Annotated in this window: 44 protein-coding genes (1 of these 44 running past the window's edge); 13 read left to right on the top strand and 31 right to left on the bottom strand. The window is 43.1% G+C overall.

Annotated features, from left to right (window positions below; genetic code table 11):
* The coding region (locus tag CXF62_RS05060; protein WP_185156600.1) for a restriction endonuclease at positions 1-854 on the bottom strand (854 nt) is incomplete at its 3' end.
* Between the two features lie 174 nt (positions 855-1,028).
* Between CXF62_RS05060 and CXF62_RS14845 the strand changes: the two genes are divergently transcribed.
* A complete protein-coding gene (locus tag CXF62_RS14845; RefSeq protein WP_102093161.1) occupies positions 1,029-1,379 on the top strand; it encodes an IS630 transposase-related protein in 351 nt (116 codons plus the stop codon).
* Positions 1,306-1,872 carry an IS630 family transposase gene (locus CXF62_RS14585; protein WP_228153173.1) on the top strand — a complete coding sequence of 189 codons (567 nt, stop codon included), beginning with the start codon at positions 1,306-1,308 and terminating at the stop codon, positions 1,870-1,872. Before CXF62_RS14845 ends, CXF62_RS14585 begins: the two co-directional genes overlap by 74 nt.
* Positions 1,873-2,049: 177 nt before the next feature.
* On the opposite strand, the gene CXF62_RS05075 is transcribed toward CXF62_RS14585, so the two are convergent.
* A complete protein-coding gene (locus CXF62_RS05075) occupies positions 2,050-5,031 on the bottom strand; it encodes a valine--tRNA ligase (protein WP_102093162.1) in 2,982 nt (993 codons plus the stop codon).
* Positions 5,032-5,291: 260 nt separating this feature from the next.
* Here CXF62_RS05075 and CXF62_RS05080 point away from each other — a divergent pair, with 260 nt between their 5' ends.
* A complete protein-coding gene (locus CXF62_RS05080; protein WP_102093163.1) occupies positions 5,292-6,434 on the top strand; it encodes a formate/nitrite transporter family protein in 1,143 nt (380 codons plus the stop codon).
* 203 nt (positions 6,435-6,637) lie between these two features.
* On the opposite strand, the gene CXF62_RS05085 is transcribed toward CXF62_RS05080, so the two are convergent.
* From CXF62_RS05085 to CXF62_RS05110, 6 genes are all read right to left on the bottom strand, one after another.
* Positions 6,638-7,561, bottom strand: coding sequence for a bile acid:sodium symporter family protein (locus tag CXF62_RS05085; RefSeq protein WP_102093164.1), 924 nt, complete (start codon positions 7,559-7,561; stop codon positions 6,638-6,640).
* A 306-nt stretch (positions 7,562-7,867) separates the two neighbouring features.
* Positions 7,868-8,374: a YbjQ family protein gene (locus CXF62_RS05090; protein WP_102093165.1), complete on the bottom strand. Its 507-nt coding sequence runs from the start codon at positions 8,372-8,374 to the stop codon at positions 7,868-7,870.
* Between the two features lie 78 nt (positions 8,375-8,452).
* Entirely contained in the window at positions 8,453-8,893 is a 441-nt protein-coding gene (locus tag CXF62_RS05095) for a YbjQ family protein (protein WP_228153174.1), read from the bottom strand.
* Between the two features lie 108 nt (positions 8,894-9,001).
* Complete coding sequence (locus tag CXF62_RS05100; RefSeq protein ID WP_102093166.1) at positions 9,002-9,559, bottom strand: UPF0149 family protein; 558 nt, start codon at positions 9,557-9,559, stop codon at positions 9,002-9,004.
* 316 nt (positions 9,560-9,875) lie between these two features.
* On the bottom strand, positions 9,876-10,112 hold the full coding sequence (locus CXF62_RS05105; RefSeq protein WP_057761656.1) for a PA3496 family putative envelope integrity protein: 237 nt from the start codon (positions 10,110-10,112) through the stop codon (positions 9,876-9,878).
* A gap of 186 nt (positions 10,113-10,298) precedes the next feature.
* Positions 10,299-11,756, bottom strand: a complete 1,458-nt coding sequence (locus CXF62_RS05110; RefSeq protein ID WP_102093167.1) for a hypothetical protein — start codon at positions 11,754-11,756, stop codon at positions 10,299-10,301.
* A 449-nt stretch (positions 11,757-12,205) separates the two neighbouring features.
* Between CXF62_RS05110 and serB the strand changes: the two genes are divergently transcribed.
* The 6 genes from serB (at position 12,206) to hemJ (ending at position 18,014) form a co-directional block, all read left to right on the top strand.
* Entirely contained in the window at positions 12,206-13,396 is a 1,191-nt protein-coding gene (gene serB, locus CXF62_RS05115; RefSeq protein ID WP_102093168.1) for a phosphoserine phosphatase SerB, read from the top strand.
* A 350-nt stretch (positions 13,397-13,746) separates the two neighbouring features.
* A complete protein-coding gene (locus CXF62_RS05120; RefSeq protein ID WP_102093169.1) occupies positions 13,747-14,742 on the top strand; it encodes a DUF368 domain-containing protein in 996 nt (331 codons plus the stop codon).
* A 282-nt stretch (positions 14,743-15,024) separates the two neighbouring features.
* Positions 15,025-15,417, top strand: a complete 393-nt coding sequence (aciT, locus tag CXF62_RS05125; RefSeq protein WP_228153175.1) for an AciT family ciprofloxacin tolerance protein — start codon at positions 15,025-15,027, stop codon at positions 15,415-15,417.
* Positions 15,418-15,623: 206 nt separating this feature from the next.
* Entirely contained in the window at positions 15,624-16,130 is a 507-nt protein-coding gene (locus CXF62_RS05130; protein ID WP_102090478.1) for an SCP2 sterol-binding domain-containing protein, read from the top strand.
* 245 nt (positions 16,131-16,375) lie between these two features.
* Positions 16,376-17,539 (top strand): biotin synthase BioB, encoded by a 1,164-nt coding sequence (gene bioB / locus CXF62_RS05135; RefSeq protein WP_102093170.1) that lies wholly within the window; start codon positions 16,376-16,378, stop codon positions 17,537-17,539.
* A 40-nt stretch (positions 17,540-17,579) separates the two neighbouring features.
* Positions 17,580-18,014: a protoporphyrinogen oxidase HemJ gene (hemJ, locus tag CXF62_RS05140; RefSeq protein ID WP_057762639.1), complete on the top strand. Its 435-nt coding sequence runs from the start codon at positions 17,580-17,582 to the stop codon at positions 18,012-18,014.
* Between the two features lie 111 nt (positions 18,015-18,125).
* Here the strand turns inward: hemJ and CXF62_RS05145 are convergent, their stop codons facing one another.
* The 6 genes from CXF62_RS05145 to CXF62_RS05175 all read right to left on the bottom strand — a co-directional run bounded on the left by CXF62_RS05145 (position 18,126) and on the right by CXF62_RS05175 (position 26,679).
* Positions 18,126-18,764, bottom strand: coding sequence for a hypothetical protein (locus CXF62_RS05145; protein WP_102093171.1), 639 nt, complete (start codon positions 18,762-18,764; stop codon positions 18,126-18,128).
* Positions 18,765-19,026: 262 nt separating this feature from the next.
* Positions 19,027-19,518 carry a hypothetical protein gene (locus tag CXF62_RS05150; protein ID WP_102093172.1) on the bottom strand — a complete coding sequence of 164 codons (492 nt, stop codon included), beginning with the start codon at positions 19,516-19,518 and terminating at the stop codon, positions 19,027-19,029.
* Positions 19,519-19,636: 118 nt separating this feature from the next.
* Positions 19,637-20,353 (bottom strand): ribonuclease PH, encoded by a 717-nt coding sequence (gene rph / locus CXF62_RS05155; RefSeq protein ID WP_057761673.1) that lies wholly within the window; start codon positions 20,351-20,353, stop codon positions 19,637-19,639.
* Positions 20,354-20,534: 181 nt separating this feature from the next.
* A complete protein-coding gene (locus CXF62_RS05160; RefSeq protein ID WP_102093173.1) occupies positions 20,535-22,334 on the bottom strand; it encodes an AMP-binding protein in 1,800 nt (599 codons plus the stop codon).
* A gap of 509 nt (positions 22,335-22,843) precedes the next feature.
* Positions 22,844-24,571, bottom strand: coding sequence for an AMP-binding protein (locus tag CXF62_RS05170; protein WP_102093175.1), 1,728 nt, complete (start codon positions 24,569-24,571; stop codon positions 22,844-22,846).
* A 353-nt stretch (positions 24,572-24,924) separates the two neighbouring features.
* Complete coding sequence (locus CXF62_RS05175; protein ID WP_416220485.1) at positions 24,925-26,679, bottom strand: vWA domain-containing protein; 1,755 nt, start codon at positions 26,677-26,679, stop codon at positions 24,925-24,927.
* 496 nt (positions 26,680-27,175) lie between these two features.
* On the opposite strand from CXF62_RS05175, the gene parC reads away from it, so the two are divergent.
* The gene (parC, locus tag CXF62_RS05180) at positions 27,176-29,482 is read left to right on the top strand and encodes a DNA topoisomerase IV subunit A (protein WP_102093177.1); all 2,307 of its coding nucleotides are present in this window, start codon (positions 27,176-27,178) and stop codon (positions 29,480-29,482) included.
* Positions 29,483-29,606: 124 nt separating this feature from the next.
* Here the strand turns inward: parC and CXF62_RS05185 are convergent, their stop codons facing one another.
* The 3 genes from CXF62_RS05185 to CXF62_RS05195 all read right to left on the bottom strand — a co-directional run bounded on the left by CXF62_RS05185 (position 29,607) and on the right by CXF62_RS05195 (position 31,619).
* The gene (locus CXF62_RS05185) at positions 29,607-30,086 is read right to left on the bottom strand and encodes a BLUF domain-containing protein (protein WP_102093178.1); all 480 of its coding nucleotides are present in this window, start codon (positions 30,084-30,086) and stop codon (positions 29,607-29,609) included.
* A gap of 114 nt (positions 30,087-30,200) precedes the next feature.
* Positions 30,201-30,674, bottom strand: a complete 474-nt coding sequence (locus CXF62_RS05190) for a BLUF domain-containing protein (RefSeq protein ID WP_102093179.1) — start codon at positions 30,672-30,674, stop codon at positions 30,201-30,203.
* A gap of 438 nt (positions 30,675-31,112) precedes the next feature.
* Complete coding sequence (locus CXF62_RS05195; RefSeq protein ID WP_102093180.1) at positions 31,113-31,619, bottom strand: hypothetical protein; 507 nt, start codon at positions 31,617-31,619, stop codon at positions 31,113-31,115.
* A gap of 299 nt (positions 31,620-31,918) precedes the next feature.
* Between CXF62_RS05195 and CXF62_RS05200 the strand changes: the two genes are divergently transcribed.
* A complete protein-coding gene (locus CXF62_RS05200) occupies positions 31,919-32,749 on the top strand; it encodes a Cof-type HAD-IIB family hydrolase (RefSeq protein WP_102093181.1) in 831 nt (276 codons plus the stop codon).
* Between the two features lie 219 nt (positions 32,750-32,968).
* Here CXF62_RS05200 and CXF62_RS05205 read toward each other — a convergent pair whose 3' ends face one another.
* Positions 32,969-33,796, bottom strand: a complete 828-nt coding sequence (locus CXF62_RS05205; protein WP_102093182.1) for a 3-oxoacyl-ACP reductase — start codon at positions 33,794-33,796, stop codon at positions 32,969-32,971.
* A 375-nt stretch (positions 33,797-34,171) separates the two neighbouring features.
* On the opposite strand from CXF62_RS05205, the gene CXF62_RS05210 reads away from it, so the two are divergent.
* Entirely contained in the window at positions 34,172-35,305 is a 1,134-nt protein-coding gene (locus tag CXF62_RS05210; protein WP_057761690.1) for an ABC transporter substrate-binding protein, read from the top strand.
* 83 nt (positions 35,306-35,388) lie between these two features.
* Here CXF62_RS05210 and CXF62_RS05215 read toward each other — a convergent pair whose 3' ends face one another.
* The 11 genes from CXF62_RS05215 to pilM form a co-directional block, all read right to left on the bottom strand.
* Positions 35,389-36,600 (bottom strand): FUSC family protein, encoded by a 1,212-nt coding sequence (locus tag CXF62_RS05215; RefSeq protein WP_102093183.1) that lies wholly within the window; start codon positions 36,598-36,600, stop codon positions 35,389-35,391.
* A 307-nt stretch (positions 36,601-36,907) separates the two neighbouring features.
* On the bottom strand, positions 36,908-38,329 hold the full coding sequence (locus CXF62_RS05220) for a glutamate synthase subunit beta (protein WP_102093184.1): 1,422 nt from the start codon (positions 38,327-38,329) through the stop codon (positions 36,908-36,910).
* A gap of 244 nt (positions 38,330-38,573) precedes the next feature.
* Positions 38,574-43,037: a glutamate synthase large subunit gene (gltB, locus tag CXF62_RS05225; protein ID WP_102093185.1), complete on the bottom strand. Its 4,464-nt coding sequence runs from the start codon at positions 43,035-43,037 to the stop codon at positions 38,574-38,576.
* A gap of 864 nt (positions 43,038-43,901) precedes the next feature.
* Positions 43,902-44,990, bottom strand: coding sequence for a hypothetical protein (locus tag CXF62_RS05230; RefSeq protein WP_102093186.1), 1,089 nt, complete (start codon positions 44,988-44,990; stop codon positions 43,902-43,904).
* Between the two features lie 129 nt (positions 44,991-45,119).
* Complete coding sequence (gene aroB / locus CXF62_RS05235) at positions 45,120-46,226, bottom strand: 3-dehydroquinate synthase (RefSeq protein ID WP_102093187.1); 1,107 nt, start codon at positions 46,224-46,226, stop codon at positions 45,120-45,122.
* Between the two features lie 75 nt (positions 46,227-46,301).
* Positions 46,302-46,862, bottom strand: coding sequence for a shikimate kinase AroK (gene aroK / locus CXF62_RS05240; protein WP_102093188.1), 561 nt, complete (start codon positions 46,860-46,862; stop codon positions 46,302-46,304).
* Positions 46,863-47,067: 205 nt separating this feature from the next.
* A complete protein-coding gene (gene pilQ, locus CXF62_RS05245; RefSeq protein ID WP_102093190.1) occupies positions 47,068-49,419 on the bottom strand; it encodes a type IV pilus secretin PilQ in 2,352 nt (783 codons plus the stop codon).
* A gap of 27 nt (positions 49,420-49,446) precedes the next feature.
* Entirely contained in the window at positions 49,447-49,980 is a 534-nt protein-coding gene (locus CXF62_RS05250; RefSeq protein ID WP_057761705.1) for a pilus assembly protein PilP, read from the bottom strand.
* Positions 49,980-50,699 carry a type IV pilus inner membrane component PilO gene (locus tag CXF62_RS05255; RefSeq protein WP_102093192.1) on the bottom strand — a complete coding sequence of 240 codons (720 nt, stop codon included), beginning with the start codon at positions 50,697-50,699 and terminating at the stop codon, positions 49,980-49,982. Before CXF62_RS05255 ends, CXF62_RS05250 begins: the two co-directional genes overlap by 1 nt.
* Positions 50,696-51,349 (bottom strand): PilN domain-containing protein, encoded by a 654-nt coding sequence (locus tag CXF62_RS05260; protein ID WP_102093193.1) that lies wholly within the window; start codon positions 51,347-51,349, stop codon positions 50,696-50,698. Before CXF62_RS05260 ends, CXF62_RS05255 begins: the two co-directional genes overlap by 4 nt.
* Positions 51,349-52,404: a type IV pilus assembly protein PilM gene (pilM, locus tag CXF62_RS05265; protein WP_102090385.1), complete on the bottom strand. Its 1,056-nt coding sequence runs from the start codon at positions 52,402-52,404 to the stop codon at positions 51,349-51,351. The genes CXF62_RS05260 and pilM overlap by 1 nt, the downstream gene beginning before the upstream one ends.
* 194 nt (positions 52,405-52,598) lie before the next feature.
* Here pilM and CXF62_RS05270 point away from each other — a divergent pair, with 194 nt between their 5' ends.
* Entirely contained in the window at positions 52,599-55,235 is a 2,637-nt protein-coding gene (locus CXF62_RS05270) for a penicillin-binding protein 1A (protein WP_102093195.1), read from the top strand.
* Positions 55,236-55,395: 160 nt separating this feature from the next.
* On the opposite strand, the gene CXF62_RS05275 is transcribed toward CXF62_RS05270, so the two are convergent.
* On the bottom strand, positions 55,396-55,920 hold the full coding sequence (locus CXF62_RS05275; RefSeq protein WP_102093196.1) for a DUF6586 family protein: 525 nt from the start codon (positions 55,918-55,920) through the stop codon (positions 55,396-55,398).
* Between the two features lie 166 nt (positions 55,921-56,086).
* Positions 56,087-57,671: the 3' portion of a DNA-directed RNA polymerase subunit beta' gene (gene rpoC / locus CXF62_RS05280; protein WP_102093197.1), read on the bottom strand. Its footprint extends 2,633 nt past the window's final position; the window shows 1,585 of its 4,218 coding nt (coding positions 2,634-4,218); its start codon lies beyond the right edge, outside the window; the stop codon is at positions 56,087-56,089.

Genomic DNA, 57,671 nt, shown 5'->3' on the forward strand with positions numbered 1-57,671 from the left:
ATTCTATCCAATACGCTCGTTATATCGTTATCTAAATTTTTTACTAAATCATTTTGATAGTCAGAGAACTCAATTATTACTGGTATACATTCAGTCTTAGATTCTTTAAAGTCTTCAATAGACTTCAAAACATGATTAGCTACCAAAGCTGACTTACCAGACCCCATCCCTCCTTCTAGAAGGATAAGGTTAGAAATATCCAAAGCTTTACTAAGTGAGTTTACCTTTCTGAGATTAGATAATTTTATTTGCTGATTGTTTATCTCTTTCCTTTTTATCCTTATATCTACGTACTCAGTTGTAGACTGGTACCCTTGAGAGTTACCAATGAGAAGTTTTTCACACTTTTCATTCAAGTCATCGAAATAAAGATTCAATAACACTCTTGAGTCTTTCCAATATTCATCATAATACTTATTTATTAGAGGAACTAATTCTGTTTTACTTATAAAATTAATAGCATTACCTTTGAACTTTGCATGGACAACTTTTTTCGCTTGATTGCTAATAGTTCCATTAGTAACTACTACTATTTTATTTATTAATATTTCTTTTAAACCATTGTTTACATATCTGGGAACAACAAAACATTCTTCTATTTGTCGCGAGATTTCTGGCAAATCTTTTTGTGTTATTTTTCCAACTTTTACTACAACCCCTGTATATTCCTCATCTCCAAAATTTCCTACAGATTCTAAAACAAAATCTGCACCAAATTCCTGATTGCCTTGCGTATAGTCTACTTTAGTGAAGGATTCCATTCTAGTAAATAACTCACGTAGAACAGGGTGAAAATCTTGCACTTCCCTTACTATATCATTTTCCAGTTTTTTAGATTTCTCTTCATAATTCATATTTTCACCTTTTAAGTGTTTGATAATTTTTAAAACTATAACTATCTATGGTCTAAAACTTACATTCTGAGGAAATACTTCATATATTATCTGACAATACTTTTCCTTCCTTATAGTCTAATCCAAATAAAACCGATACAATATTTATAACAATCTTAATTAATGAAATAAACAATGACTTATTCAATAGACTATCGCAAACAGGTACTTTCTAGCATCGCTGATGGCATGACCATACGAGAAGCTGCGCTGTTTTATGGACTTAGCACCAGCACCATTCACAGCTGGCAGCAGAACCTAACTCCTAAAACAACCAGAAATAAAGCACCAACTAAAATACCTGATGACGCATTGATTGAAGACGTAAAAACATATCCAGATGATTATAACTATGAAAGAGCTCGTCGCTTGAACTGTAGTAAGACTGGCATCTTTAATGCTTTAAAGCGTCTTGGTATCAGTCAAAAAAAAGACCTTAGAACATCCAAAAGCGTGTCCGATAAAAAGAGCGGTATTCCAGAATAAGCTTGATAGCTTTACGCAGCAAGGCTACCCCATTGTCTATATATACGCGCGCGGCTTTGAGGCTGAAACCATTCGTTCTCATGGCTATGCACCGATTGGTACACCCTGTATCGATAGCTACAACTGGCAAGCAAAAAAGCGAACCAACGTCATCGGAGCTCTCTATGAAAACATGCTTTTTGCGCTTGATTACTTTGAGCAGAACATCAATGGCACCATATTCTACGACTGGTGCAAACACACTTTAATTCCAAGTCTCAAGACTAAATGCGTGATTGTCATGGATAACGCTCGGTTTCATAAAAGCAAACGTATTCAAAAGCTACTCAACAGACATGGCCATCGTATTCTTTGGCTACCACCGTACAGCCCTGATCTAAACCCTATCGAGAAGAAGTGGGCACAGGCTAAGTTTCTACGCCAAGGGTGGATGGAGAATAATCTACCTAAACTATTTTATGATATGGGCTGTATCGATTTTATAAAGACTTAACTATACTAAGGTATAATCATATTTACCACAAAAAATAAAATATTATAGATAATAGCACACAAATATTTAGTAAAATGGTGGTGCAAAAGATAAGTTAGAGAACTAACCAGTAGGCAATAAAAAACGCCATCACAATTGTGACAGCGCTATTTGTTAGTACAGATATCTAAGTGTGAGTTACAACGCTTTCAACTGCTCCATCTGCCCCGCCATAGTCTTAATCTGACCTTCTAACTCAGCCAGTTTCGTCGTCTCAGCATCGACTACTTCGGCTGGCGCTTTACTGACAAAGCCTTCATTACCGAGCTTACGCGCGATACCGTCGGCTTGCTTTTGTAGCTTTTCATGCGCCTTGCCCAGACGTGCCAGCTCAGCCGTAGGATCGATTAGCCCTTTCATCGGTACGAGTACCCGTAGCTGACCGACCATGCTTGATGACGATAGTGGAATCTTCTGATCAGAGCCGTCACCACTATTTATAATCTCTAGGCTCTCGACTTTGGCAAGCGCTTTGAACTGGTTTTTGATACGGGATAGACGCGCATCTTCGTCGCTAGAGACGTTTTGTAGTAGCACTGGCAGACGTACCGCGTTACCCAGTTTCATCTCACCACGGATGTTACGGACGCTCGCGATGAGCTCCTGTAGCCACGCCATATCCGCCTCTGTCTGCTCACTGATTTGGCTGTCATCGGTCTGTGGATAGTCAGCGACCACGATGCTGTCAGTGTTTTTACGACCCAGTAGCGGCGCGATGGTCTGCCAGATCTGCTCAGTCAGATACGGCATGATTGGATGGGTGAAACGTAGCGCCGTCTCTAGTACGTGCAGTAGCACATAGCGGATTTGCGCTTTACGCTCGTCAGACACCGAGTCATCATTTAGGCTGGCTTTGGCAAGCTCAACGTACCAATCACAGTACTCATTCCAGATGAACTCATAGATATCTTGGCTGACCATATCGAGACGATACTGAGCAAAATGCTGATGAATGTCTTTGACGCTTGAGTTCAGACGACTCATGATCCACTTCTCTGGTAATTCCCAAACGTCAGGGTTCGCCGTTTGGTCGATAGGCTTGGCATTGCTGTCACCATCGACACAGTTCATGAGTACAAAACGGCTGGCGTTCCAGATTTTATTACAGAAGTTACGATAGCCCTCGACACGCTTTAGATCAAAGTTGATATCGCGACCCGTACTGGCTAATGAGGTAAAGGTAAAGCGCAACGCATCGGTACCATAAGCTGGGATGCCTTCTGGGAACTCTTTACGCGTTTGCTTCTCAATCTTGGCCGCATCTTTTGGATTCATCATATTGCTGGTGCGTTTTTCGACCAGCGCTTCTAGCTCAATACCGTCGATGAGATCAATCGGATCTAAGACGTTACCTTTTGATTTTGACATTTTTTGACCATTGCCATCACGTACCAGACCATGCACATAGACGGTCTTAAACGGTACTTGCGGCGTGCCATCTTCGTTTTTCACGAAGTGCATGGTCATCATGATCATGCGGGCAACCCAAAAGAAGATAATGTCAAAACCTGTCACGAGCACGCTGGTTGGATGGAAGGTGTCCATCACGCGTGGATCAGCGTTGACGTCTGCCCAGTCAAGCGTACTGAACGTCCATAGACCTGAGCTGAACCACGTATCGAGCACGTCATCATCTTGGCGCAGTTTTACATCGTCACTTAGGTTGTATTTGCTACGCACTTCGGCCTCATCACGGGCGACATAAATCTCACCTGTCGCATCGTCATACCATGCAGGGATACGATGACCCCACCACAGCTGGCGACTGATGCACCAGTCTTGTAGATCAGTCATCCACGCCATATACATGTTTTTGTACTGTGCAGGGACGAACTCAATGCTGCCGTCTTCTACGGCGTCAATCGCAGGCTTGGCCAGCTCTTTAACAGCGACATACCACTGATCGGTCAACCACGGCTCAACGATCGTACCGCCACGCTCAGCACGTGGTGCTTTTAGCGCGTAGTCCTCGATATCTTCTAGCCAGCCTTGCTCGCCTGCTTGCTCTACAAGGAATTTACGCGCGGCAAAACGCTCAAGTCCTGCATATTCGCTCGGTGTGGTCTCAAGCTCTGGCTCACGCGTCTGCAGATCAGGATAAACTTCCATCGCTGGTAGGATATTGGCGCGCTCATCAAGGATGTTAATCAATGGCAAGCTATGACGACGACCTAGCTCATAATCGTTAAAATCATGCGCTGGAGTGATTTTGACACAACCTGTACCGAAGTCTTTTTCGACATAGTCATCAGCGACGATAGGCACAACGCGACCCGTAATTGGCAAGGTAATAGTTTTGCCAACTAAGTGCGCGTAACGCTCATCACTAGGATTGACGGCAACAGCGGTATCACCAAGGAGTGTTTCAGGACGCGTGGTTGCTACTACTAAATAGTTTTTACCATCTTGAGTCTTTAAGTCTTTATCTGTGAAATGATAGCGGAAATGCCACAGGCTGCCTTTTTCGTCGTGGTTTTCGACTTCTAGGTCAGACAGCGCAGTTTGGAATTTTGGATCCCAGTTCACCAAACGCTTACCACGATAAATCAAACCATCATCAAACAGGCGTACGAACACTTCTTTTACCGCGTTAGACAGACCATCATCCATGGTAAAGCGCTCACGTGACCAGTCAACCGAGCTGCCCAAACGGCGAATTTGACTAGTGATATTGCCACCTGACTCTTCTTTCCATTCCCATACTTTATCGATGAAATCTGCACGCGTCATATCACGGCGCTTGATACCTTGCGCTTCCAGACGACGCTCAACAACCATCTGGGTGGCGATACCCGCATGATCCGTACCTGGTTGCCACAACGTATTGTCGCCATCCATACGGTGATAACGGGTGAGCGCATCCATAATAGCGTTGTTAAAACCGTGACCCATGTGTAGCGAGCCCGTGACGTTTGGCGGTGGCAGCGCAATAGAAAACGACTCGTCTTTGTCAAAAGTCGGCTGAAAATAGCCGCTTTCTTCCCAGCCTTGGTACATACCTGCTTCAACTTCCGCAGGATTATAGGCGCTCTCTAATTGGCTTAGCGCCGCTTGGATCGACTGGGTCAGATTGGTTTTCGCATTGCTATCAATGCTGGTATCGGTATTAGGATTGCTCATAATAGGGTGATCTTATTGTTGATAATGAATGTGGTCAAAATGAGATAGCGTAAAACGCTATAAAAACAGGAAAAATAGTTGATAGTGTGATTTTAACGCAGATAGGCAGATTTTGTTAGATGGTAAGACAATTTATAAAGCCTGAAGGCGATTTATTACTCAAATTGTTAATCAATTAACAACAGCAATCAGAAGAATGAGAAATATAATAGAGATTACTTATGTAACGAAATCATTAGCCTATAACCAGCGAGCCAACCGTGTCCCAAGATACCGAGCATGACCATGATTCTCAGGCTAATCTATCAGACAGCGAGCGTCTGAGCGTGAACACCACTTCTCCTATGCCTAAAGATAATCATACGCTAGAAGAAAACAGCGATTCTTCTAAAGACATTGAGGTAGATAAGGATGCAGACGGCACTACAGATAGTGACGTAGATGAAACTACAGACAACGATGCAGACGAACCTATCAAAGCCACTGAAGACTTAGAAAACGATGATCTGCCAGAAGAAATCAGCGACGAAGACAAAGAAACCATCAAAAAGGTCGCCAGTGATGACAATTTAAGCCAAGCAAAAAGCTACGCCAGCATTTTAGTCGAGCAAGTTATCCACGCAAAAGAAACCTTTGAGCGTTCACTTGGCTCGCTATTTACCAGCGCCTTTACGGCTGGGCTAGAGATTGGCATCAGCTTTTTTATGATTTTATCCGCGTTTGCCCTCTTAAATGAGGTGATACCAAGTCACTACGCCATGGTGCTCTCATCTCTGCTGTATCCGATCGGCTTTATCATCGTGGTGATTGGTCAGTCGTTATTATTCACCGAGCAGACTTCCCTCTTGAGCTTACCTGTCTTAAATAAGATTGAGCCGCTGCACAAACTCCTGCGGCTATGGGGCATTGTCATCGCGGGTAATATCGTTGGCGGCTGTCTATTTGCAGCGTTAATGGTTGGTCTGGGGCTACATATGCATCTGTTTACAGACCATGCCATCGATGTTTATGCCGAGCATATCTTAGGTTTTGAATGGTGGGTTATCTTTGGCAGCGCAGTGTTGGCAGGCTGGATGATGGGCGTGGCTGCATGGCTAGTAACCTCTGCACGAGATACGCTTAGCCGTATCGTACTGGTGACGATTATCACTGGTAGTATTGGGTTTTTAGGTTTGCATCATAGTATTGTGGGTAATATTGAGGTATTTTCAGCGCTGCTATATGGCAATACCGTCAGTCTCTGGCGCTACTTGGTATTTTTAGTCGTGGTACTGGTGGGTAATACGGTGGGCGGTGTGGTATTCGTCGCGGTACTCAAAAACCGTACATTCTTGTTTGAAATTGAAAAAGTCAAAGAGCAAGCTGCCGAGGCAAGAGCGAAAATGGACAGACGAAGATTCTAGACTTGAGCTAAACTGGTTTGAGCTAAACTGGTTTGAGTTAAACTGATTTGAGTTAAAACGAGCACTAAACACAAAAGCCCATAACCTGCTTCATTATACAAAGCGGATTATGGGCTTAATTTATTGCACCATACATTGTTGATTTTTGCCAAGTATTGTCTCAACTGGCGCAACAGTGCGTTACTACGGTTATTTTAAACCTCTTACATTCTACGTGCTGCCAATACACTGTTTTCTATCTCGGTTCTTTTGGCTTTATTATGCTGGGTAGTAAATACTCTGACCATGATACCAGCGGTCAAGAACATGATTAGCGTATAAATGGCTGGCGTCATCGACATCTTATAGTTAGCCAATAGCGTCAGTGCCATAAACATTGAAAGCGTACTGTTTTGTAGGCCGACTTCCATAGTAATCGAGCGTCTTTGTGCAGGATTTAGACCGAACCATTTACTGGTGTAATAACCAAGCGCCATCGTCGATACGTTCAATATCAATGCCACAGGGCCAGTAGCGATTAACGCTTCAACGATAATGTCTCGTTGCACATAACTTAAGAAAAGTACCAAGAAGCTCAAAAATATCACGCCAAAACGAGACACCATTACCTGTCCCTTATCTGCCGCGTTAGGCACATAGCGTTTGATCAACATACCAATACTGACGGGTAAGATAGTCAGAGCAATTAGGCTGATCATGGTCTTGACCACTGGTAACTGAAACTCACTACCCGCACCCATGAAATATACGAGCGAAAAACTAAGGACGATAGGAATGGTAAATACGGTAATGACACTGGCAATAGCGGTCATGGTGACCGAAAGTGCGACGTCACCTTTGGCTAAATAGGTAAATAGATTCGATGTCGTGCCACCAGGACACAGTACTAGCAACATAACCCCAACGGCATACTCTGGCTCGAGAGACATGGTGGTTGCCAAAGCAAAACCTACGAGCGGTAAAAATATTAGCTGATTGGTCAAGCCTATGGCGACTGCTTTAGGGTATTTGACGACTCTCTTAAAATCATTGGTAACTAAGGACAATCCCATCCCCATCATAATCAAAAAGATACTAATGGGAATGACTTTTGCATTTATAAACGTGACTAACTCAACACCTTCCATAACTACATCCTTGTAGATAGAGCCCTTACACGGGCAGGTTTATAACAACCTCGTCATGCTCAATCAGCCAATCCTGCTGATATCTTGGGTAAAAGCCACCGACGTTGTCAGCTCTTTATATGACACTTTTCCATACAGTCGTGTTTTTTAAACCGACAATTTTTGATAAAACTGGTTACTACGAACCGAAATAATAACGGAACGGCAAAATTCAGTATATCGTTGTAAAAGTGTATGGTTTTGATTTTTCTGACTACTCGTCAGTCAATTATAGGTTTTTACACTTGAAAATAAACTAGAAATGATTTAAGCGGAGGTTTTGTGATTTACAGCAGATGTAGGTTTAATATGGTCAATACTAATCACTGCCGTACCGTAGGCGATGGCTTCGACCATACTGCCTAATTGGTTGACATTGGTTACCTCAAGACGTAACCCGTAGATATGCGTGTAGCCTTTGGCTTTTGCCTCAGTCCGCATACGAACAATGGCTTCGCGGCGTGCACGATCTAGCAAAGTCTCATAGGTGGTTAAATTTTTGCCAAAGACACTTAATACGCGAGCGATAATCATTTTGAAGTAATCTTGAGCGATGACGACACTACCAAGCACGAGCTCGCCTTCACTACCCGCTGCTAACTTGGGACGGTATAAGCGTTCGCTTGAGACAGTGATATCGCCCAATGCTTGCTCTGCTACTGTTAGCTGTGCCAAATGCTGACGCTCATGGCGCGATCCAAAGAACCAGCCAGCCGCGAATAAGAAGACAAACGGCCCATAGTTGATGAGCACTTGCGTGAGTGAATCATTCATAGCACGTTTCTCATCATAAAAAGCATCGGTGCTTTTAGCATTATAGGATTTGGTATTGTAGTTTTTAGTATTGTAAAACTAACCAAAAGGATTGAAGCGCGGTAAATCATCGGGTGTGACTTGGGTCTGAGTACTCACATTTTGATTAGAATGGTTGTAACCATCGCTTGGTGGGTTTTGATACTGCTGTTGTGATATCGGCGCAACCTTAACCGCCGTACCATAGACAAACAGCTCTGAGGCACCTTGGGCGATACTAGAAGTCGAAAAACGCAGACCGACCACCGCATCGGCACCTAGCGCCTCTGCTTTGACAATCATGCGATCGATTGCTTCTTGGCGTGACTCTTCTAATAGCTCGGTATAGGCCGTCAGCTCACCGCCAACGATGTTTTTTAACCCAGCAAACAAGTCTTTACCGACGTGCTTTGAACGCACGGTACTACCGTACACCACGTCTAGGCGCTCGGTAATTTGATAGTTAGGTAAGTGTTCAAGGTTAGAGAGTTGCACAGTCATAGGATGACCTTATCGGTGACTTATAAAACGTATAGTAAATCAAGACGCTGCGATACAGCATAGACAAGACAAAAACAGCACTGCTAGCAGCGCTGTTTCTTAATATTATTAATCGTTGGTATGAAACAACAAAAACAATTCAGTCAAATTGCCTTCGATGCTATTGGCCATCTGTACCATTTTATCTTCGTCTTTACGCATCTCAGACAGCTCTGGATCTTCATCATCGATACCGCTTAGTACGATCATTGGCAAAGTCAATACCGCGACGTCTTCTGCCGTTTCTTGATCTTCAAACCAATCGCTTGCTTCATCACCATACATGGCATCGACAAAACCGATTGACCAAGCAACGATGTCAGACTCATCAGAGAAATCAACCGCCACTTCTTCGTTACCGGCATCTTCACCAAATGGTAATTCAATAGGCGTCTCGTTTTTTAGCTCAGCCATGATCGAATAGCGCCAGCGTTTGATACCGTCGATAACGTTTTCTGGAATCTCACTTACGTGACCTTCGAACAGGGCATCCATCCAGTTAGGCAATGGACGACCGATGACCGTCGCCGTCAAAAAACCATGCGCTGCGACACTATCTAGCACGAACTGGCTTTCTTGATTGTCCAAATAGTCTAGTAATTCATCAAAACTTAGTTGGTTACTCATAATTTGGTTTTCCTTAGCAGATAGATGTCATCAATCGCAGTGGGCGATCGGTTAAATAAAAGAGGACGAGTACTTATTTTAAGACTAAAGGCTGCTTAATTAATCAAACTCAAGCAACCTCTATCAGGTAAGTATTATCGAGATGAACTGGTTGCAAGCAAACCTAGAAAATTAGAAAAGTGGCAAACAGCAGGCAACCAACTTGATTGGTTAAATGATTTTAGTCATTAAAATAGTCACTGCCGTTAAAGTAGTTACCGTCATTAAAGTAGCTACTAGAGCACTTTAGTCCACTGAAACGACCGATGCCGATAAATTAAAAATCGTCATCATCCCAATCGTCACCGTCTTCATCGAAGTTGTCTATGTCGTCTAGATCGTCTTTTAACTCTTTAGCCAAACGCTTTTCTTCTAGCAAATTATCGATTAGCCGACGTTTTTCAAGACTACTTAAACGTGTACGTACGCTCGTCTCAGCTTCTTCAACCATCTTTGCATCATCATCGTCGACAAAATCATCATCAAAATCGTCGTCAATATCAGCGTCACTCATGACAAACTCCTATCATTTTTAGGCAAGGGTATTAAGAATACATCAATATATATATGCCTTATAAAGTCTCTATTGAATGTTGTCAATCCTTTTTCGCAATATGGTACATTCCAACTCTACGATTAAGATAGTCCAGTAGGCTATATAACAGACAATTGTAATATAAATGACCAAATACAGTCGGCATTAAATGTGTAGCTCATCCTCATCTTCAATCATCAGAACCGCGTTGCGCACATCAGCCAAACGCTGAATCAATGAGTCGTTAGCCCCATCAAATATCGCACACTCGCGCTCATAGACAGTGGTTGGGCGCATGATGTTATGTACTTGTACATGATTGCTGATTTGCTTGAGACCGGCATTTGGCAGTAGTATTAATAGCTGCTCTTTTTTGCCGATACTCTGGAGCAAATGGGTCATTGGCTCTGATTGCGCGTCATCACTCACGCCCGCTTTTGCTGGTAAGGCAAAACGCGACAGCTCAATATGCTTATCGTGAATAATTTTGTTGAGCATTAAATAAAGCTTGGCAAGCATCACGCCGGCGAGTGCCACTTTTGCATGGCTATTATCAGCCTTTAGTACCACACTTGCGCCGTTATCTTCAAAGTGCGCTTCATTCATCGCACTCACGCCCAGTAGCAATGGCTGTCTTAGCAACTCAGTCACGGCCTGATTGAGCAGCTGGGTGCAGAGTGCTAGATACGGAAGACGCTGCGCAGGTGCAAGGCGTTCAAGCATATTGAACTCATCATGGAATACGATTTGAACTTTGACGCTATCAACAGACCGTGTGGCAGATAGCTTAGACGTATGACTGACAGCTTGAGAAGTGACACCGTCTGTATCTGTTACTTCACTTTCGCTACCTCCACTCGCACTCGCTAGATTGTCAGTATCGCTACCTGTCTCTTGATTTTGCTGAGTTCTAAGGTACTCGTTCACTTCATTATGTACATTGAATTTGCGGGCATTAGTCACTTCGTCATCTGTGGCATTAGCCGTATTATCAGTCGCTACTTGACTGTCTGCTAAATGAGACGCTGATTGACCCGTTGACTGGCGCTCAAGTTCACGGTCATAGCCGCGTTGATCGACTGGTCTATATTGGTCACGATACAGCTCTTGGATATCTCGACTCAATGCATTGATTTGCTCTTTGGTCGGACGAGCGAGGTAACCGTAAATCAACCACAGTAGTAAATGTAACAGCATGGTGCCGATAACAAACGGCCATTGCATGGCGATAATTTCGCCTTTGCTAACGTCTTTTAGAGTCAGTGCAACGCTACCGATGACTGCATCGCCATTGGTAGCGATTTGACGAATGGTGTCGCCTTGCTGCATCGGCGCATTGCCTACTGGCACCAAGATATCATCGTTGTTGTCCTTAATCAGTATCCGTGTGACGTCTTGCTCGCTGGTATAGCGGTTGGCAATAACGCTTAAACTCACACGGTCTTTATTTTCTAAAGACAACCTCGCTTCATCAATCAGCTGGGCGACCATCTGCTCGCCTTTTAACGCACGACTATTGCTCAGCTGTTGGTCAGTACTAATGACCAATAACAGCGTCTGCAAACAAAAACTAACCAGAAGAATAATGGCAAACAACCCTTGCCGCGGCGCTAAATACGTCATGATATGTTAAACTTTTTTGGAGAGAAGAAATTAAAAAACGAGGCTATTGCTCATTTTTTGGCTAATTTTTAAACAATTGTAATATGTGCCAACTATGATGCGCACGTAGTAATAAAGCGGTACTGATTATTAACGACTATCGACACTATCAATATTGTTGCCAGCTTCGCTATCTTTTGCCTTGCAATCTTTTGCAAAGGCATCGTTAATAAGAAAGCATCGTCAAGCAACAGCCAGCTTATCTCATCTACTATATCACCATAATAAGCCTTATAGCATGAGCGCTTTATAAATTTATCATAATAACTTTATTGCATTTTCTATGGCTTCTTACGCCATAAAATCTGTTTTTTAGCATCATTGTTACTTTGCGCGTCATCTATAGGCGCTGCCCAGTAAAACTGTTATTATTCCTAATCTTATATGAGCATACAAGAGACAATTGAGCCATGCCAAAAAATACATCTTATTCGTTACCAAAAGACAGCAAAGCATGGCAACAAGCCGTTGATTCTATTGCGGCATTATTACCCGAAGATACCAATTTGCAAGACTTTGATGCGCTACAGTCGCTACCTGTTTTTGCGCTCATCGTCGTACTGCCGACTCAGGTATCTGCATTGGATATTCATCAGTACGTTCAGTCGTGGGTCGATGAACAGCCAAGCTGGCATCTAGTAACGGTTGCCGAAGATCCTGACGCTAGCTTCGTCAATATCACGGTGTCTGATACAGAGCCTACAGCAGCATACGCACAGCGCCTACCCTTTACCCATACTCAGGTCTACCGTTATCTGCTGGTACCAGTCACTGACACACTAATGCACCCTGGCAAAAAAACCGCAGCCGCTCACATTATTGATGATCAGCTGACCGCTCGCCTGCGTCGTGACCTAACTGAAGAATACAACAATACACGCAGTGCAGATAGCACAGGCAACATAAACGTCGTGGACTGTCATATCCTGTCTGTCGGTCATATGCTGCGGACACACAAGCTTGCCTGCTTTGACATGGATTCAACTTTGATTGAGCAAGAAGTCATCGTAGAGCTGGCAAAAACGGCTGGGATTGGTGAAGAAGTTGAAGCCATTACTGAAGCAGCAATGCGCGGTGAGATTGATTTTGATGAATCGTTTGCTCAGCGTGTGGCCTTGCTAAAAGGCACTTCTATTGATGTGCTGGATGATATCTGTAGTCGCTTAACGTTATCGACTGGTGCACGCACGACGATCAGCGCGCTAAAAGCACTGGGCTATCATACGGTGCTAGTTTCAGGCGGCTTTACTTATTTTGCCCGTTATATCGCTGAGCAGCTGGGTATTGATGAAGTGTATGCCAATGCTTTAGATATTGAAGAAGGTGAAGTCACTGGTCATGTACAGTGGCCTATTGTCAATGGTGCCAAAAAAGCGGCTATCGTTGAGCATACCGCTGAGCGCTTAGGCATTGAGATGTCACAAGTGGTCTGTGTTGGTGACGGTGCTAATGACTTACCAATGATGGCGCTGGCCGATCTGGGTGTGGCCTATCATGCCAAACCAATCGTTCAAGCACGTGCTGATGCCGCTATCAACGTGACAGGGCTTGAAGGTACTCTGTACGCTCTTGGCTATCCTGCACTGGCGCCTACTGAGTAATTGCAGAACGCTTTATGCCATTTCATAAGCTAGGTTAATGTTTTGTCATTAATCTGGCTTTTATGCTTTAGGGCGCGGCTTAGCCAAGAAAAGTAGCGTAGATAGTACCGATATATTAACTAGCTATTTGACGATGTCTGACAAGATTTATCCATTTTTAGTTCAGTTAAATGCCTATTAAGTAAATGGAAGACATGCCTTAGTACGTGATGATAATTAATAAAATCTGCTATGCAGACTGATGTTTAGCTAACGCTTATTTTAGTTATTACTCATTTTTAGATGCTACTTATTTTTAGCTAATGCTTACTTTCAAATAACACTTATTTTTAGATGATAGAGGAATGCTCATGACGGCACCACAATTTCCACGGCCAACTCAGCCGTCAGCGCCAACGCCACTAGAACAAGATACGGTACCTATACGTACTGATAGCCCTAAGCAGCTGGTAGGTATCTATGTCAAAGGTATGGCCATGGGCGCAGCTGATATCGTACCTGGCGTCTCTGGCGGCACTATTGCGCTGATTGCAGGGATTTACGAGCGCTTGATTAACGCACTTGGTAGTATCGGCCCCAATCTTTGGACGATATTCCGTCAGGAAGGTGGCATCAAAGGATTCGCGGCAATTTGGCGACAAGTAGATGCAACATTTTTATTGTGTTTGCTACTGGGTATTGCCACTAGCTTTGCAACATTAGCCGGTATCATTAAGCATTTATTGGACAATCAACCATTGCTTATTTGGTCATTCTTTTTTGGACTGGTCGTTGCAACGGTATTTATCTTACTCAGTGAGATAAAGCGCTGGAATATAGGACGTGTCGCACTGTTTGCGACTGGACTTATTGCCGCCGTAGTCATCAGTAGTATGCCATTGCTTACGACCACGCCTAGCTTACCGTATTTGTTTTTTGCAGGGGCAATTGCTATTTGTGCCATGATCCTACCGGGCATATCAGGGTCGTTTATTTTGCTATTGCTAGGCGCCTACGATGCAGTATTAGAAGCGGTCGATACGATGAATTTGAGTGCCATTTTCACAGTCATTGCGGGTATGGCGACTGGGCTATTGCTATTCACGCGCGCACTTAAGTGGCTACTCTCACATTATTACCAAGCTACCTTGGCATTGCTGACAGGCTTTATCGCAGGCTCTCTAATAAAAGTCTGGCCATGGAAAGTAGATGCGCTAGGCTCACTAAATACTGAAGCTGTCCATAACGTAATGCCGTGGCAATATCCTACTGGCGCACAGTGGTCAACGACAGTAGGACTTATGCTACTCGGTGCTATCTTAGTTTCGCTATTATCTTGGTGGGGTAATCGTACCAATCGAGTCTAAGTATTCAACGAACTGTCAGTCCTATTTGCTAGTTTGGCCTGGTTTGCTAGCTAATAAACGTCTTCCTAGACTAGAAAAACCATTTCCATATTACTCAAAATAAGCGCCACTCCTCACGGCGCTTAGCCTAAAACCTAGCTATTAAATATTGCAAAACAAGCCAAAAAACCAAGCGTCAACGGTTGTCGCAAAGTCGCCTGTACCCTCTTCAGCTTTACTCAATAACCTCTCATAATAGTCTCATTGGAATTCACCTTATGAATAGCGAGATGAATGATGTTAATGACTATATTTTCTTTTATCGGTGTAGAGGCATGGAGCGGCGCGGCATGGCTTGGTTATGGACTGCTAGCCAGTTTAGTAGTAGTGCTTGCCGTATCGTCATATCGCTGGCTACTGCTATATCTATTTGGCGGTATGGCTTATTGGTTCACCGTTGAGTTGATTCAAAATATATTAGCCGGTCGTCCTATGTTGATGGAGCTATCGTCATGGCATCGCTATATCATCGCTATGGGCATCAGTTGGTTACCGTTGGCAGCTTGGGTATTGTATCGGGCATTGCGCTATGATGATGTGAGCCAAACAGTTAGTCAGCAACGTGAGCTAGAAGCCGCACGCTATATCGAACACACTCCTGTCTATGATGATAACTATCAGCCACGTTTTCGTTAAAACTGTCCTATTTATACCTCTATTTGTCTATAGCAATACCTTGCTTACGTCAGTGACATCGAATGTTACAAGATACTTAACGCTCTCTACTTAACTCCTAAAGAGTTGGCACCCTGTGATAGTTTATAATCCAGTTATATATTTGTCATAAAAACTGGTATAAAGTACGCTTTATTTTTATGCCTCATTTCTTTAGGAGTTCTGCTATGTTTACTGTTCCTGTATTAGATATCAAATCTGATCCATTAGATGCTTTATTGGCTGTCGTCGGCTATCGTTTGTCTATGTTAGCTGATAGTGATAACGAAGACGTCAAAGCGTTATTCGCTGATCGTCAAGTTACGATTGAGTTTGCTAGTACTGAGTCTGATATCGCCCGTTCTTTTAGCTTTGATAATGGACAGTTTAGTCAACAAAGTGGTCATGCAAAAGAAGCCGATTTGACCATCACTTTTAAAGATTCTATGACTGGTGTTAGATTGCTAACCAAAGGTAGCTTGCCTGCCTTTATGACTGCTGTACAAGAAGGTAACTTGAGCATCGAAGGCGACTATAGCCTAATGATGTGGTTCAACAAACTTGCTAAGCATATCGTCCCAGCTATTCCAGAAGAGTGCAAACCATATATCCAAAAAGCCAAACCTTACGCTTATAAAGCACAGAAATTTGCTGAGCATTGGGTTGGTATTGCCAAGCATAAACTTGGTAAATAAAAAGAATGGTGCACTGAGCGGTAGTCATTGGTAGAATGGATGATATAGAACTAAATAGCCAAACGTATAGTTACTATTTATGTGCGCTACTGTGACAATTATACATACTGTCTAGCAGTGTTCTGATTTTCTAAAAAGGTTGCGGTATACTATACGGCAACCTTTTTTGTTACCTTATAAATGACAATAGATAAAAACATTGGTTTTATTTAATACCCTCTAATTCTTATAAAAGGACTTACCTTATGGCAGGATTGCTTAGCATCTCCGAACCTGACGCCAACCAGCCAACTGATGTAGCCACTCAGCCAGATACGACCAATAGTGATTTTTTGGCCAGTCTAGCCACAGACGCGACTCAAACTGATAATAAAGTAGCTACGACATATAGCCGTGAAGAAATCGCGCAATTGTTTGATTTACCTCTAATGGACTTGTTATTACAAGCACAGACTATTCATAGAAAGCATTTCACTGCCAATGAAGTACAAATTAGCACGCTGCTCTCTATCAAAACGGGCAACTGCCCTGAAGATTGCGGCTACTGCTCACAGTCAGGTCATCATCGCGACACCACCAAACTACAAGCAGAAAAACGCATAGAAGTTGATAAAGTCATCGCAGCGGCCAAACGTGCCAAAAACAGTGGCTCATCACGCTTCTGCATGGGTGCCGCGTGGAAACATCCAAGTGCCAAAGACATGCCTTATGTGGTTGAGCTGATCAAAGAAGTGAAAGCATTGGGACTTGAAACTTGTATGACGCTGGGTATGCTCGATACCAATCAAGCAACACAGTTGGCCGATGCAGGATTGGATTATTATAACCATAACCTAGATACTTCGCGCAGTTACTATGAACAAGTCGTTAGCACGCGCAGCTATGATGAGCGTTTAGACACGATAGAAAACGTGCGTAACTCTGGCATTAATGTCTGTAGTGGTAATATCGTTGGTATGGGCGAAAGCCGTGATGACCGCATCGACTGGGTACTTGAGCTGCTAAAAATGCCAAAAGCGCCTGAATCAATTCCAGTCAACTTACTGGTGCCTATTGCAGGTACACCAATTGGTGACAAAGTATTGGCCGAGGGTCAGCTATCTGTACTTGAGTGGATTCGTACTATTGCGGTCGCTCGTATTTGCTGCCCGACTAGCTACGTGCGTTTATCTGCTGGCCGCGAAAGTCTATCTGATTCTGAGCAAGCGTTGGCATTTATGGCAGGTGCTAACTCATTCTTTTATGGTGACAAGCTTCTTACCACTGGTAATGCAAGTCAATCAGGCGACGATAGACTCATGCGTGAGCTTGGCCTAACCAAACAGTTTGCCGCACCAAGAGCGCCTAAAGTACTGCCTGTTATGGATGCGATGAATGGTCATCAAACACAAGTTGTATTGGCAGATTAAGCCAAAGCTAAAAAATACAAGTTAAGCAAGAGAAACTATGATGGCAGATTATTTTAACTGGATTAAAGCGGCGCACATTATCTCGATGGTCTGCTGGTTTGCGGCGATATTTTATTTGCCGCGCCTGTTCGTATATCATGCGATGAGCGACGATAGCATCAGCCATGAGCGCTTTGCCATTATGGAGCGCAAGCTATATCGCGGTATCATGACCCCATCGATGATAGCGACATGGATTTTTGGTCTATGGATGTTAGGACTGGGCTGGGATGTCTATAAAACCCAAGGCTGGCTACACGTCAAATTGCTATTAGTAGTGCTGCTGTCAGGCTATCATGGCGCTTGCGGCTTTTATCGTAAAAAGCTAATTGATAATCCACATTATAAAACGCATAAATTCTGGCGCTGGTTTAATGAAGTGCCGGTCTTTGCCTTAGTGATTATCGTTATTCTCGTCGTGGTAAAACCGTTTTAGGTTCAGAAAAATCATTTAACATGCAAAATAAAAGCGTCCGTAACTTCAATGAGTTGCGGACGCTTTTTTATTTACTTATAGAACAGGTTGTCAAACTGGAAACATCAAACACTAAACACTAGGGCGCATAATTTGATAAACATTGCTTAAATCGTACACGCGGTAACGAGCTGGTTCACGGCGATTTTCGCCAGCATAGCTCAGTATCAAAGCCTGCTTGGCACGCTCATCAACCCAACCGACAAACAGTCCGCTATGCTCGACGCCATTGTAGCCATGATTGATATAATAGAGCCAGTCACCTGCTTCAATCTCGCTGCTACTAGCATAGGGCCCTTGCGCATAAGTGCCTTTGTGTATGGTATTACGCGATACCCCTGCCCGATTGAATACAGCATTTAAATAGTCCCAGCAGCCACCTTGAATAATTGTGCGCTCGTTAAGTGCCATTTTGCGGGCGGTACTGACTACCTCACGTGCTGCCATACTACTCTGCGTCTCGGCATTGCTCAATAGCGGTAGATACTCGCTATCGACATTGTCATAGTTGCCTGATAAAAACGCTGGTACGACTGTAGGTGCTGAACGCTGTATCTCAGGATAACGATAGGACATATTTGTCGTTGGTTGAATAGATTTTTGGGCGATAAGCATACTCATACTATCTGCATGGACTTGCCCTACCATGCCGCAGGTAAATAGTAAAAAACCGCACGACGCGGCGACTGACGGTATAGACAAACGCAGCATGACTAACTCCTTGTCAACTAGATCTCAATGACAGTATCAATAATAATAAGATAAATTTTATAATCATACTTATAAACCATTTGCGCACAAATCTGCAAGCACTATTCGCCTGCGATAGGTGATAGACGGTATAAATATACTGATGGATGACGTTACTGGAGAGGCACGTCGAGTGAAATTTAAAATGACACTTAAGTTAGAAGTTTAGATAATACGAAGACAATAGCTATGCTTTAGTACAGTATGAAATGGAGAAAAGATACTAATTACTCTTCATTTTAATATTTACATGGCGTTTCGTTAGCGCTTGCCCTTCCAAGATAGCTTTCGCAGCTTTTGCTTCTTGAGCACTCTCGAAACCAGTAATATGATATTTGCGAACGTCACTGCTATCGACAATCTGTAATTGTTCACCAATCAGCGTTATCTTATCGCCATCCGTTAAATGAATATGCTCACGCTTACCTAGATTGTCATGGACCAGCTCGCCAGCCCTTACCCACAATATGCCGCTGCTAATCATACCGCTCATAGCCTTTTTATGCTGTTGGCGCTTTTTATTAAAAATAAAGCTACCAATGATAAGCAGTGCAAGCGCACCAATGGCTAGACGCTCAGGCAATAAGCTCATCGCCATGGCGACTGCGACGGCCCCTACCAATAATGCAGAACCAAACCAAAACATGCCATTATCAGCAGCATTTGCTTGCCCTTGTAAGGTGATTTTGGCACCATCATCAGTTAGCTTTAGCATGTGTTGTTACCTATTACGTAATGTACGAATATTTTCTATTAAAAAACTGCCTATTAGCAGCTAACAGGCAGTTATTGACACTAAAAACAAAGACAGTGTGTTGTATCTAAACGCTAGTCTACCAACCAAGCGCCGTCTGTTGCATTTTAATCAATTCAGCGATGCCTTTTTCAGCTAATGACAGCATAGCATCTGCTTGAGCACGAGTGAACGGCTTTTCTTCAGCAGTACCTTGCAGCTCAATGTACTCGCCTTTTTGGGTCATCACAACGTTCAAGTCGGTATCGCAGCTAGAGTCTTCTTCATAGTTTAGATCAAGATATGCTTCGCCATCTTTCATACCAACAGAAACCGCCGCAACCAATCCGATTAGCGGATCTGCTTTGAGTTTTTTGGCCTTTTGGATGCTTTCTAGCGCATCGATAAGCGCAATTGCAGCACCAGTGATACTGGCCGTACGAGTACCACCATCCGCTTGCAACACATCGCAATCAAGATAGATGGTGTTTTCACCAAGTTTACTCAGATCAATCATGGCACGCAAGCTACGACCGATCAAACGCTGAATCTCTTGCGTACGACCTGACTGTTTACCTCGAGCCGCTTCACGCTGATTACGAGTGTTGGTCGCACGTGGCAACATACCATACTCGGCTGTGATCCAACCTTTGCCTTTACCCTTGAGCCAGCGCGGCACACCAGATTCTACACTGGCAGTACATAGTACTTTGGTATCGCCAAAACTTACCAATACTGACCCTTCAGCATGCTTCGTATAATGGCGCTCAAAGCTGATCGAGCGAAGTTGGTCAAGCTCACGATTGTCAATACGCATAAAAATTCCTAGTACAATGTTATAAAAGCAGTGTCATAAAAATACCTATCAGTCGTTAGCAAACACATTGATAGGTATGTAGTCGACTAAAATCTTAAGATATCCTAACGTGACAACGGCGCAATAGCAAGATTCGCACCTGCCATTACGCCACCGTTATCATCAGAATGTCAGATATAAACTATTCTAACCCTTCCATCTTACGCAATTCCTTACGTAGGATTTTGCCAACGTTCGACTTTGGTAATTCGTCAACGAACTGTATATGACGTGGGCGCTTATAGCCAGTCAGTTGTTTTTTGCCATATTCTAGTAGCTCTTTTTCAGTCACGTCGCCTTTTTTGACCACAAACAGTTTTGGCTCTTCGCCGCGATCATCATTTGGTACACCAATAGCACCGCATTCTACGACTGCTGGATGCTCACTCATCGCCTCTTCAATTTCGTTTGGATAGACGTTGAAACCAGATACCAAAATCATGTCTTTTTTGCGATCAACAATTTTGATAAAGCCTTTTTCGTCCATGATTCCAATATCGCCAGTTTTTAAGTAACCGCTAGCCGTAAAGGATTCAGCAGTTTCTTTCGGACGATTCTGATAACCAATCATGACCTGTGGACCTTTTACACAGATTTCACCGCGATCACCCATGGCTACTATATTTTCGTCATCATCAATGAGTACGATATCGGTGCTAGGCGCAGGAATACCGATTTTTCCGGTAAATTCCGCAATAGTCATTGGATTGAAAGCCACCACGGGTGAAGTCTCAGATAGGCCGTAACCTTCAACGATAGGCAGGCCTGTGATTTTATGCCACTCTTTGGCTACGCTAGGTAATACTGACATACCGCCGCCGATAGATGCTTTTAGATTAGAAAAGTCCAAATCAGCAAAGTTATCTTTGTGCACTAAGCCGTTAAACAAAGTATTCACGGCAGGGATAAACGCTGGTTTGTACTTGGCCATCTCTTTGATAAGCCCATCAAGATCGCGCGGATTCGGAATGAGTAGCGAGGCATAACCTTGGTACATACTACACATACCGCAAACCATAAATGAGAATACGTGATATAGCGGCAGTGCGGTCAAAATCACATCTCTACCATCTATATCATCATCAAATGCACTGTTCATCAGCGCACTGACCTGTAGCATGTTGGCGACTAAATTGCCGTGAGACAGCATCGCGCCTTTCGCTACTCCTGTCGTACCACCGGTATATTGCAGCAAGGCCACATCGCTTAAGTTCAACTCAGGGCGCTGGTATTTGCTGGCTGATTCAGCATTTAAAGCATGCTTGAAGCTCACACTATTCGGTATGCTATAAGCAGGAATCATCTTTTTGACATGACGAGCCACGAGGTTGACCACGGCTCCTTTAATCGTACCTAGCATATCGCCAATGGTACACACGACTACATGCTCTACCTGACCTTTGTCTTCGGCATCTTGATACGTCTTGGCAAAGTTTTCAACAATAAATAGTGCTTTAGCACCACTGTCATGCAACTGATGTGATAGCTCACGGCTGGTGTATAGAGGGTTTACATTGACCAACACCATCCCTGCACGAATGATACCCAAAGCGACCACTGGATACTGCAAGACGTTGGGCATCATTACCCCAACTTTATCGCCTGCGACCAGTCCTATTGACTGCAAATAGCTAGCAATCTGTCGGCTATATAGATCTAATTGCTTAAAAGTAATCGATGTGCCCATGCAGATATAGGCAGGTTTTTGACCATAACGGCTAAAATTACGCTCGAACACATCAAGTAGAGAGGTATTGTCTTCTGGCATCTCGATAGTAGCATCGATGCTATAGCGCTCATAAGCGCTCAGCCACGGACTATCACTGTCGATGGTCGGCATAGTAGGAAACGCATTGCTTTGATAAACGTCGTTAGTAGTATTGGCTTTATCGTCAGTTGCAGCGCTATTATCTGTCGTTTTTTTATTAATATTATCCGTCATAATTTTCCCTAAATGTTACTGTTAAAAACATTGAATATGCTAATGGAAACACCATTTTTTATGATTATTGCTGACAGCAGAAGCTTATGAATAAGAAATAGATAAGTATGATCGGGTTTGTCATTCATAAGCTTTGCAAATTAAAGTGTGTTACTGGGTCTATGATAAATAATACTACCACTCAGCACGACCAAGTCGAGAACAATATTTACTACCATGATTTCACCAGTTACCTTAAGCAAAACCAGTACGGTTTTTTGGACAAAAACAAAAATACGTCGATGGGCACTATAGCAGTTTTAATAGATATTCTCTATTAATAGTAGCTGTCATCCGCAAATGTCAAAAGCGATAAAGACAAAAAAATGATAAGACAGCATGGTTGCAGCCTTATCATTTTTGGTTACTACTTTAGTTACTACAGCATCTAATCGTGCGTTACTTTCACATGTATCTTTGGTTAATACACGCATCTATCAAACAACTCTTTAGGTGCGTGTATCAGCAAATTAACCGTGGTTTTTTTCTTCAAGTACGCGTAGATCTTTACGCAAAATCTTACCAACGTTCGATTTTGGTAGCTCATCAATAAATTCAACACGACGAGGACGCTTATAACCTGTTAGGTTCTCTTTACCGTACTCAAGAACTTCTTCGGTGGTCAGACTTGGATCGTTACGGACAACATAGACCTTAGGAATCTCACCGCTCTTCTCATCTTCGATACCGATGACACCACATTCTAAAATCTTAGGATGTCCAGCCATGACTTCTTCGACTTCATTCGGATAAACGTTAAAACCAGACACCAAAATCATGTCTTTTTTGCGGTCAACGATGGTCACATATCCGTTGTCAGCCATAATACCGATATCACCAGTACGGAAGAATCCATCTGCTGTCATGACTTCGGCAGTAGCATCTTCACGGTTCCAGTAACCTTTCATGACCTGTGGACCACGAACACTAATCTCGCCGCGCTCACCAAGTGCTACTTCATTACCTGCATCATCCAAAATCGCCACATCTGTTGCTGGCATAGGGACACCAATAGTGCCAGTGAATGTCTTGCTGTTGCTAGGGTTAGCGGTCGCGACTGGTGATGTTTCAGACAAGCCATAACCTTGAATAATAATATTACCTGTCACTTGGCGCCATTTTTCGGCTGTTGGGCTCAGTACCGCCATGCCACCACCCATCGACTGACGCAGCTTGCTATGATCCATCGCGATAAATTCTTCGTTATTGGCAAGTGCGTTAAACAACGTGTTGACCGCTGGGAAGAACGCTGGTGGATTGGCTTTATATGCTTTTAACAAGCTATCAAGATCACGTGGGTTTGGTACTAATAGCACCACACAACCGCGATACAGACCGAACATGCCACATACGGTAAATGAGAAAATATGATACATCGGCAATGCCGTCATAATCACAGGTTGCTCACCTCTTTGATCTAAATCATCAAAAGCGGTGCCCAAAAAGGTATTAGACTGAATTAAGTTTGCCACCAAGTTTTTGTGCGTTAGCATCGCACCTTTCGCCACACCTGTCGTACCACCGGTATACTGTAGGACAGCGATATCATCGAGTGTGATATTGGTTGGGCGCTTATATTTGCTAGCCGTGACTTGCTTTAATGCACTTTTGAAACTAACGCTATTAGAAATACTATAGTCTGGCACCATTTTTTTGACATGGCGGACGACCGTATTAACCATAAAGCCTTTGAGCGTACCCATCAAATCGCCCATACCCGTAATCACGACTTTATCCACCACATTGCGACCGATGTCTTGATAGGTTTTGGCAAAGTTTTCGACCATGATTAGCACTTTGGCTTCTGAATCGGTCAATTGGTGCTCAAGCTCTCTGGTAGTGTACAGAGGGTTGACGTTAACTAAGGTAAAGCCTGCACGTAGTACAGCGATGACAGAGATTGGTAACTGCAAAATGTTGGGCATCATGACCGCAACTTTATCGCCTTTTACCAATCCTAATGACTGTAGATAAGCGGCCATTTGACGGCTGTATAAATCTACTTCTTGGAAGCTTAACGATGAACCCATGCAGATATAGGCAGTTTTATCAGCATTTTCAGCGAAGCTTTTTTCGAAAATATCGATAAGTGACGTATTGTCGGCTGGCAACTCAATGTCATACTCCAGACCAAGTTCTTCATACGTTTTTAGCCAAACTTTATCGTCACGACGGGTTAAGTTTCCTTGATTTTCCATAATCTTTTCTCTCCTAGTAATAATACATTACCGTCAACCCACGCCAATCACAGTGTGATAAATATACAAAACGTCAGAGTCTTGCCTATCGTTATGATAAAAAGCAAGGCTGCAATATATTTGTATAGTGCTGAGCGAACAATATAGCGGTAAATAGCCCTTTGTTCATTAACATACACACTTTATACATAGTACTCAATACAAAAGATTGCTATACCAGTTCTCAAATAGGCTTGACGCTCAATATCCCTATAAATATCAATATATTAGATTAAAAATCTCAGTCGTACCATTAGAAAATATGACCATTGACTTTTGCTCCCTAATGACCATCCCGACACGATATCTGTTCACTATCGGCTGTTTTTTAGCGCACTCGCCAGCTCAGTCAACGTCACAAAGTTGCGACGAGTACCATTAGTATCGCTACTTGGTCTATCTGCGATACTACTTTTGGCAAGCTTAGTGCTATCGCTGTACTGCCAGTCATTAATATAATCGCTTTGAATCAAGCGTTGACCGAACCCTGCTACTGCCATCGCAAACTGAGTATCGATACTGGCTTTATTTAAAGCGTGGCTAGCTTTATTAATCGGTTGGCTAATCAGTTTAGAGCTACCACCTGTCGGTGCTTTATAACGAATTTTTAGATAGCCAAGCTCATTAGAGTTCTGTTTGTTATTCGAACTAATACTGGCATTGCTAGCAGCATAACGGCGATCGCTATATAACCCTTTTTGTCCTTTTGGAGTTACCTCAAACAAAGCGATAACCGCCTTACCTGCCCCAAGCTCACCTGCATCAATTTTGTCATTATTGAAATCTTCTTCAGCCAGTACGCGATTTTCATAACCAATCAAGCGCCACTCACTTACCACATCGGGATTAAACTCAACTTGGACTTTTACATCTTTAGCAACAGTGTTAAATGTCGCTGCTAATTCATCACCAAAGACTTTTTTGGCTTCAGTTAGACTGTCAATATAACTGTAATTACCATTGCCGTTGTCCGCCATCTGTTCCATCATGTGATCATTAAGGTTACCACGACCAAAGCCAACGGTAGACAAAGAGATACCGCGATCGCGATTGGCTTTGACCAAATCTAACATCTCATCGACATCAGTAATACCGACATTAAAATCGCCATCCGTTAGCATCATAATTCGATTGATACCGTTCTTTTTTAGTCCTCGTTCAGCTTGTCTATAGGCCAATTTAAGAGCGTCTTCTCCATTGGTTGAGCCTGAAGCATTTAATCCATCGATCGCAGCCAATATTTTTGCTTTTTGGTCACCATTGGTCGCAGGCAATGCCACACTAGTACTACCTGAATAGGTCACGATGCTGATACTGTCTTGGGCGCGCATTTGCTCTGTCAACAACTTAAGCGAAGACTGTGCCAATGGTAGCTTATCGCGCGACGACATAGAGCCTGACACATCTACTAAAAATACGAGATTGGCAGGTGGCATAGATTGCTTATCTGTTTTTTGCGACCAGCTACTATCAACGGCTTTGATACCAACTTTGACGATTTTATTATCCTGATCTGCTCTATCCCAAGGCGAGTCCACTACCTCAGTTGATACAACAAACGGGGCACTACCTAAGCGTTTGCCATCATCAAATTGATAGTTAAAATAATTAATCAATTCCTCTACCCGTACGGCATCAACAGGTGGTAGTTGACCCTCGTTTAAATAGCGGCGCACATTGGCGTAGCTGCCCGTATCGGTATCGATAGACAGGGTGGATACCGCCATATCCGTAGTTCGATGTACAGGATTGGCTGCGTTTTTTTGATAGTTGTCTTTTGCCTCTGGCGTGACTATGATGCTCGGTAATGGGCGTACGATACCTGTCTGCGCCGCAGAACGTATCATCATCTGTTGGCTGATGACTGAGGGCTTAACACTGGGTGACGCCATGATAGACTCTGACACCACTGCTGCATCTTGATTGACTGTGCTGCTTGTCTCGGCTGGTGGCGTTTTGCTCATTTGTGAAGGGCTACAGGCTGTCAATCCTAGACTGGTTATAGCAGTAATCAATAGTACATTTCTAGTAGCGTTTTTCCCTAGGTGCTTACTTTCGTTTTTTAGCATTGTAGAGGCAGAAACTTGAGATAAAGGGTCACATGACATAACAGAAATTCCTTATTGTAAGATAATTCAGTAGCGACTTGTCCGTGTCAATATATGGTTAATGCTATTTAAATAGGCAAAGCAGCCGTCTTATTTAGTCTATTAGCTGTCATACTTTCAGTTATTAATTTTGCATTAAAGCTATTCTGTACCTACTTTCTTTAGACTAATAGTAGATAAAACATCCTAAATAAAAACGATTAAATATTAAGATATTTATTAACCCTATAAAAAACAAATATTAGATTTACTATACTTAACTTGATCTATAAAAGCTATGAATCACCATACTATAAAAGGCCTTTATAAGCGCTTGTTTTAAGCACGTCACGAGATGTCGTATATTCTGACATACGTCTTTTTAATTGGTGCAATATCCTTTACGATAGCACTATCCTATTTGTATGCTTGAACCAATTATCTATACCTATTAAAACTGATAAGTGAATCCTATTTTATGTCTGATGTTATTGATCATACGATCGCCCCAATTATTCCCAATGAGCCGATGGATACTCGTTCAGTCGCAGAGTTCACTGAGCAGGCCTATCTCAACTATGCCATGTACGTCATCATGGATCGGGCGTTGCCAAATATCGCTGACGGTCTAAAACCTGTCCAACGTCGCATCGTCTATGCCATGAGCGAGCTTGGGCTAAAGTCCTCTGCTAAGGCCAAGAAATCCGCACGTACGGTCGGTGACGTCTTGGGTAAATACCATCCGCATGGTGACAGCGCTTGTTACGAGGCAATGGTACTGATGGCTCAGCCGTTTAGTTATCGCTATCCGCTTATCACTGGTCAAGGTAACTGGGGTAGCCCAGATGATCCGAAATCCTTTGCGGCGATGCGTTATACCGAAGCCAAAATGTCAGCTTATGCCAATACTTTGCTCGCAGAACTGGGACAAGGTACGGTCGATTGGCAAGATAACTTTGATGGCACGATGCAAGAACCAACTACCCTACCTGCCCGCTTACCTAATATTTTATTAAACGGTACGACAGGTATCGCAGTCGGTATGGCAACCGATATTCCGCCGCATAACCTTAATGAAGTGGTACGCGCGGCTATTCGTTTGCTTAAAAACCCAGAGCTATCGGTTAAGCAGCTTACCCAATCAATACCAGCACCTGATCTGCCAACGCCAGCGGAAATCATCACTAGCAAAAAAGATTTGCAAGCGATGTACGAGACTGGACGCGGCAGTTATAAGATGCGCGCAACCTTTCATGTTGACCCTAAAGAAAAAAATCTCGTCATCATTGACGCGCTTCCTTACCAAGTCTCGGGCAACAAAATCCAAGAGCAAATTGCTAAGCTTATGACTGATAAGAAGCTGCCTTGGGTGACGGATATTCATGATGAATCAGATCACGAAAACGCTTGTCGTATTGTCCTTGAGTTGCGCTCAACGCGAGTCGATGTCGAACGCGTCATGAGCCATCTGTTTGCTAGTACTGACCTAGAAAGCAATTACCGCGTCAATATGAATATGATTGGCTTAAATGGTAAGCCGCAGGTGAAAAACTTAAAAGAAGTCTTGGAAGAATGGTTAATCTGTCGCCGTTCAGTAGTCACACGCCGCTTGCAATATCGCCTCGATAAAATCGATAAACGCTTGCATATTTTGGCGGGTTTACTGATTGCTTATCTGAATATCGATGAAGTGATTCGCATCATTCGTGAAGAGGATGATCCAAAAGCGACCTTGATGCAGGATTATGACCTGACTGACATTCAAGCCAATGCTATCTTGGATATTCGTTTGCGTCAGTTGGCAAAATTAGAAGAGATTGAGCTGCGCCGCGAGCAAGATGAACTTGCTGCCGAACGTGCCATCATTCAAGAATACTTAGACAATCCAGACAGTCTAACCAATCTGATGATCGATGAGCTTACTGCCGATATGAAAGAACATGGCAATGAGCGTGTATCACCATTGGCAGAACGCGAAGAAGCAAAAGCACTAAAAGAGTCAGATCTCGTACCGAGTGAGCCGGTCACTGCCATATTATCAAAGGCAGGTTGGATTCGTGCCGCCAAGGGCCATGATGTCTATGCTGCTGGTATGAGTTACCGCTCAGGTGACAGCTATCAAGCGCACGTGCGCGGTAAATCAAACGAAAGGATTTACGTACTCGATAGTACGGGACGCAGCTATAGTATCGATGCGCACAACTTAGCGTCTGCGCGTGGTCAAGGTGATCCATTGACCAGTGTATTAAAGCCGCCAGCAGGCGCTAGCTTTGAGCAGCTACTAACGGGTGATAACGAGCAACGCATTATCCTTGCCAGCTCAGCAGGTTATGGTTTTATCAATACTATTGGCAACCTCGATAGCAATCAAAAAGCCGGTAAAAACGTTATTAACCTAGCAACTGATAGTCGCTTGCTCCCAGTTGCACGTATCGACGTACCAGTAGAGACGGCCGCTAATACAGAAGGTGAAAATAGCAATGTGCGTGTGACACCTGATCATGTTGCTGTCGCGACCAATGCAGGGTATCTACTGATATTTGCTCTTGATGATTTGCCTGAACAAGCTCGCGGTAAAGGGAACAAACTTATTAAATTAAAAGACGGTGAAGAAGTTCTCGCAATCACACCACTTAGTCAGCAGGACAGCCTTGTCATTACTGCTGGCAAACGCCATGTGACACTCAAGCCAAATGATTTGGCTAACTATACGGGTGTTCGCGGTAATCGTGGTGGACAGCTGCCAAGAGGCTTTCAGAACGTGACGAGTGTTGAGATTGGCTAGTTTGACTAGTTAAATTTTGGAAACCCTAGTTCAAAATCTAGCTAATAAAATTAAACAGCTTAAAAAGCCGCCTATACACAATGTATAGGCGGCTTTTCTACGCTACTCAAAATAGAGAAATTATTTAAGACTTATTAGATACAGCATCCTCAAAGATCGCTTTCAGGAAGCTTGTAATCTGAGTGCTTTTCATTAGATACGGATTAAAGTCAGCACCTGCTGAGAAACTTTTTAGGGTATATGCTTCGTCTTCTGCACTTGATGTTAAATATTTTATTAAAAACCCATCCCACCTACGTTCTTCTATTTCCTCAATTTCACTGAGGTGGGGTACTAGGTAAGAGTACTCACTGATCAATTTTACTAGTATTTCATTGATAAGAGGTCTTGGACCTTCAATATTTTGAATAAAGTAATTGTCATTCACGACAAGCGCTGAGGTTACACCACTTTTTTCATTATTCCTTCGCCATTGCTCAAGCAGACGAGCCAACCCTATTCCATTATTACTGTCACTATTTCTGCCAATATACGTTAGGCTGAGAATGATATGCTCGCCATGTCTTTTTCTATCTTCTAAAGGTTGGTTGGTAGTGATATGCATAAGAAACCTTATTTATAAAAAAATTATCTAAATCAAAAGACACTTTATAGACGGCTTTTTTACGCCAATTAAAATAGATGACTCTTATGGTATAGAAATGCTACTCATTAAAAATTAATTAGATTCAACATTTTCAAAAACCGCTTTCAGAAAGCTTTCAATCTGAGAGCTTTTCATTAGATAAGGATTGAAATCAAACCCTGCTGAGAAACTTTTTAAGGCATACTCTTCATCTTCAACGCTTGAGGTTAAATGCTTAACTAAAAACCCATTCCAGTGGCGCGATTCGATTTCCTCTATATTCACAATATTAGGGACAATGGTGGAATGCTCGTCAAGTATCTTTTCCAAGGCAGTATTGATAGCAGGCCTTGTCCCTTGAAAACTTTGAACGAAATAACCTTCACTAATGACTAAAGCTGAAACGATATCGTTTTCTTCAAAATATCTGCGCCAGTACTCAAGTGCGCGAGTCAGCTCAATCCCAGAATCTAGATCGACATTTTTGGCGATATATGTCATGTGGATAAGAATATGCTCGCCATGCCTTTTTCTATCTTCTGAGGATTGGCTTGTCGTTATGTTCATAAGAAACCTTATTTATAAAAAATTCATTCAAATCAAGGTATACTTTAAGATAAAGTATAATTAATAACGTTTTTTATCATTTGCTATGATTTTTTTAGATTTATAACATAGAAGTTTCAATGATATAGCATACCAATATTCATAGTAGTAAAATTATACTACAAAGTTGTCACGTTCAGTATCTTGGCATTATTCCAATAATTAACAAGCCTAATCTATATTCTCCTATAGCCCTGCCTCAACGCACTTATACGACTAAGTCATGTTTACTTATAGACTAAACTCTACAAGGATTCATCAGGGTCTGTCATGTTTATTAAGTTAGCGTATTTATAGGTATATAAAACATAACCTACCCTCAATAAACAGCCGTCTACGCTATATATAAACAGTTTTGTATAAACGACTTTATTGCATACTAATTGAATAGCTAACGTATCAATACCGACCCATCTCAACTGTTGTCTCAGCAAGTACCGAATCACTTTGCCATGCTTGTACATCTACCGTATACAGATGGTTCTTGCCGCCAGAACAAGGTGGCTTATATGCACCGCCCGCCTCGCCTTTACGACTGCGGTATTCTGCAACCATCTCAATACCTACTGGTACTTCGTAAGTGTGACCAAATACTCGTGGCACTTCTGCGTTCGTAGCACCCTCTGGTAGTACAAACTCGACGATACCATGGCCACCATTCTGCATACGTTTGTTGCTTACATCGTTATAGACGAATACCAGGCTTTCCGCGCCTGCCGGAATGTTTGAAACAGTCATGCTAGGCGTGGCTGGACTTTTGCCACCATAGTTTAGACATTGCTGCCCCTCAGGTATTTTTTTGCCATCCCAAACAGCATCATTAAATTCAACATCCATTGCAAAAGTATTGGCAGATAAAGCCACTGTTGCCAAAACTGTAACCGATTTTAAGGTAAAGAATTTCATACTTATTCCTTTAGGTAGCTGATGCATTAATAACGAGAGTCCATCTTATTTGGTAGATTGTTTTTGATAATTGAATATAACTTTATAATACATAGACACGGTTAAGTTAATCATATCGTTTAGCATTTTTGTTAATCCTCTGGACAAGCAATGAGCGGTTCTACAGGCTACATCCAAATACTGTCTCAATAAGCATACTTGCAGCATCATAGGTTACTCGATAGGTATTTATCTGATTGGGTATGTTGTAGTAGTATCTGAATCATTGTATCTACACGACTAAAAATAATAGGATCATCATGTTTATTGAAGATAAGATTGCCAAAGAAAGTATGACTACTAAAATCTCGATCCCAAAAATCATCTTTTTTGACATCGATGATACCTTGAGCCGTAACGGCATTATCGCTGAACACAATAAAGCGACGCTTGAGCAGCTTGCAGATACCGATATTAAACTAGTGATTTCGACTGGCCGCTCTAAAGCCATATTGCCTGAAGACATTCTAGCGTTGCTTGATGCAGATATATTGGACGCCATTATTTGTATGAATGGACAATACAGTTTTGATAAAAGCGGCCGAATCAGCCACTACCCTTTAACTGCTGAACAGACAGATAAAATCGTACGCCTGTGCCAACAGAGTGATTTGATTCATAAGTTTGACTCTGCCACTCATATCGCGTGGTCAGGTGAAAATGAACGTTTACGCGAGTTCAATGCGGTCACGCCCAACTCGATCCTTGACCCTGAGTACTACAAATCAAATACCGTCTATCAATGCTCGGTATTCTTTAATAATCAGCAAGAAAAGATGCAAGACATCGATTTTGCCCAGTATGATTTAAAGCTGGTACATTGGCATCAGATTGGTGCCGATATATTGCCAGCAGAGGCATCAAAAGCTCGCGGCATCAAAGATGTATGCGAGTACTATGCGGTAGATGCAAGCGAGTGTATGGCATTCGGTGATGGTATGAATGACTTAGAAATGTTCGACTTGGTTGGATTTGCTGTGGCCATGGGAGATGCACAGCCAGCTTTAATAGAACGCGCTGACTTTGTCACTGGGACGATTGAAGAGTATGGTATTCAAACCGTGCTTAATCAGTTAGCAATGAAGTCGTAAGACTGTTCAGGCACATAAAGCCATTAATGTTCATTTAATTAACGTTCATTTTAAAAAAGCCCTTACTAATCGATTAGTAAGGGCTTTTTATTATGGTCTAATTTTATATAGAAAATACAAATGAAAGCTGGAGCGGTGATGACTCCAATACCTTATCGAGTATTCATTTCATTCTTTCTACAAATCTAATAGAACGTAAGGCGTCAGTTAAGGCCTCAATTAAGGCATGGTTAAGCCACCATCGACAGCGATAGATTGTCCAGTAATAGCCATGCTCAAATCAGATGCCATGAGCAATACTGAATTGGCAAAGTCAGCTACCGAAGTCGCTTGGCGCAGCGGCGTCGTAGTCGCGATATAGTCAAATACCTCTTCAGTGGTTAAGCTGCTTGCGTCGGTGGTTTTTAATAAGCCACCTGCTAGCAAATTAACCCGAATACCATACTGTCCAAGCTCGCTCGCTAGGTTGCGGGTCAGTCCAATCAATGCTGATTTAGCCGTGGTGTAATCATAATAGGTAACCACTGGGTTGTAGACAAGATTGGTTGAGATGTTAATAATTTTACCTACTTGCTGCGCTTTCATTTGCGGCAACACTGCTTGCACTGTATTGACTGCGCCCTTGACGATACCGTCCATTTGTTGCGAAAAGTGCGACCACTTTACTGTTTCAATACTAGTGTACGCAGCGCTTGGATTGAACTGATAACTTGGCAAGGCATTATTGACCAATATATCGATACGACCATGACGAGTGATGACTTCAGCTGCCATGGCTTGTACTTGCTCAAGATCGGTCACATCCGCCTGATAAGCAAATGCTTGTCCACCTGTCGCGATGATATCAGCCACTACTGCCTCAGCAGCCTCTTTACTATTGAGGTAGTTGACGCAAACGATAGCGCCTGCTGCTGCCATTTGCTGTGCAATCTGTGCACCAAGCCCTCGACTGGCACCAGTGACTATGGCGACTTTATCCGTAAGCAATGCCGGTATAACTGAGTGGCTTTTATTCAAGGCGTTTTGAGTTGAGGTACTTTCGGTCATTGTGCTGTATCCTTTATTATTATGGTATGGTTGGTGTCTTAAAGCCAAAGGCTGATATCTGCTTAGATGATGTTCGTCATACTTCGGCCTGCGCCAATCATAGCATGGTTATATGCTATCTTTTTTCGATTCGACGTTAGCAGCTCGCTAGCAATTCTACCCAAAATTAGCTGTCATTAAGTTAGTTTTGCTACTCATCTCATTAGCCCAACTGGCTATTTTTATTAGTATTATTGAGCATTGCCTTAATGATGACCCTTTAAATTGTATAAACTAATGACCATAATAGTTCTATTGGCCATGTCAGACTTTTATCTTTTTGGCTTTTTTATTGAATTTTTCTGATTTGCATTATCTTTATTTAGGAGAGATATTTTGACCCACTTATCATCGTCCCATCCAACTACTCACACCTCGGCTAGTGTCGGTCGCATAGTGCCAAAAGCATTATTAGCAGCAGCTGTCGGCTTGGTGCTTGCCAGTTGTAGCAACTCTGACAATGCAGCGGATGGCAGTGCTGCGGCGAGCAATGAGACGCTGAACCTTTACAACTGGTCGGAATATATGCCGCAAGAGATTTTAGATGGCTTTGAAGAAGAGACTGGCATCTCAGTTAATTACACCACATTTGACTCTAACGAAGCCATGTATGCCAAGCTCAAACTATTGGATGATTCGAGCCAGTATGACTTAGCCATTCCATCGACTTATTATGTCGAAAAGATGGCGAAAGAAGGACTACTACAAGAGCTAGATAAATCAAAACTGAGCAATTTCAAAAACCTTGATACCTCATTCACTAATACCAAAGTCGATCCTGATAACAAATACTCTATCCCTTATATGTGGGGCAGCACCGGTCTCGCCATTAACGGTGACAGTGTCGATCCGAAAACTGTCAATAGCTGGAATGACCTATGGGATCCTAAGTATAAGGGTCAGGTGATGCTGACCAATGACGTGCGTGAAGTCTTTGGTATGGCACTGCTGACTCTTGGCTACTCAGGTAACAGTAGCAATCCTGACGAAATCGAAGCCGCTTACGATAAGCTCACTACGTTGATGCCAAACGTCAAAACTTTTAACTCTGATGCGACACGTATGCCATATATCGAAGGTGAGACTGCGCTTGGTATGACATGGAATGGTGAAGCAGTCATGGCCAATGACGAAGGCCTGACCAGCTTGGTTTATAAGTATCCAACCGAAGGCGCTATCTTGTGGATGGACAACTTTGTCATTCCAAAAAATGCTAAGCAAGTTGATGCAGCACATAAGTTTATTGATTATTTATTACGTCCTGAAAATGCAAAAATCGTCAGCGAAGAGATTGGCTACGCATCACCAAACATAGCAGCGCGTGAGCTGATGGATGAGAGCGTCCAAAACAATCCAACGATTTATCCTTCTAAAGAAGTATTAGCAAAAGCTGAGTTCCAAGAAGATGTAGGCGATGAAGCGTTGCAAGTGTATCAACAGTACTGGGATAAGCTAAAGACGGGTCGTTAATAGTTTTGATTTAGTACTTTAAAATAAAGTAGTCTTTTAAAAATAAAAACGCTGATCCTAAATGGTCAGCGTTTTTTTGTATGTCATAAATGTAAATCCGTCTCGCCGCCCTGCTCTTTCATCCGGCGCTGCTCGCGGCGCTGATAGCCTAGACCAGATGCAGCAAACCAATGCGGTTTCGATGTTTGTAGTAAATCACTCAGCTGCTGTAATTGAGTCTGCAAGGTTTGGGTCAACCAAAAATAGCCCTGCCACTCAAATGCTAGGTGCTGTACGCTTGGATACTCCGAGACGGCAATACGAGTAATGGGTCGAAATACTTCATCGCTTGGACTACGTAACACCGCTCCCATGTGCTGCATCGCTTGGGTTAGCTCATGCTGATAATGTACCAATAAAACATGGTTTTCTTCATCAATTTCGATGTTCGCCAAACGTGGAGCCGCACTTAACAGTAAATCAATCGTCCCGATAATATTACGGTGGGTACGTTGGATCGTCTCTAGCGTTTCTTTTTCGATTCCTGACTCACTGGCTGTCGCCGCGATATGTGGTCGCACAGCCAGCAGACGTTTATTAATCTGCTGTAACGCTGTGACCAATGCCCTATCAACGGGTACTTCCTTAACAGGAAAGGCTACTGGGTTTAGCTTTTGAACAGAGTCATCCACCACTCCATCCGTTGCGTCAATATGATGACCTACGCCTGCATAGAGACTACTACAAGCGTCAAGGTTGCTACTCAATAAGAACCGCCACATCAACGTTGATTTGAGCGGCAAAATCAGCGTCACTGCTACCGAAACGCCTGTCCCCAGTAAGATATTTAGCGCGCGGTAGATGCCATCCTGACCAATGCTATTATTGCCTAAATCAGAGACAATCATCAACATAGTGATACCCGTTAACAGTCCTGTATACCCGAGCTGTCTGACGGCTAGATAGCCAATGATGCCGCTGAGCAAACCAATAAGCGCATAGTCTACCCATAGCCATGCACCCGCATTTTGATTAAACCATAACACCCCAAGCGCAGTACCAATACCCAATAAAGTACCGATTACGCGCTCTTTCGCCTTAGTATAAATAGCGCCTTGGTATTGCAATAACCCTAGAATAATAAATACTGTAATGGTCGTCCATTCACCGTGCGGAAGATTGGTGATTTTATTGACCAATAAAGCCAGTATCACAGCCGTACCTAGGCGTATGGCATGTAAAATATCTGCATGTTGGTAGCGAACATAGGGTTCGACAAATGGAGCAGTAATACGCTGATAAAGGGTGGGTTTCACGCAAGGCTACTCTTTTTGGGTGGAATATTTAAGTGAGATATTTTGATAAAAAATTATTAAAAAATATCACTAACTAGCGGTAAGTATAAGTTGATATTCTATCAGCAAAATGACGGACAAAAAATAACGCCTTTTACCTATTATTCACAGGTAAAAGGCGTTATAAAAAATATCCTAGCACACTATATTGAAATCTACGCTATTGAAGATTATTCACCAAATGACTCATCGAATTACTTATCAAGATCTGCGTCAGTGTTAGTGTTAGTGTTAGTGTTAGTGAATAATAGTCTATTACGCTAGCGTATTACACTTCTAGGTAGTCTAGAATACCTTCCGCAGCTTCACGGCCTTCCCAAATCGCTGTCACAACCAAATCAGAACCACGCACCATATCGCCACCAGCGAAGATTTTAGGATTTTGGGTCTGGAATTTGAAGATTTGCTTTTCGGCTGCTAGTACGCGACCAGAGCTGTCCATCCCCACTTGTTGAGACTCAAACCAATCAGCAGGACTTGGTCTAAAACCAAAGGCCATGATGACTGCATCACATGGGATGATCTCTTCAGAATTAGGGATTGGCTCAGGGCGTTGACGACCACGGTTGTCTGGTGCACCCAGCTGAGTAGTAACGACTTTTACGCCGTTAACTTTACCGTTTAAGCCAATGATTTCGGTTGGCTGACGATTGAATAAGAACTCAACGCCTTCCTCGCGAGCATTGACCACTTCACGGCGTGAACCAGGCATGTTTTCCTCGTCACGGCGATAGGCACAAACTACTTTTTCGGCGCCTTGACGGATACTGGTACGGTTACAGTCCATTGCGGTATCACCGCCACCGAGTACCACCACCTTTTTACCTTTAAAGTCGATGTACTCTTCAGCGTCTTTTTCCCAGTCATTGCAACGGTTCACGTTCGCAATCAGGTAATCTAGTGCATCGTAGACGCCTGTCAGCTCTTCACCAGCAAAGCCGCCGCGCATATAGGTGTATGTACCCATACCCATAAATACCGCGTCATAGTCAGCCAATAGCTCATCAATCGTGACGTCTGTACCAATCTCTGTCTCTAAACGGAATTCGATACCCATGTCTTCAAAGATCACGCGGCGATTGCGCATGACATCTTTTTCCATTTTGAACTCAGGGATGCCAAATGTTAGTAAGCCGCCAATCTCAGGGCGCTTATCAAAGACAACTGGTTTGACACCATTTCTGACCAAGATATCTGCGCAACCTAAACCTGCTGGTCCTGCGCCAATGATAGCGACTTTTTTGTCTGTCCAAACGACTTCAGACATATCTGGACGCCAGCCAAGTGCAAACGCGGTATCGTTGATATATTTTTCGACATTACCAATGGTCACTGCACCAAAACCATCATTTAACGTACAAGCGCCTTCACACAGACGATCTTGTGGGCAAACTCGTCCGCACACTTCAGGCAAGGTATTAGTACGGTGGCACAATTCAGCTGCCTGAAATATCTGGCCTTCTGTGGCCAGTTTTAGCCAGTTAGGGATATAGTTGTGTACTGGACATTTCCATTCGCAGTACGGGTTACCACACTCAAGACAACGATGCGCTTGCTGAGCAACAGCTTCGTTTTCGAAAGGTTTATAAATTTCAACAAACTCTGTTGAACGTGTTGCAATGTCTTTTTTGGTTGGATCAAATCTTGGTATATCTAAAAACTGGAAGTTATTTTCTAAGCGTTTTGCCATGGTGCTATCTCTTTTATATAAGGCTCTTTTGCAGTGGGTGGCGACAGTCAGCGATGTTTTGTTTGTCTAAAATTTAAGACATATACCGCTGCTGTCACTTACCTGCTGAAAACCTGTGAGTTAAAACGTCTCTAAAAACGGAACGCTGGCTAACCTAATCAAAGCGAATGCCGATCCATCAATACAATCCATCAATACATTCTATCAATGCAATCCATTGATACGATAGGCAGTTACGTATCGGCTATTGTGGGTCGGCCATGGTAGTTTTAAGAAGGCTTGCAATGTTCGCCGCTTTTGGCTTAACCAAATAGAATTTACGAACATAGTGCTCAAAGTCGTTCAGAATTGTCTGACCCCATGCACTGCCTGTTTTATCTACATGAGCTTCAATCACTTGTTGCAAATGAATGCGATGCTCTTCTGTTTGCTCGCTTGAAATACGGTTTAGATCGATTAGCTCATGGTTGCAACGGTCAAAGAAGTCGCCTTCCATATCGAGTACATACGCAAAACCACCCGTCATACCAGCACCGAAGTTAAGTCCAGTACGGCCCAAAATCGTGACGATACCGCCAGTCATATATTCACAGCAATGGTCGCCTGTGCCTTCGATAACTGCGTGTGCGCCAGAGTTACGGACGCCAAAACGCTCACCTGCAGTACCAGCAGCATATAGCTTACCGCCAGTTGCACCATAGAGACAGGTATTACCGATGATGGCCGTTTCTTGTGCTATAAAGTTTGAGTCTTTTGGCGGATAAATAACAATCTCACCGCCTGCCATACCTTTGCCCACATAGTCATTGGCATCACCTTCAAGCTCGATATTTAAACCGCCAGCATTCCACACACCCAAACTTTGTCCTGCAGTACCAGTTAAACGAAGTTTGATTGGCATATCGCTCATGCCAAGGTTGCCCCAGACTTGCGCAATCTCACCAGAAATACGAGCACCGATAGAGCGGTCACAGTTACCAACGAAATAGCTATAATCGCCGCCTGCCCCTTTGCGAATGTTCACAAGCATATCGCTAATCATCTGCTCAGCAAGCAAACCTTTATCAAACGGCTCATTACGCTCAACCTGACAAGTTTGTGCTTTGCCTACGCTGGCTGGGTGACTAAATAGCAATGGCGTTAAATCAAGATGACGCTGCTTATCCGTATTACCTTCTAAGATATCAAGCAAGTCAGTACGACCAACCAGCTCTTCCATACTACGAACACCTAGCGCTGCCAACCATTCACGTGTTTCGGTCGCGACAAACTTAAAGAAGTTAATCAGCATTTCTGCTTCGCCAATGAAATGCTCATCACGCAGCTTGGCTTTTTGAGTAGCAACACCTGTCGGACAGTTGTTTAAATGGCAAATACGTAGGTACTTACAACCAACTGCAATCATCGGTGTGGTACCAAAGCCAAAGCTCTCTGCACCCAAGATAGCAGCTTTTACTACATCCAGTCCTGTTTTTAGACCACCGTCAGTCTGGACACGTACCTTATCACGTAACCCATTCACTCGTAGAGACTGGTGAGTCTCAGCCAAACCTAGCTCCCATGGCGAGCCTGCATGATGGATAGACGATAGCGGAGACGCTGCCGTACCACCGTCATAGCCCGAGATAGTAATCAAATCGGCATAGGCTTTTGCAACGCCTGTCGCGATCGTACCAACACCTGGACGTGAGACCAATTTAACCGATACCAATGCATCTGGATTGACTTGTTTTAAATCAAAAATCAGCTGTGCCAAATCTTCGATAGAATAAATATCGTGATGCGGCGGCGGTGAAATCAAGGTCACACCTGGCACTGAATAACGCAAACGTGCAATCAGCGCGTTGACTTTACCACCAGGTAGCTGTCCACCTTCACCAGGCTTGGCACCTTGGGCTACTTTAATCTGCATGACTTCAGCGGAGCGAAGATAAGCAGGCGTTACCCCAAAACGACCAGAAGCAACTTGCTTAATTTTTGAGTTACGCAATGTGCCATAACGTGCAGGATCTTCACCGCCCTCACCAGAGTTTGAGCGACCACCGATGGTATTCATAGCCATCGCAATCGACTCATGCGCTTCAGGAGATAGCGCGCCTAAAGACATGCCAGCTGAGTCAAAACGCGTCAAGATTTCAGAGATATCTTCCACTTCATTGACATCGATACTGTTGTCAGTTTTCAGTTGCAACAAATCACGTAAAGTAGCAACCGGACGGCTATTAACTAGATCCGCATAATTACGGTAATTATCGTAATCACCAGTACGTACTGCAGTATGCAGGCTGTTAATCACATCAGGATTAAAGGCATGGTACTCTTTGTTGAAGACAAATTTGAGCAAACCACCCTGATCTAGAGGAGCGCGTCGCTTAAACGCATTGGCAGCCAATTGTGCTTGATCAGCAGCAAGGTCTGCAAAGGTAGCGCCTTTAATACGGCTTTGTACGCCTTTAAAGCATAAATTGACGACTTCTTCTGAAAGACCGACTGCTTCAAACAACTGCGCGCCGCGATACGACACAATGGTAGAGATACCCATTTTTGATAAGATTTTTAGCAAACCTTTATCCAAGCCTTTGCGGAAATTAACACGGGCTTGAATCGGATCACCAAGTAGCTCACCAGTAGCAACCAAATCATCAATGACATCATATGCTAGATATGGATATACACAAGTTGCACCAAAGCCGATCAATACCGCTATTTGATGCGAGTCACGAGCAAGACCTGTCTCAATGATTAAATTAGCATCGGTACGGATACCTTGCGCGATTAGATAATGATGCACAGCACCAGTAACCATAATGGCATTGGCGGGTACTTTGTCTGCATCGATATCTTTATCAGACAAGACAATCAACGTATTACCTGAGCGAATGTTATCTGCCACTTGCTCACAAATAGCCACGATAGCATCAGATAGCTCTAAAGTACGGTCATAGTTCAGATCAATACGAGCCATCTTGAATGCTGGATCATCCAAAGTTTCAAGCTGCTGCATCTTGCTGGCTGACAATACTGGCGATGACAAAATAATACGATGAGCGTCTCTTGCAGATGGCGCAAATACGTTAGTCTCAGCGCCTAAACAGGTCTGCAACGACATTACGATTGATTCACGTAATGGATCGATTGGCGGATTGGTCACCTGTGCAAACTGTTGACGGAAGAAATCACCGACATGGCGAATTTGCTGCGACAGTACAGCCATTGGCGTATCGTCACCCATTGAGCCGACTGGTTCTTGACCATTTTCAGCATTAGGGCGAATGATTTCTGTGCGCTCTTCATTGGTGATGTGATACATCTTTTGTAGCGCTTTTAGCTTATCACCGCGGCACGCTTGCGTTGCCAACGTCTCTTCTAGACGTTCATCATCACGAACACGCGTTGCTTCTTCACGCAACCATTTGCGATATGGATGCGCCGTTTTTAGTAAAGTTGCAATAGCTGTCGTATCTAGAATTTGACCAGTCAACGTGTCAATGACCAGCATTTGACCAGGTCCAACGCGACCTTTTGCCAGTACATCTTGTGGCTCATAATCCCAAACACCCACTTCTGACGCAACAGTGATATAGCCGTTCTTGGTGGTTACCCAACGTGACGGGCGCAAACCGTTTCTATCGAGCATACAGACCGCATAGCGTCCATCCTGAATAACTAGACCTGCTGGACCGTCCCACGCTTCCATATGCTGTGAGTAAAACTCATAAAACGCACGCAGATCCATATCCATGCTATCAACGTTCTGCCACGCTGGGGGTACCAAGATAGACATTGCATGGAATAGGTTCATACCGCCAGACATAAGCACTTCGAGCATGTTATCTAAGCTTGATGAATCTGAACCGGTACTATTTACAAGTGGTGTCAACTCATTCAAGTTAGGCAGTTTGTCTGATTTCAGCTTGGGCGTACGGGCTTTAGACCAGTTGCGGTTACCTGTAATGGTATTTAACTCACCATTGTGCGCAAGATAACGGAATGGCTGTGCCAGTGGCCAGCGCGGCAAGGTATTGGTTGAGAAACGCTGATGGAATACTACGATATGTGACGCCAAACGCTCATCTTGCAAATCCAAGAAAAACGCTGGTAAGTCTGAAGGCATTACCAAGCCTTTGTAAATAATAGTCTGACAACTCAATGAACATACATAGAATAGCTCATCATCCGTCAAACGCTGCTCTGCTTTTTTGCGTGCAACAAATAACTTACGGTTGAAATCATCAGCAGCCAAGTCATCTGGCGCATTAACGAACACTTGCTTAAAGTCTGGCAATGTCTCACGACCAATCTCACCAACAATACTCAAGTCGAGTGGTACATCACGCCAGCCAGCCACTTCTAATCCTTGGGCGGTAATCTCATCGCTCAATACTTGTTGGCTATGCTTGGCTTTATCGCTATCTAAATTAACGAACACCATACCGACAGCAAAGTTGTCCGTAATGGCAAATTGCTGCTCGTCAGCAATCTGTTTAAAGAAATCGGTAGGCGTCGCTAATAGCAAGCCACAACCATCACCAGTTCTACCGTCAGCAGCAACACCGCCGCGATGTGTCATACAACTTAAACTATGAATGGCAGTTTTTACCAAATCATGGCTCGCTTCACCCTCAATATGGGCAATTAGGCCAAAACCGCAATTATCAGAAAAATCATCTGGCGTGGCCAGGTGTGTTTGTGAGGAAATCATTGACATAGCTTGTCCTTTTAAGTAGACGGGCAACTTACATTTCCAATGCGGAGTATAAGTTGGTACCCGTAAGCAGAACGGGCTGATAGTGGATATTCGTGTGTTCGAATTGGCAAATAGCGCAATGCTCGATAGACATCATACTCTAAGAGAAAGTAAAACCCTTGACCCTCCTGGTCATTAGCTGATGTCTTGACATGTGGTCCGTGTATCAAAAGATAGTAAGTAGCAGCCCTTGGCAACGGGAGAATCTACGCCCTTAAATGCCAGTTACTCAATCAGTGATATCTAATGCCATTCATTTAAGCATCATTTGTTATGTTGTCATGTCTAGCATTTAAAGCTAAGCATACAATAACTTAATAACAGTGCACTTGTTTATCTTGAATATCTGACGCTCTGTATTCAAGCACTTTGTTTACCCTAAAAAGAGTGACAATAAGAGAGGTTGCGTCACTTACGATAACCTAATTATGGATAGTAAGTAACCGCGCTTGAGACAATAATATTTAGTAAAGAACTCTAAAAACTAAGAAAAAACCACTAAATAGTTGTTAAATAGACATTTTTTACGATAACTATACAGAACGTCGCCCACAGTTATATTAGTTAATGATTGTCGAAAAATCTAGTCTTTTCTATCGATTCATTAGCCATAAATTGTAAGAGGACTTATTACTATTGGTTATAAGACAAATAAAACTGCTATTAAAATTTTAATGTAAACCATATAAACGACATTTAGCAAAAGGCCTTGATAATACTTAACAGTAGTAGCTTGCCGCTTATTGTGACGATAAAACTATTTTGTATAGTGCTAAAAAAACCCACTAACCAAATCGCTAGTGGGTTAAATTAATCAGACAAAAACTAATTACTCTTATCTTCTATTAGCGCTTTTATACTGTCGCTATTATTTTTGGGAGGATTTGCGTTAGCACTTTTGCCATTAGCATTTGAATTATTATTTGTGCTACTAGGGGGCTTAGGCGTTGGCACGACTGGGGGCTTCTTACTGGTACTGCTCTCCGCCGGTGCCGCAGGCTTTTTGTTTTCTGGCGCAGGCTTACTTGCGTTATTTTCGTCTTTTGACGATGCTTCAGATATTGTCTGCGTCTCACCACCAACCGTACGCTCTTCGCTAACAGATAATGTGGCAGAGGTATCTACCGACTGACGAATACTCTCTTGAGCGGTGCTACTATTAGCGCTTTCTTGGTTACCTCGATTACTGTTAGCATTAGCTGCTTGAGCAGCGGCGTCATCAGCTTCTTCTTGCAAACGAGCAGGCACTTCACGCTTGGTAGGTTTTAAATCGACGGCACGTGTACGTTTTGTACTTAGATCTTTTACTGGATCAGGACGCTCATAGTTATCAATGATACTGACATATCGATTAATCTCTTCTGGCAGTACACGTACGTTTGTAGGTAACTTAAAGTCTATTAACTTTGCGGCTCCTACTGCTTCTTGCGGGCTACTCATAATCCCATAAGTCAGCATATAACGGACTTGCTTTTCATCATCCAGATAACGGAAGTAAGCAAATTTATCGCGATCTTGACGGCCTTCTAAGTAGCTAACAATCACATCGTTTTCAGCGACATTCATTACTTGAACAGTCCACTTGCCTTTATTAGCCAGCAGATAACGCTTGTCTTTAAACTCATCAGGATAATCGCGCAAATCCCGAATCGTTGCATCAAAGTTAATCGGTTGTACATCCGTATCTAGCTCATGCAGCGATTCGACTTTTAGTGGTTGTTCAAACTCTTCATTCAAAATCTCTGGCGCTGATATCGGTGCATTTTCAATTTTGGCACCCATGGCTGGCGTTTGACTAAACATCCATACTAACGCTGTGACCACCCCTAAAAGTAGGGTCACTATTAGCCAAATCAGTGCTTGACGACTGTATGATTGGCTAGCAGTACGCGTTTTTGTTTTTGATGTTGCCATGAGGCGGTCCTTGGTAAACACATGTTTTACAGCATAATATAAATGCTTATTCAAACAGAGGTACAGCTAACCAGTTGGCTATAAGTACGAGATTTTAGTATAAATATATAAACGATAATTCTTGAGACGTTACGCGCTATGTTTTGACAAAACTTCATGCAATAGCTCGCTGTCAAACTCATTAGTCATTACCGCATCGCCAATTGATTTTAACAAAATTAGGCGGATTTGTCCGTGTTTCACTTTTTTATCGTGTCCCATTAAATCTAAAGCAGTGTCTACATCGATAGCTGGTGGCGTAATAGGTAAGCTTGCCAATTCTAAAACACGCTTAATACGTACAACTTCATCATCAGTTAGCCAACCAATTTTTTGCGATAGCTCAGCTGCTTGTACCATACCAGCCGCCACTGCTTCGCCATGTAACCAATTGCCATAGCCTTCATGTGTTTCAATCACATGACCAAAAGTATGTCCAAAGTTCAATAGCGCGCGCACACCGGACTCTCTTTCGTCTTGTGCTACTACATCAGCCTTGTACTGACAGCAGCGCTTTACAGCTTCACCAAGTACTGCTAAATCAAGCGACATCATTGCAGGCAAGTTTGCTTCAAGCCACGTTAAAAATGCCTCATCCATGATAAGGGCATATTTGATAATCTCGGCCACTCCAGCCGATAGCTCACGTGCAGGCAGTGTCTTAAGCGTACTCATATCGGCAAGCACCATTTGCGGCTGCCAAAAAGCACCAATCATATTTTTACCTTGCGGATGATTGATACCTGTTTTACCACCAACACTAGAATCTACTTGTGACAATAGCGTCGTTGGAATTTGAATAAAATTGACACCACGCATAAAGCTAGCAGCAGCAAAACCAGTCATATCTCCAATTACACCACCGCCAAGGGCAACAAGTGTCACATCGCGATTGAAATGTTCTGTCATTAGCGCATCATAAATCTGATCAATACTTGCCTGATTTTTGTATTGTTCACCATCTGGCAGTACGCACACCTTTACCGTAAACTGCTCTGCTAACTCATCTTCTAATGCTTTTAAGTATAAAGGTGCCACAGTGTCATTAGTGACAATCAAAACCTGACGGCCACTGATATAAGGCGTGATTTGCTTCGCCATACTGCTATGTTCAGTCTTAGATTGTTCAGTAATGACAATAGGATAATCATGACTTTGCGTCTGAACTATTAGGCCATCATGAAACGGCATTACCATGTGATACTCCTAAAGCATTTTCGATGAGGTAAAAGTAATTGAGTCTGCATATCAATCGTAGTTGCCAGTCTATTACTAATCTTCTTGGTGCGCTGATGCGTCGGTAGTGCAGTCGACGAATGATTCTAGCTGTTGCATCAATTGATTGACCATATGGCGTGGATACGTGTGACCAGTAGGCATAATAATATGGGCGACTTGGCGATAGAGTGGATCGCGAGCACTGTACAAATCTTGCAATATTTTTCTAGGATTAGGCTGCTGCAATAACGGTCGAGACTTGTCTTTAGAGGTGCGTGCCAGCTGTACCTCGACAGGTGCATTAAGATAGACGACGATGCCACGCTGTTTTAGGAACTCTCGGTTTTCAGCACACATGACTGCACCGCCACCGGTCGCTAATACGATTTGAGAGTTTTGGGTCAATTCATCAATGGCACGCGTTTCACGCTCACGGAAACCTGCCTCACCTTCTTTGGCAAATATCCAAGCAATGTCAGCACCTGTCTGCGATTCAATATACCAATCACTGTCTACAAAAGTGCGACCCAACTGCTTGGCAAGCAGTTTTCCAATTGTCGTCTTCCCTGCTCCCATCGGACCCACTAAAAACACCGACGGTAATTCCTGCCCCATAATACTTACTCAGCTAAATTAGGTATGATACAACGTCATTGTTATTCTGGCTAGTAATGAGCCGTGATTATTGTGAGTAAAATTTAGAGCACACTATTCATCAGTACATACATAAATACTGCAGCTCGAAAACCACGAATTTCGCGCATAAAAAAAGCAAGCACTATGGCTTACTTTTTTTAGCAATTATCTAACCACTTTAGGACTAGTTCAGACGACTCGTACCATCATTAATAAGCTTTGGAGTTACGAAAATAAGTAGCTCTTCTTTGTCGTTGCTTCGTACATCTTTACGGAAGGCACGACCGATATAAGGTAAATCACCTAAGAAAGGGACCTTAGTTACGCCATTACTAGTGCGATTTTTAAAAACACCGCCCAGTACGACTGTCTGACCATCTTCAATAATAACATTGGTTGATATAGAGTCTTCAGAGATAGCAACCTGATTATTGATGATTGTCGGCGTGCCGTTAGTAATGACCAATTGCAGACCAATTTTACCATCAGGTGTAATATTCGGTGTGGCTTCTAAGCTAAGTGCTGCTTCTTTAAAGCTGGTCGTTGTGGCACCACTGGCTGATGCTTCTTGATACGGAATCTGCGTACCGGACGAGACTTTTGCTGTTTGCTTATCTGCTGTCAAAATCTTTGGTGTAGAAATAACTTCACCACGGTTATCCGCCTGCAGTGCTGATAATTCAAGATCAAGCATTACGTCAGACATACTGAGCAAACCAAAGGCAATACTACCAGCTGGGTTAGAAACGCCTAAATCAACGTTTAGGTTATCAGGACTAGTAATGTCATAAGAAGGATAAGAAACGGTTTGACCATTTACGGTCGTCGTCTCTATATCAAAGTCCTTAAGATCAGCTAGTGTTTGGTTGCTACCACCGACCAATAAGCTACGGTTATTAGCTGCACCATTTGACAAGATACCCCAACGAACACCAATCTCTTTACTGAAGCTATCAGTTGCACTGACGATACGTGCTTCAATCATGACTTGGCGAACAGGAATATCAATTTTGCTGATTAGTTTATGAATGTTTTCGATACTGTCAGCAACGTCTTTAATAATCAAAGTATTGGTACGTTCATCAACCGTTACCGTACCACGATTGGATAACAACGTATTATTATCCTCACGATTTGCGAGGCCACTACTATTACCAGTCGCGCCGCTACCTTGCGAAATAAGCGTTAAGACATCTTGTGCTTTTGCATAACTTAAACGAATGTACTCAGTACGCAGAGGTGCATAAGATTGAACAGCTTGCTGTGCTTCTAGTTCACGTGCTTCCTGCTCAGCCAACTCAGTAGAAGGCGCAACCAAAATCACATTACCATTTTCACGCTTGCCTAAGTTTTTGCTTTTCAAAATAATATCGAGGGCTTGGTCCCAAGGAACATTGATTAAACGCAGGGTGATGTTGCCAGCAACAGAGTCACTTGCCACGATATTCATCTCAGTAAACTGCGCCAAAATATCTAAGACACTACGAACCTCAACATCTTGGAATTCCATAGATAGCGGTTCGCCACTATAGACTCTTTCTTCCAGCGTCGGCTCACGTAACAACTCAGGCTTTTTAATACCAATATTTAACTGATTACCTGATTGGTAGGCTTGATACTCATAATCGTCATTCATGTTAATGGTGACGACGCCATTCTGACCTTGGTTTTTGGTATCAATACTACCAACAAGACCACTGTTAATATTCAATCGGCGTAGTAAGTTTCTCGGAACCGTACTACCAGTCAAACGTACGACAAGTTTATTACCTTGACGCTGCACATCTACTGGAATAGCTTCGTTGGCAAGTACCATACTGACGTTACCGCCACCATCGTTACCTGCTGAAAAATTGACTGCGCTTAGCCCATCATAGCTATACTGCTTGCTTACTTGCGAAGCAGCCAATTGAGGATTCAAAAGCGGATTGACTCTGACCACCATCGTATCAGCTGGCACTTCGTTCTTCACGACAACCTTGCTCGTAGTACGTACAGGTGCCACTGGTACGGTAGAGCTCTCAACAATAGGCGTAACGACAGCGGTCGTTGTCATACTATTATTGTTATTGAGAACATCTTGAATCGGGTCGCTGGTAATGACAGGACGATTAGGATCAGTGATGGTCAGCAATAAATCATTGCCTTCAATCGCTGTCGTATAATTTCCTGACTCTTTCAAACCAACAATGAGGCGCGTGGTACTGTCACTACTTAGCGTAGTAACGTCATTAATCGCACCGATGTTATATTCATTAAAGCGGCTAGCAAGCCCATTCTGTACTTGTTCGAAATCTAGGACTAAGCGACTAGGATCATCAAGCTGATAGGCTGCAGGCAATACTGGCAATCCTGTAAAACCCAAACGCATTTGCGTCACTGCAGGTGCGGTCTGTACTACAGAGACATTATCGATGCGCTGTGCAGCATGAGCACTATTGGTCACAGCCACCATACTGACTGCCAGTGCTGAAATGGCAAAAGCAGAAGACATGCGGTTGCTCATCATCATTACCTTGTTATTGCGTACTGTCATTATTTATTCCTCAAAAAATCTGCCGACTTAGCTTATAGGGGATACCAGCGACTGGGGTTTTTCTACAAACCCTGCGCGGCTATCTGGCACAATTTCAATCAAGTTAACCTGGGTCGGCGTGATTTCAACAATACGGCCGTCATTCAATCCAAGATAATCGCCTACTTTAACACTCGCAACCGAACCATCAGGACGTTGTATCAATGCATATCGCTGACCTTCGGGCGAAATCACCACACCTCGGAAGACCAATTGCGACAGTTCATACTGCTCAAGCGGTTCTTTGATTCTGTTGATATCTGGTCGTACACCATCTATAGGAGTGGTCGGGCCTTGTACATTGACTAAACTCGGTGGTAAAAATGGACTACGCTGCGAGCTAGCGCTATATACAAAATCCTCTACCAGCTCGGCTTTAGGCGGCGGCTCAATAGGCTGCGCAGGCTGGTTGCGGATATCGGTCATTGCCTGCTCTGCCATACCTATGCGGTCACTACACCCTGTCATAGATAAAACAGCGACACTTAAAACCAATAGCATGGGCATTCTTTGGATATTCATTAGTTGCCTCCTGCATTTGTATCAGTAGCGGCGGCGGTATCACCTTCAGGAGCCGCTTCTTTAGAGCGATAAGTCTTAGTTTGCAAGACTAAGTTAAGCTCTGGCAAAACATCCAATGTAGGCTGTGGATTGCTGACTTCAAAATCATGCATCGTAATAATTCGAGGAAGTGCAGCAAGACCACTGATAAAGCTACCAAACTGATGGTACTCACCCAAAGCCGCGATACGTATTGGCTGCTCAATAAAGAATTCATTTTCAATTTCAGGCTCTACTGAAATATCCTGAAAACGGATATTACTACCAACGCCTGTCATGTTTATGCCTTCTACCAATTCTGACACACGCGTATCTTTCGGCAACTGATCCAACAAAGTATTAAATTCAGTTTCCATTTGGACAACTTGCGCCTGATACGCTTTTAAATGACGTGCGCGCGACTCTTTTTCGCGGTAACTATCGAGTAAAGTCTGCTGCTGGCTTTCAGCCGCATTAATCTCGTCAATTTTGCTACTGATGGGTAATGCCCATGACAATGCTGCGATGAAGGTAATGATAAGTCCAATCACTGTCACTTTTACAGGTAGTGGCCAACTGCCATAATTTTCTGAATCTAGCGACTCAAAACTACGGCGAAACTCATTTAGATCAAATTGCTTTTTTGGCTTTAAAGCAGATTTTTTGGTTTTAGAGAGGCTCTTTTTGCGGATAAGCTTCATAATGCACCTCCTAGACCAGTATCGGTAACAGCAGCAGTCGGAGTTTCAGATTGTACTCTAGTCGTTACTACAAACTGTACGTAACTATCTTCAGGATAAACAGGGCGCGCTTGCTCACCAGTATTAACCGTATTGTTGAGGGCTGGAGCAGCCTCATAAGCGCTAATATTCTGTTGAATATTACTTACTGCTGAGTTGCCCATCCATTTACTGTTATCAAGATTACGAATCAGGCTAGACACAATATTTGGATTATCCGCTAAGCCTGTCAAAGTTAGCGTATCGCCTTCACGTTTAAGGTTATTTAGATAAAGTGCTGGTGGAATAGCTTTAGCGAGATCGTCCCATAAACGTACAGGCACAGGACGTCGTCCCTGCAAGTCTTGAATGACTTGCATGCGTGAAATAATGTCTTCACGGCGCTGTTCTAAACTGTCAATTTCGGTCAATGCAGTGTCTAAGCGAGTGTTTTCTTGTTCGATCAATGCGTTGGCATCAAGCTGCTCATCAAGTTCATTATTGAAATAACTCCATGAAGCGAAGGCTGCTAATAGTGTCAGTAATGTCACCGCCACTATCAATGTCATAAACTCTTTGTTACGACGTTCACGCTCTTCTTGTCGCCAAGGTAAAAGGTTAATACGAGCCATTAGTCAAAGCTCCTTAACGCAAGACCGCATGCAGCCATTAAGCTTGGCGCATCGACCGCCAGTTGCTCATTATCAATATTTGGTGCAATAGTCATATTGGTAAAAGGGTTGGCAACACTGACAGTTACACCCAGCTTTTGTTGTGCCATACCAGCGAGACCTGCAATAGAACTGCTGCCCCCTGCAAGCACCACATGATCGATACTGCTATATTGACTTGATGAGAAATAAAACTGTAAAGAGCGAGTGATCTGTTGAATGGTATTTTCTATAAAAGGGGTCAGTACTTCAGGATAATAATCATCAGGTAAGGTACGTTCGCGTTTACTCAATGTCGCTTCTTCTGCTGATAGGCCATAGCGATTTTGTATTGCCTCGGTCAGCTGAGCACCGCCAAACAACTGCTCACGACTATAAATAAACTCGCCATTCTTAGCGATATATAATGTGGTCTGATTATGGCCAATATCTACCAACGCTACTAGTTCTGGTACATTCGGTAGGCTATCTACCATCAATCCAAACGCGCGCTCGATTGCATGAGACTCGATATCCATAATTTTCGTTTGCAAGCCACCAAAGGCCAAAGCATCGACACGTTGGTCGACGTTCTCTGAGCGAGAGGCAGCAAGCAACACCTGAACCATATCTTCACTAACCAAAGACGGTCCTAATACTTCAAAATCTAGATTGACGTCTTCTAATGGATAAGGCACATACTGGTCAGCATCCAAACGTATTTGCGCCTCACGCTCAACATCGCTGAGTGTCATATCCATATCAATGATTTTAGTAATCACCGCAGAGCCAGAAACAGCGGTCGCAGCATTGCTACCCGCGACTTGGCAGCGTCGTGCCAAGACCGTTATAATATTACCAGCAGCTTCTGTATCTACTAGAATCTTATCAACCACGATACCTTCCGGTAGTCTTTCAATACCATAAGATTTTAGGTGGAACATGCCTTGCTGACGCTGTATGTCAACCAACTTTACTGAAGTGGCACAAATATCCACGCCAATCAAATGTCGACTTTTGGAAGTAAATAGCCTCACTAGCTCTATACCTTATATTAAGTGTACAATCTGGTAGTTATTTGTAATATATTCAATACAATACTTTACTTAATTGATAGATTCAAGCATTTAAAAATATATTAAGGCCAACTTACACATTTATTATGACCTGCCTATTTTGTTCAATGTATAATAATATTGTCTGCTACAAATTCTAACTAATAAGTCTTATTATGGCCAAAACAAATGCTACCGCTCGTCTCATTCGCTTTTTGGTGGGACTTTTTATCGCTTGCCTAGCATTGGCAGTTGTTCTAGCACTTGCTGTACCTATTGGTTTTTATGGGATGGCCATGTATCTATCGCCGACCCTACCTAGTACGCAAGAAATTAAAACAGCCAAATTAGAAATGCCATTACAGATTTATAGTAGTGATGATAAATTAATCGGCCAATACGGCAATCGTTTATCATTACCAGTTAGTTTTGATGAGATTCCTGAAGATTTAACTCATGCTTTTTTAGCGGCCGAAGATGCTTCTTTCTTTCAGCATAGCGGAATTAGTATTAAAGGTCTTGGTCGCGCTGTCACCGAAGCAGTCACTGATGACGATGGTCAAACCGGTGGCTCTACCATTACGATGCAGGTCGCTAAAAACTATTTCTTAAGTCCAGAACGTACTTTAAACCGCAAACTAACAGAGTTATTTTTGGCGCGGAAGATCGAAGACGAACTGAGCAAAAACGACATCTTGACACTATATGTCAATAAGATCTATCTGGGTGAAGGCGCCTATGGTATCCGCGCTGCGGCCAAAAAATATTATAGTAAGTCATTAGACAATCTAACTATTGCTGAGATGGCGATGTTAGCAGGTCTACCAAAAGCCCCTTCAAAGTATAATCCTGTTGCCAATCCTAGCCGTGCATTGACTCGTCGTAACTGGATCGTTGGACGCATGCATGAGCTTGGCTATATTACCAAAGCTCAGTATGATGAAGCGGTCAACTCTCCTATAGGTATCAACCTATATAAAGAAAAGCTCGAAGTAAATATGCCTTATTTGGCAGAAATGACGCGCGCTTCTTTGGTCGAACGTTATGGCGATCAAGTCATGCACGGTGGCTGGCGCGTACGTCTCACAGTAGATAGTAAAGCACAAACAGATGCAGAAGCAGCAGTAGTAACAGGATTGATTGCCTACGAGCATCGCCATGGTTGGCGCGGGGCTGAAGCAAATGATGAGCCTCTCGAGAACTTCCAACGCTACAGCAATATGTCTCCTGCCAAAGTGACCAAAGTCAATTCTCGTAGTTTTGATGCAGTCCTACAATCTGGTGAAGAAGTAACCGTTAATTGGTCTGGTATGAAATGGGCACGTAAATATATTTCTGCTGACCGTATTGGTTATTATCCTAGTAATGCCAGTCAAGTTGTTAAGAAAAACGATATCGTTCGTGTGATACCTACTGCGAATGGCAACTGGCAATTAGGTCAAATACCTAAAATCCAAGGCAGCTTGGTTTCGTTGAATCCAGAGACTGGTGCTGTCAATGCATTGGTTGGTGGCTTTGATTTTAACCACAGTAAATTCAACCGCGCCTTACAAGGCTGGCGTCAACCTGGCTCAACCATTAAGCCACTTGTTTATACCGCTGCTTTAGAAAAAGGTTATCGTCCAGATACCATCGTTTCTGACCGAGCTATTCAAGTAGGTGACTGGAAACCGAAAAACTCTGATGAACGTTTCTTAGGTGATATCACTTTACGTCGTGGTTTATATTTGTCGCGTAACCTCGTATCTATTCGCTTGTTACAAGCGATCGGTATCTCAAGTACGCGCAACCTATTAGATGAATTCGGTCTTGATAAAGAAAAGCTACCAACAACCTTGTCATTAGCACTTGGAGCAGGACAAGCCACACCATTACAAATGGCCACGGCTTACTCAACCTTCGCCAATGGTGGTCATCGTGTCCAACCTTACTTTATTGAACAAATTTACAATTATAAAAACGAGCTGTTGTTTCAGGCCAATCCACGTCAAGCGTGTGCACTATGCTTTAACGAAAAACTTGAGAAGGTTAATAGCAGCTTAGTTGAAGAGTATGAGAAGTCAATTGAAGCGCTTGATGATAGCAGTAATGAAATAACTGCCGATAATACATCATCAGAAGGTAATGATGATAGCGAAACAACAGATAAAGAGCTTGATTTAACGGTATATAACGCAGGTCCACAGTCAGACCGCCTAAAAGCGCCTGCCGTACAATATGTAAGGGCCAAACAAGCACCACGTATACTGCAACCTAGAGTCGCTTTTGAGATGGCCGATATACTACGCGATGTAGTCCAACGCGGTACAGCGGTAAGAGCAAAGGCATTAGGTCGCAATGATATCGGTGGCAAAACTGGTACCACCAATCAGGCCAAAGACGCATGGTTTGCAGGATTTCATCCTACCAATGCGACAGTAGTATGGATGGGATTCGATCAACCATCTACTATGGGCCGCCGTGAATATGGTGGTGTGGCAGCGCTGCCAGTATGGATGGACTTTATGAAAGCTCAGCTGAAAGACACGCCAAGCCAATGGGTATCTATCAATAATCGCTCAAAATCCAGAAAGCAACAGCAAAGTATCATAGAGATGACTGATGATGGTATCCTAGTTAACGACGCCTCCAATAAATCAGCAAAACCAGTCAAGACTCAAACCCAGCAGCGTAAGCCTTCGGTTACAGAGCCTACTGAGGAGACGAGCACTCCACCATCAACGAAACCAAGTAGCAATCGCAGTGGTGACAGCGTACCGGAAAATCCATTAACGGTGACACCTGTTGAAAGTATGCCACCGATGCCTGAGTGATAAGTAAGAGCATTCTTAATTAATAAGAAAAAGGCTTATTCAGCAATGACTGAATAAGCCTTTTTTATGCGCTGTAGACTATGGCCTACCCTACTTAATCATACTTTAAAATGGTTCAATAAATAGCGGTCAAAGAATAAATTTGCTAGTTTACTTCCTATTAGAATTCAACCATACCTGCACGCAGTTGTTCAATCAACTCTAAAAGCTGATTACGCCATTCCCGTATCGTTGTTTCATCAGGTAGCCATTGGTTAGATAAAGTGACAACATTGACAATCAAGTCTGGCGACGCTGAATGACTGCTTGGCGCTTCATCGACGATAGTATCTGGCGGTACTGCATAAAGACAACGCTGATAAGCACGTTCTATATTGGCGATAAAACCTTGCTGCTGTAATTGCTGCAAACGCTGAATCTCAGGAGATACTTGGGTACGCTCGCTCAGTGTTTGCTCAATATCGAGCAAAGTTGGCGCCGTCATATTTAGGCTATAGAAATGACCGAGCTCCTGAATAAATGCCAATAAAGCACCATGCAAGTGAAAAATAGCAGTCTCACAGTGTGCTTGGTATAACTGCTTATCATTGGTACTTCCTGCAGATTGGCAAGATAAACGACAGAAATATAACTTTTGATTGGTTCGATCTGCTTGATATTTGGCGACGCGAGTTTTACCTGCCATTTGCTAATTATCCTTTTATGAATAGTGAATTGGAGCATATTTCCAGTGTACTATTTTTTTAGATAATAGCACCATGCCTTTCTCAGTTTTTTATACGCACAAAAAAGCCAGCAACTTAGGCTGGCTTTTTTATCAAATTAAGAATGAATCAAAATACTTAATACGATTAATTATCTTGATTTAACTCTTGAGCAAATGCTTCATCAAAGCTTGCAAAGTCTTTGCTATCAGTGCTTGCAGTCATATCAAACGCTGCATTCAGATCTTTATCTTGTAGCTTCTGATCTGCTTTCTCTTTACGTGCTTTATGATAAGCAAGACCCGTACCTGCAGGAATCAAGCGACCCACAACCACGTTTTCTTTCAGACCACGTAGCTCATCTACTTTACCAGTCACAGCAGCCGCAGTTAGTACACGGGTTGTTTCCTGGAAAGAAGCCGCTGAAATAAAGCTTTCAGTTGCTAGACTTGCTTTGGTGATACCTAGTAATTGACGCTCAAACTGTACTGGGAATTTATCTTCCGCTTCTAGCTTCGCATTCAATGCTTTGATATCTGCATACTCGACCTGATCACCTTTGAAGTGACTTGAATCGCCGCCGTCAGTGATTTCAACTTTACGCAACATCTGACGAATGATGACTTCGATGTGCTTGTCGTTGATTTTTACACCCTGCAAGCGATAAACGTCCTGTACTTCGTTGACGATGTAATCAGCAAGTGCAGTCTGACCTTTCAAACGTAAGATATCATGTGGGTTCTGTGGACCATCAGCGATCACTTCACCACGTGCTACCGTCTCGTTTTCAAAGACGTTGATTTGACGCCATTTCGGGATTAACTCTTCATGTACTTCACCATCTTCATTAGTAATAATGAAGCGGTTCTTACCTTTGGTCTCTTTACCAAAGCTTACCACACCAGTCATTTCTGCCATGATAGCGTGATCTTTTGGACGACGTGCTTCGAACAAATCAGCAACACGTGGTAGACCACCGGTAATATCTTTCGTACCAGAAGACGCTTGTGGTACACGGCCTAGAATCGAACCTGCTGCTACTTTTTCACCATCGCTTACGCGGATGATAGTTTCAGCTGGTAAGAAGTAAACCACTTCTTTGCCTTCGTCAGTGTTCAAGATAATCGCAGGACGTAAGTCTTTTGCTGAGCTTGAACGGTCACGAGTAGCTAGAATCTCAAATGAGCTCATACCAGTCGCATCATCAACTTTTACTGTTGCAGTCATACCATCAGTGATGTCACTGAAGCGTGCTGTACCAGCAAATTCTGTGATGATTGGATGCGTATGCGGATCCCATTTAGCGATAGTTTGACCGCCTTCAACCTGCTCTTCGTCTTTCACAAGTACGCTTGAACCATATGGTACTTTATAGCGCTCACGCTCACGGCCAAGCTCATCGGTCAATGCGATTTCAGCTGAACGCGATACGATGACTAAGTGACCATCGGTATGCTGTACTGTTTTCATATTTTCAAAGTGCGCTTGACCAGCATTACGTACAGAGATGCTGTTGTCTACAGAGGCTGAGCTCGCTGCCCCGCCCACGTGGAACGTACGCATGGTTAACTGAGTACCCGGCTCACCGATAGATTGAGCTGCCATAACACCGACTGATTCGCCGATATTCACTTTATGACCACGTGCAAGGTCACGACCATAACACTGTGAACATACGCCATGTTCGATATCACACGTAATTACTGAACGTACCCAGATATCATCGATTGCG

It is taken from the genome of Psychrobacter sp. MES7-P7E, assembly GCF_002863645.1.
GTDB lineage: Bacteria > Pseudomonadota > Gammaproteobacteria > Pseudomonadales > Moraxellaceae > Psychrobacter.

Bases quoted from the DNA above. Each gene is read 5' to 3' on its own strand.
- CXF62_RS05095 (WP_228153174.1), bottom strand. From the start codon at position 8,893: ATGACTGTGCAACTCTCTAACCTTGAACACTTACCTAACTATCAAATT.
- pilQ (WP_102093190.1), bottom strand. From the start codon at position 49,419: ATGACAGTACGCAATAACAAGGTAATGATGATGAGCAACCGCATGTCT.
- CXF62_RS05200 (WP_102093181.1), top strand. From the start codon at position 31,919: ATGTTTATTGAAGATAAGATTGCCAAAGAAAGTATGACTACTAAAATC.
- CXF62_RS05090 (WP_102093165.1), bottom strand. From the start codon at position 8,374: ATGAATGATTCACTCACGCAAGTGCTCATCAACTATGGGCCGTTTGTC.
- CXF62_RS05120 (WP_102093169.1), top strand. From the start codon at position 13,747: ATGACGGCACCACAATTTCCACGGCCAACTCAGCCGTCAGCGCCAACG.
- parC (WP_102093177.1), top strand. From the start codon at position 27,176: ATGTCTGATGTTATTGATCATACGATCGCCCCAATTATTCCCAATGAG.
- CXF62_RS05220 (WP_102093184.1), bottom strand. From the start codon at position 38,329: ATGGCAAAACGCTTAGAAAATAACTTCCAGTTTTTAGATATACCAAGA.
- CXF62_RS05110 (WP_102093167.1), bottom strand. From the start codon at position 11,756: ATGACGTATTTAGCGCCGCGGCAAGGGTTGTTTGCCATTATTCTTCTG.
- CXF62_RS05085 (WP_102093164.1), bottom strand. From the start codon at position 7,561: ATGGAAGGTGTTGAGTTAGTCACGTTTATAAATGCAAAAGTCATTCCC.
- gltB (WP_102093185.1), bottom strand. From the start codon at position 43,037: ATGTCAATGATTTCCTCACAAACACACCTGGCCACGCCAGATGATTTT.
- CXF62_RS05190 (WP_102093179.1), bottom strand. From the start codon at position 30,674: ATGAACATAACGACAAGCCAATCCTCAGAAGATAGAAAAAGGCATGGC.
- CXF62_RS05175 (WP_416220485.1), bottom strand. From the start codon at position 26,679: ATGCTAAAAAACGAAAGTAAGCACCTAGGGAAAAACGCTACTAGAAAT.
- CXF62_RS05205 (WP_102093182.1), bottom strand. From the start codon at position 33,796: ATGACCGAAAGTACCTCAACTCAAAACGCCTTGAATAAAAGCCACTCA.
- aroB (WP_102093187.1), bottom strand. From the start codon at position 46,226: ATGGTAATGCCGTTTCATGATGGCCTAATAGTTCAGACGCAAAGTCAT.
- rph (WP_057761673.1), bottom strand. From the start codon at position 20,353: ATGCGTATTGACAATCGTGAGCTTGACCAACTTCGCTCGATCAGCTTT.
- aroK (WP_102093188.1), bottom strand. From the start codon at position 46,862: ATGGGGCAGGAATTACCGTCGGTGTTTTTAGTGGGTCCGATGGGAGCA.
- CXF62_RS05130 (WP_102090478.1), top strand. From the start codon at position 15,624: ATGTTTACTGTTCCTGTATTAGATATCAAATCTGATCCATTAGATGCT.
- CXF62_RS05075 (WP_102093162.1), bottom strand. From the start codon at position 5,031: ATGAGCAATCCTAATACCGATACCAGCATTGATAGCAATGCGAAAACC.
- CXF62_RS05170 (WP_102093175.1), bottom strand. From the start codon at position 24,571: ATGGAAAATCAAGGAAACTTAACCCGTCGTGACGATAAAGTTTGGCTA.
- CXF62_RS05270 (WP_102093195.1), top strand. From the start codon at position 52,599: ATGGCCAAAACAAATGCTACCGCTCGTCTCATTCGCTTTTTGGTGGGA.
- CXF62_RS05105 (WP_057761656.1), bottom strand. From the start codon at position 10,112: ATGAGTGACGCTGATATTGACGACGATTTTGATGATGATTTTGTCGAC.
- CXF62_RS05230 (WP_102093186.1), bottom strand. From the start codon at position 44,990: ATGGCAACATCAAAAACAAAAACGCGTACTGCTAGCCAATCATACAGT.
- CXF62_RS05150 (WP_102093172.1), bottom strand. From the start codon at position 19,518: ATGCTAAAGCTAACTGATGATGGTGCCAAAATCACCTTACAAGGGCAA.
- CXF62_RS05275 (WP_102093196.1), bottom strand. From the start codon at position 55,920: ATGGCAGGTAAAACTCGCGTCGCCAAATATCAAGCAGATCGAACCAAT.
- CXF62_RS05100 (WP_102093166.1), bottom strand. From the start codon at position 9,559: ATGAGTAACCAACTAAGTTTTGATGAATTACTAGACTATTTGGACAAT.
- hemJ (WP_057762639.1), top strand. From the start codon at position 17,580: ATGGCAGATTATTTTAACTGGATTAAAGCGGCGCACATTATCTCGATG.
- CXF62_RS05145 (WP_102093171.1), bottom strand. From the start codon at position 18,764: ATGCTGCGTTTGTCTATACCGTCAGTCGCCGCGTCGTGCGGTTTTTTA.
- CXF62_RS05195 (WP_102093180.1), bottom strand. From the start codon at position 31,619: ATGAAATTCTTTACCTTAAAATCGGTTACAGTTTTGGCAACAGTGGCT.
- CXF62_RS14845 (WP_102093161.1), top strand. From the start codon at position 1,029: ATGACTTATTCAATAGACTATCGCAAACAGGTACTTTCTAGCATCGCT.
- CXF62_RS05185 (WP_102093178.1), bottom strand. From the start codon at position 30,086: ATGCATATCACTACCAACCAACCTTTAGAAGATAGAAAAAGACATGGC.
- CXF62_RS05250 (WP_057761705.1), bottom strand. From the start codon at position 49,980: ATGAATATCCAAAGAATGCCCATGCTATTGGTTTTAAGTGTCGCTGTT.
- CXF62_RS05160 (WP_102093173.1), bottom strand. From the start codon at position 22,334: ATGACGGATAATATTAATAAAAAAACGACAGATAATAGCGCTGCAACT.
- serB (WP_102093168.1), top strand. From the start codon at position 12,206: ATGCCAAAAAATACATCTTATTCGTTACCAAAAGACAGCAAAGCATGG.
- bioB (WP_102093170.1), top strand. From the start codon at position 16,376: ATGGCAGGATTGCTTAGCATCTCCGAACCTGACGCCAACCAGCCAACT.
- CXF62_RS05260 (WP_102093193.1), bottom strand. From the start codon at position 51,349: ATGGCTCGTATTAACCTTTTACCTTGGCGACAAGAAGAGCGTGAACGT.
- CXF62_RS05255 (WP_102093192.1), bottom strand. From the start codon at position 50,699: ATGAAGCTTATCCGCAAAAAGAGCCTCTCTAAAACCAAAAAATCTGCT.
- aciT (WP_228153175.1), top strand. From the start codon at position 15,025: ATGACTATATTTTCTTTTATCGGTGTAGAGGCATGGAGCGGCGCGGCA.